The sequence below is a fragment of the Streptomyces humidus genome (assembly GCF_014649655.1).
In the GTDB taxonomy this organism is placed as follows: domain Bacteria; phylum Actinomycetota; class Actinomycetes; order Streptomycetales; family Streptomycetaceae; genus Streptomyces; species Streptomyces humidus.
Map to the genome: position 1 here is coordinate 1 of NZ_BMTL01000001.1, position 57,671 is coordinate 57,671.

Annotated in this window: 48 protein-coding genes (1 of these 48 running past the window's edge); 31 read left to right on the forward strand and 17 right to left on the reverse strand. The window is 72.5% G+C overall.

All coding sequences use genetic code 11. From position 1 onward, the window contains the following. Nucleotides 1–519 precede the first annotated feature (519 nt). Both IE239_RS00005 and IE239_RS41655 read left to right on the forward strand, forming a co-directional pair. Complete coding sequence (locus tag IE239_RS00005; protein ID WP_190147101.1) at nt 520–795, forward strand: hypothetical protein; 276 nt, start codon at nt 520–522, stop codon at nt 793–795. 443 nt (nt 796–1,238) lie between these two features. Further along, the gene (locus IE239_RS41655) at nt 1,239–1,559 is read left to right on the forward strand and encodes a DUF6083 domain-containing protein (RefSeq protein WP_229877678.1); all 321 of its coding nucleotides are present in this window, start codon (nt 1,239–1,241) and stop codon (nt 1,557–1,559) included. A 346-nt stretch (nt 1,560–1,905) separates the two neighbouring features. On the opposite strand, the gene IE239_RS00010 is transcribed toward IE239_RS41655, so the two are convergent. Beyond that, nucleotides 1,906–2,271, reverse strand: coding sequence for a hypothetical protein (locus IE239_RS00010; RefSeq protein WP_190147102.1), 366 nt, complete (start codon nt 2,269–2,271; stop codon nt 1,906–1,908). 384 nt (nt 2,272–2,655) lie between these two features. After that, nucleotides 2,656–2,850 (reverse strand): hypothetical protein, encoded by a 195-nt coding sequence (locus IE239_RS00015; RefSeq protein WP_108999428.1) that lies wholly within the window; start codon nt 2,848–2,850, stop codon nt 2,656–2,658. 389 nt (nt 2,851–3,239) lie between these two features. Between IE239_RS00015 and IE239_RS00020 the strand changes: the two genes are divergently transcribed. After that, nucleotides 3,240–4,508 (forward strand): acyltransferase family protein, encoded by a 1,269-nt coding sequence (locus IE239_RS00020; protein ID WP_190147103.1) that lies wholly within the window; start codon nt 3,240–3,242, stop codon nt 4,506–4,508. Here IE239_RS00020 and IE239_RS00025 read toward each other — a convergent pair. Continuing rightward, entirely contained in the window at nt 4,496–4,945 is a 450-nt protein-coding gene (locus IE239_RS00025) for an HD domain-containing protein (RefSeq protein ID WP_229877616.1), read from the reverse strand. The two genes, IE239_RS00020 and IE239_RS00025, sit on opposite strands and share 13 nt — an antisense overlap. Before the next feature lie 90 nt (nt 4,946–5,035). Further along, nucleotides 5,036–6,220 carry a PP2C family protein-serine/threonine phosphatase gene (locus IE239_RS00030; RefSeq protein WP_190147105.1) on the reverse strand — a complete coding sequence of 395 codons (1,185 nt, stop codon included), beginning with the start codon at nt 6,218–6,220 and terminating at the stop codon, nt 5,036–5,038. A 163-nt stretch (nt 6,221–6,383) separates the two neighbouring features. Between IE239_RS00030 and IE239_RS00035 the strand changes: the two genes are divergently transcribed. Continuing rightward, a complete protein-coding gene (locus IE239_RS00035; protein ID WP_229877618.1) occupies nt 6,384–7,625 on the forward strand; it encodes a GNAT family N-acetyltransferase in 1,242 nt (413 codons plus the stop codon). 30 nt (nt 7,626–7,655) lie between these two features. Here IE239_RS00035 and IE239_RS00040 read toward each other — a convergent pair whose 3' ends face one another. Together IE239_RS00040 and IE239_RS00045 are read right to left on the reverse strand one after the other, a co-directional pair. Then, nucleotides 7,656–8,462 carry an Fpg/Nei family DNA glycosylase gene (locus IE239_RS00040; RefSeq protein ID WP_190147106.1) on the reverse strand — a complete coding sequence of 269 codons (807 nt, stop codon included), beginning with the start codon at nt 8,460–8,462 and terminating at the stop codon, nt 7,656–7,658. A 142-nt stretch (nt 8,463–8,604) separates the two neighbouring features. Beyond that, nucleotides 8,605–9,090, reverse strand: a complete 486-nt coding sequence (locus IE239_RS00045) for a ribose-5-phosphate isomerase (protein WP_190147107.1) — start codon at nt 9,088–9,090, stop codon at nt 8,605–8,607. 215 nt (nt 9,091–9,305) lie between these two features. Between IE239_RS00045 and IE239_RS00050 the strand changes: the two genes are divergently transcribed. Continuing rightward, nucleotides 9,306–10,829 carry an amino acid permease gene (locus IE239_RS00050; RefSeq protein ID WP_190147108.1) on the forward strand — a complete coding sequence of 508 codons (1,524 nt, stop codon included), beginning with the start codon at nt 9,306–9,308 and terminating at the stop codon, nt 10,827–10,829. Nucleotides 10,830–10,968: 139 nt separating this feature from the next. Here the strand turns inward: IE239_RS00050 and IE239_RS00055 are convergent, their stop codons facing one another. Then, the gene (locus IE239_RS00055; protein WP_190147109.1) at nt 10,969–11,574 is read right to left on the reverse strand and encodes a biotin transporter BioY; all 606 of its coding nucleotides are present in this window, start codon (nt 11,572–11,574) and stop codon (nt 10,969–10,971) included. Between the two features lie 668 nt (nt 11,575–12,242). Continuing rightward, the gene (locus IE239_RS00060; protein ID WP_190147110.1) at nt 12,243–12,884 is read right to left on the reverse strand and encodes a DsbA family protein; all 642 of its coding nucleotides are present in this window, start codon (nt 12,882–12,884) and stop codon (nt 12,243–12,245) included. A gap of 153 nt (nt 12,885–13,037) precedes the next feature. On the opposite strand from IE239_RS00060, the gene pepN (IE239_RS00065) reads away from it, so the two are divergent. Then, nucleotides 13,038–15,629, forward strand: coding sequence for an aminopeptidase N (pepN, locus tag IE239_RS00065; protein WP_190147111.1), 2,592 nt, complete (start codon nt 13,038–13,040; stop codon nt 15,627–15,629). A gap of 205 nt (nt 15,630–15,834) precedes the next feature. Further along, nucleotides 15,835–16,896: a hypothetical protein gene (locus IE239_RS00070; protein ID WP_190147112.1), complete on the forward strand. Its 1,062-nt coding sequence runs from the start codon at nt 15,835–15,837 to the stop codon at nt 16,894–16,896. 220 nt (nt 16,897–17,116) lie between these two features. Here the strand turns inward: IE239_RS00070 and IE239_RS00075 are convergent, their stop codons facing one another. Further along, entirely contained in the window at nt 17,117–17,578 is a 462-nt protein-coding gene (locus IE239_RS00075) for an NUDIX hydrolase (protein ID WP_190147113.1), read from the reverse strand. A 274-nt stretch (nt 17,579–17,852) separates the two neighbouring features. On the opposite strand from IE239_RS00075, the gene IE239_RS00080 reads away from it, so the two are divergent. Together IE239_RS00080 and IE239_RS00085 are read left to right on the forward strand one after the other, a co-directional pair. After that, nucleotides 17,853–18,338 (forward strand): CGNR zinc finger domain-containing protein, encoded by a 486-nt coding sequence (locus tag IE239_RS00080; protein ID WP_190147411.1) that lies wholly within the window; start codon nt 17,853–17,855, stop codon nt 18,336–18,338. 329 nt (nt 18,339–18,667) lie between these two features. Then, nucleotides 18,668–21,982, forward strand: a complete 3,315-nt coding sequence (locus IE239_RS00085; protein WP_190147114.1) for a S8 family serine peptidase — start codon at nt 18,668–18,670, stop codon at nt 21,980–21,982. 125 nt (nt 21,983–22,107) lie between these two features. On the opposite strand, the gene IE239_RS00090 is transcribed toward IE239_RS00085, so the two are convergent. Then, on the reverse strand, nt 22,108–22,863 hold the full coding sequence (locus IE239_RS00090; protein ID WP_190147115.1) for a hypothetical protein: 756 nt from the start codon (nt 22,861–22,863) through the stop codon (nt 22,108–22,110). A gap of 1 nt (nt 22,864) precedes the next feature. Further along, entirely contained in the window at nt 22,865–23,407 is a 543-nt protein-coding gene (locus tag IE239_RS00095) for an RNA polymerase sigma factor (protein WP_190147116.1), read from the reverse strand. Nucleotides 23,408–23,738: 331 nt separating this feature from the next. On the opposite strand from IE239_RS00095, the gene IE239_RS00100 reads away from it, so the two are divergent. Next, complete coding sequence (locus tag IE239_RS00100) at nt 23,739–24,755, forward strand: aspartate-semialdehyde dehydrogenase (RefSeq protein WP_190147117.1); 1,017 nt, start codon at nt 23,739–23,741, stop codon at nt 24,753–24,755. Between the two features lie 84 nt (nt 24,756–24,839). On the opposite strand, the gene IE239_RS00105 is transcribed toward IE239_RS00100, so the two are convergent. Next, nucleotides 24,840–25,394 carry a DUF1203 domain-containing protein gene (locus IE239_RS00105; protein ID WP_190147118.1) on the reverse strand — a complete coding sequence of 185 codons (555 nt, stop codon included), beginning with the start codon at nt 25,392–25,394 and terminating at the stop codon, nt 24,840–24,842. A gap of 215 nt (nt 25,395–25,609) precedes the next feature. On the opposite strand from IE239_RS00105, the gene pepN (IE239_RS00110) reads away from it, so the two are divergent. Next, nucleotides 25,610–28,177 (forward strand): aminopeptidase N, encoded by a 2,568-nt coding sequence (gene pepN / locus IE239_RS00110; RefSeq protein ID WP_190147119.1) that lies wholly within the window; start codon nt 25,610–25,612, stop codon nt 28,175–28,177. A gap of 156 nt (nt 28,178–28,333) precedes the next feature. Here pepN (IE239_RS00110) and IE239_RS00115 read toward each other — a convergent pair whose 3' ends face one another. Next, on the reverse strand, nt 28,334–29,338 hold the full coding sequence (locus IE239_RS00115; RefSeq protein WP_229877620.1) for an EamA family transporter: 1,005 nt from the start codon (nt 29,336–29,338) through the stop codon (nt 28,334–28,336). 78 nt (nt 29,339–29,416) lie between these two features. Here IE239_RS00115 and IE239_RS00120 point away from each other — a divergent pair, with 78 nt between their 5' ends. Next, entirely contained in the window at nt 29,417–29,938 is a 522-nt protein-coding gene (locus IE239_RS00120) for a MarR family winged helix-turn-helix transcriptional regulator (protein ID WP_190147120.1), read from the forward strand. 454 nt (nt 29,939–30,392) lie between these two features. Here IE239_RS00120 and IE239_RS00125 read toward each other — a convergent pair whose 3' ends face one another. The 3 genes from IE239_RS00125 to IE239_RS00135 all read right to left on the reverse strand — a co-directional run bounded on the left by IE239_RS00125 (nt 30,393) and on the right by IE239_RS00135 (nt 33,140). Next, nucleotides 30,393–30,662: a hypothetical protein gene (locus tag IE239_RS00125; protein ID WP_190147121.1), complete on the reverse strand. Its 270-nt coding sequence runs from the start codon at nt 30,660–30,662 to the stop codon at nt 30,393–30,395. An 81-nt stretch (nt 30,663–30,743) separates the two neighbouring features. Then, nucleotides 30,744–32,936, reverse strand: a complete 2,193-nt coding sequence (gene malQ, locus IE239_RS00130) for a 4-alpha-glucanotransferase (RefSeq protein ID WP_229877622.1) — start codon at nt 32,934–32,936, stop codon at nt 30,744–30,746. Continuing rightward, nucleotides 32,937–33,140: a hypothetical protein gene (locus IE239_RS00135; protein WP_190147122.1), complete on the reverse strand. Its 204-nt coding sequence runs from the start codon at nt 33,138–33,140 to the stop codon at nt 32,937–32,939. 176 nt (nt 33,141–33,316) lie between these two features. Here IE239_RS00135 and IE239_RS00140 point away from each other — a divergent pair, with 176 nt between their 5' ends. The 5 genes from IE239_RS00140 to IE239_RS00160 are packed head-to-tail and all read left to right on the forward strand — an operon-like array spanning nt 33,317 to nt 37,698. Next, nucleotides 33,317–33,934 (forward strand): RNA polymerase sigma factor, encoded by a 618-nt coding sequence (locus IE239_RS00140; RefSeq protein WP_190147123.1) that lies wholly within the window; start codon nt 33,317–33,319, stop codon nt 33,932–33,934. Then, on the forward strand, nt 33,931–34,962 hold the full coding sequence (locus tag IE239_RS00145; protein ID WP_190147124.1) for a zf-HC2 domain-containing protein: 1,032 nt from the start codon (nt 33,931–33,933) through the stop codon (nt 34,960–34,962). Before IE239_RS00140 ends, IE239_RS00145 begins: the two co-directional genes overlap by 4 nt. Next, entirely contained in the window at nt 34,959–35,732 is a 774-nt protein-coding gene (locus tag IE239_RS00150; RefSeq protein WP_190147125.1) for an ABC transporter ATP-binding protein, read from the forward strand. Before IE239_RS00145 ends, IE239_RS00150 begins: the two co-directional genes overlap by 4 nt. After that, the gene (locus tag IE239_RS00155) at nt 35,729–37,075 is read left to right on the forward strand and encodes a hypothetical protein (RefSeq protein WP_190147126.1); all 1,347 of its coding nucleotides are present in this window, start codon (nt 35,729–35,731) and stop codon (nt 37,073–37,075) included. Before IE239_RS00150 ends, IE239_RS00155 begins: the two co-directional genes overlap by 4 nt. Further along, the gene (locus IE239_RS00160) at nt 37,072–37,698 is read left to right on the forward strand and encodes a hypothetical protein (RefSeq protein ID WP_229877624.1); all 627 of its coding nucleotides are present in this window, start codon (nt 37,072–37,074) and stop codon (nt 37,696–37,698) included. The genes IE239_RS00155 and IE239_RS00160 overlap by 4 nt, the downstream gene beginning before the upstream one ends. Nucleotides 37,699–38,105: 407 nt before the next feature. Here the strand turns inward: IE239_RS00160 and IE239_RS00165 are convergent, their stop codons facing one another. Continuing rightward, complete coding sequence (locus IE239_RS00165) at nt 38,106–38,642, reverse strand: HNH endonuclease (protein WP_069772758.1); 537 nt, start codon at nt 38,640–38,642, stop codon at nt 38,106–38,108. 324 nt (nt 38,643–38,966) lie between these two features. Between IE239_RS00165 and IE239_RS00170 the strand changes: the two genes are divergently transcribed. From IE239_RS00170 to IE239_RS00235, 14 genes are all read left to right on the forward strand, one after another. Next, nucleotides 38,967–40,079 (forward strand): mechanosensitive ion channel family protein, encoded by a 1,113-nt coding sequence (locus IE239_RS00170; protein ID WP_190147127.1) that lies wholly within the window; start codon nt 38,967–38,969, stop codon nt 40,077–40,079. 222 nt (nt 40,080–40,301) lie between these two features. Continuing rightward, nucleotides 40,302–41,513 (forward strand): ROK family transcriptional regulator, encoded by a 1,212-nt coding sequence (locus IE239_RS00175; protein WP_190147128.1) that lies wholly within the window; start codon nt 40,302–40,304, stop codon nt 41,511–41,513. 120 nt (nt 41,514–41,633) lie between these two features. After that, on the forward strand, nt 41,634–42,983 hold the full coding sequence (locus IE239_RS00180) for an ABC transporter substrate-binding protein (RefSeq protein ID WP_190147129.1): 1,350 nt from the start codon (nt 41,634–41,636) through the stop codon (nt 42,981–42,983). Between the two features lie 2 nt (nt 42,984–42,985). Next, nucleotides 42,986–43,930: a carbohydrate ABC transporter permease gene (locus IE239_RS00185; protein ID WP_190147130.1), complete on the forward strand. Its 945-nt coding sequence runs from the start codon at nt 42,986–42,988 to the stop codon at nt 43,928–43,930. A 5-nt stretch (nt 43,931–43,935) separates the two neighbouring features. Beyond that, on the forward strand, nt 43,936–44,829 hold the full coding sequence (locus tag IE239_RS00190) for a carbohydrate ABC transporter permease (protein ID WP_190147131.1): 894 nt from the start codon (nt 43,936–43,938) through the stop codon (nt 44,827–44,829). Nucleotides 44,830–44,835: 6 nt separating this feature from the next. After that, on the forward strand, nt 44,836–46,101 hold the full coding sequence (locus tag IE239_RS00195; RefSeq protein WP_190147132.1) for a 6-phospho-beta-glucosidase: 1,266 nt from the start codon (nt 44,836–44,838) through the stop codon (nt 46,099–46,101). Beyond that, nucleotides 46,092–47,063 (forward strand): N-acetylglucosamine kinase, encoded by a 972-nt coding sequence (locus tag IE239_RS00200; protein ID WP_190147133.1) that lies wholly within the window; start codon nt 46,092–46,094, stop codon nt 47,061–47,063. Before IE239_RS00195 ends, IE239_RS00200 begins: the two co-directional genes overlap by 10 nt. A gap of 252 nt (nt 47,064–47,315) precedes the next feature. Further along, entirely contained in the window at nt 47,316–48,689 is a 1,374-nt protein-coding gene (locus IE239_RS00205) for a GlnX family signal transduction membrane protein (RefSeq protein ID WP_229877626.1), read from the forward strand. Nucleotides 48,690–48,703: 14 nt separating this feature from the next. Beyond that, the gene (locus IE239_RS00210; RefSeq protein ID WP_190147134.1) at nt 48,704–49,732 is read left to right on the forward strand and encodes a glutamate ABC transporter substrate-binding protein; all 1,029 of its coding nucleotides are present in this window, start codon (nt 48,704–48,706) and stop codon (nt 49,730–49,732) included. Nucleotides 49,733–49,855: 123 nt separating this feature from the next. Next, nucleotides 49,856–51,193, forward strand: coding sequence for a coiled-coil domain-containing protein (locus tag IE239_RS00215; protein ID WP_190147135.1), 1,338 nt, complete (start codon nt 49,856–49,858; stop codon nt 51,191–51,193). A gap of 2 nt (nt 51,194–51,195) precedes the next feature. Beyond that, nucleotides 51,196–53,967 (forward strand): serine/threonine-protein kinase, encoded by a 2,772-nt coding sequence (locus tag IE239_RS00220; protein WP_190147136.1) that lies wholly within the window; start codon nt 51,196–51,198, stop codon nt 53,965–53,967. A gap of 3 nt (nt 53,968–53,970) precedes the next feature. Beyond that, on the forward strand, nt 53,971–55,359 hold the full coding sequence (locus tag IE239_RS00225; protein WP_190147137.1) for a PP2C family protein-serine/threonine phosphatase: 1,389 nt from the start codon (nt 53,971–53,973) through the stop codon (nt 55,357–55,359). A 136-nt stretch (nt 55,360–55,495) separates the two neighbouring features. Beyond that, the gene (locus IE239_RS00230; RefSeq protein WP_190147138.1) at nt 55,496–56,878 is read left to right on the forward strand and encodes a vWA domain-containing protein; all 1,383 of its coding nucleotides are present in this window, start codon (nt 55,496–55,498) and stop codon (nt 56,876–56,878) included. 66 nt (nt 56,879–56,944) lie between these two features. Beyond that, a protein-coding gene (locus tag IE239_RS00235) for an FHA domain-containing protein (protein WP_190147139.1) crosses the window boundary here: on the forward strand, nt 56,945–57,671 show its beginning. The gene runs 1,097 nt beyond the window's last position; only the first 727 of its 1,824 coding nucleotides appear in the window; its start codon is at nt 56,945–56,947; its stop codon lies off the right edge, out of view.

Sequence of the window (57,671 nt, forward strand, 5' to 3'; positions counted from 1 at the left end):
CATCGCCCCCACGGCGGCCTCGGCGGCCAGACCCCCTACGAACGCCTCAAGCAGAAGACCACGACCCAGGCGTAATCGTTGATCGTCAGTTGCACACCAGAAGGTATGGGAGCCAGTCAAACCGCCTGTTTAGGCCATTGAGACTCCGCCGACCTCCTTGCCCGTAGTTCGCATCGAGAGGTAGCAGCCGAAGGGCCTCGGCTTCAGTCGGGGCCCTTCAGCACGTTCGGATCATCCCTCACGCACGTCGCCGCCGAATTGGGCCAATTCGCGCCCTACTGAGATCCGGTCAGATTCGCTCACACTCGAACACATGGGGGCGATTCAGGATCGTGACCAGCTTGCATGTCATCGCTGCGGAGACGGCAGCGGCGGGCGGGGCGGGCGAATCTCCGCGGCAGCCCCGAGCGCCCCCCACGAGCGGGTAGGGCAGGTCGCATTTTCGGCCAGCAGGCGGCATAGCCAGTCCGATTTGGGGCACTTAGTAATAAAACGTCCGCAAATCGAACGGAGCACCTCATGATCATGCAAATGCTGTACGAGAAGGGCATCCGCAGCGAACACGCCTACATGGCCGCCTTCGTGTCCATAGGCCTGTCCATCGCCGCTTGGGCGACCAGCCTCAACGCCGAGCCCGGCGCTGATGTCGCCCGCGCCGACCGGTGGGGAATCTTCGTCGGCGAATGGGCCCCCACCTTCTTCGGCCTCGGACTCGCCCTCTCCCACTACGAGCAGCAAGACGGCACCCTCGTCGCGAGCGTGCACGACATTCACGGGGAACGAGACGCCGTATAAGGGGGTGGCGAGAGGAGTCCCTGCCGCCCGCCTGTGACGGCGGACAGCAGGGGGCGGTACAGCAGCGAAGTACAGCAACCAGCGCGACGGCAGCTGACCGCTACCAGCCCCAATCCCACGGCCGGCCAACCCGGCAGACCTCAGTAACCGTCCTGCCGGTAGTTCGCAGCGAGAGGTAGCAGCCGAAGGGCCTCGGCTTCAGTCAGGGCCCTTTAGCGCGCCCAGATCGTCGCTCACGCACGTCGCCCCCGAATTAGGCCAGATCGCGCCCTACTGGGATCCGGTCAGATTCGCTCACACTCGAACACATGGGGGCGATTCGGGATCGTGACCAGCTTGCATGTCATCGCTGCGGAGAGACCAGCCCCAACGTGCGCGAGCGCGCACGGTTCGGTCTCATGGCGAGCTACTGCGAGAGGTGCTGGAACACCTACGCCAACGAGATGGCCGAAGCTGATGGGGCCACAGCACCGCCCAGGCCGAGCCCCGACCCCGACGACGTGACATGGATCGAGCCGCCCCGTTGCCCGGAATGCGGCGCTTCGGTTCGGGTGTACCCGACTAACTACGATCGATGGGTCAGCCTCGCCATGGTGGAGTTGCCCGCGAAAGACGTCCCAGCGGCCTTCAGGTGGCGTTTGACGAGGGTTCCGGACCGATCCCCCGTCCCCACGGATATCGTGGCCGTACGGGTCCGTGGAATCGATCCGCTACCGAGCGAACCTGTCGTGCCGGCTCACCACATGATGTGCGTCCCCGAGTGAGGTGCACCCGTAGATCGCGCGGCAGCGCGTTGGAGGCCCGGCCCCGTGTCCTCTGCGTGCCCGATCGAGCGGGGACCGGCGGGGAGCAGCGGGGAACGCCGGTGAGCGACCCGAGAAGCGGCAGGTCAGCGTCTCGCCAGGCCAGCCGAGGTCCGCATACGCGATCTTCCAAACTAGCTACGCGGGTTCGATTCCCGTCGCCCGCTCTGTACGGCTCAGGGCCAGGTCGGAGAGTGAATTCTCCGCCTGGCCCTGATCGTTTCCGAAGGCCGGGTCCAGTCCCGCGTGTCCCCGCGTGCCGGCCCCGTTCAGGTCGTGCCCCCTGTTCAGACCGTGCCGCCCTGGCTCACGCGCGGTCCGTCAGATCCTCCGCGAACACCTGCGACAGAGGCTGCGGGCCCACGTACTGCTGGCAGTTGCACTGGCCGGCCTCGAAACGCAGCGGCTTCTTGTTCTCGTCCCAGGCCGTCGGCACCTCGACGCGTTCATGGCACAGGCCCCTCTTGTCGTGCTTGGCGAGGTGATGCGTGCAACCGCACACCGGCTCCGGCGGCTGGTGCGCCGCCTCGACGGCCAGGCGCTCCTGCTTCGCCGCCTCCAGCAACTGCAGCTTGCGCTCGTGGCGATGACGCAGCGCGGTGCGGACATTGTCGACCACCCACGCGAAGCCGCCCGTCCAGAAGATGATGAGAACCCACCAGAACCAGTCCATCGACCGCCCCTTCCCCGTGTCCTGCCGCCGACCAGCGTAGAGCTTTGTCATGCAGGCCTCAGATGCCTCGCCGGTCGCCGAACGCGGTCGAATCGCGACCTACGGGGATCCGGTCGGGTTCGCCCCCGCTCACGCACAGGACGGAGTCGGCCGCCGAGGACGTCCCTGAGCCCTGCCGGTGGCGTCCGACGGGCTTCCGGGCGGTTCTTCGCCTTCACGGGCATCGTGGCCGTACGTGTCCGTGCGCAGGCGAGCAGGCGAGCAGGCGAGCAGGCGAGCAGGCAGCCGACGGGATCCCGACGGCTTCTCCCGCCCGGCCCTCGTCAAGTCCGCACGCCGGCCGGGCACGGCGACGCCGCAGACGCCGGGCACGGCGACGCCGACTCAGAAGCTGATCGAGTTGATCGTGTCGGCGAGGGAGTTGAGGAAGCGGTTGATGGACGGGGCCATGCCGGTCGAGGCGAGGAAGAAGCCGAACAGGATGGCGACGATGGCGGGGCCCGCCTTGATCGATCCTCCTCGGATCAGCACAACCAGGATGATCGCCAAAAGCAACACCACTGACAGTGAAATGGCCACAACTGATCACACGCCCTCGGTCGGTCCGCACTCCCGAGTCCATCGTGCCACCAACCCAGCCTCCCTATGCGGCCCGTGACGCATCATCGCGCGGCCGCCCGTCGGCCCGGACAGGCCGGACGGTATTCGGAGGCCCTGCCCGCCCGGGAATTGGGGAGGTCGGTTTCCGTATCCACACAGCGCGAGCGCAGGTAATTCGAATAGTGATCGTTTTCGCATCAACTACAGCCTCACAACCGACGTTATGCACCTTTTAGTGTGGATGAATCATGACATCACGGTCGGTCAGACATTGCCGTCGCCGATCGATCACGCATCCGGCAGATGAATAACAAGGAATGACCAGGGGTGTTTTACGAATAAGCGGGCACGGGGCTAGGGTGCATCGAATGTTCCACGCCGCCTCGTCTCTCGTTCCGAGCTCTCGCCCGCCCCGGAGCCCGAACGTTCAGCACAACGGTCGACAGGACGATCACCATGACCGGCCCCCCGGCCGGTCCGGCTCCGGCCTCCCCGAGGACGGATCCGCCGGGCGGCCGTCCCCACCGCCCGGCGGGCAGCGTGACGCGTTCTTCGACAACGCCAAGTACCTGGCTGTCGTGCTGGTGGCGCTGGGCCACGCCTGGGAGCCGCTCAAGGGCGACAGCCGGGCGCTGCAGGCCGCGTACATGCTCGTGTACACGTTCCACATGCCGGCGTTCATCGTCATCTCCGGTTTCTTCTCCCGCGGTTTCGACGGGAGCCCCGGCCGGCTGAAACGGCTGATCACGGGCGTCGCGGTGCCGTACGTCGTCTTCGAGACCGCCTATCCGCTCTTCCGCCGCTACGTCGATCACCTCCCCACCCAGGACATCAGCCTTCTCGACCCCTGGTACCTGACGTGGTTCCTGTGCGCGCTGTTCGTCTGGCGGCTCACCACCCCCGTCTGGAAGCTCGTCCGCCATCCGCTGCCGCTCGCGCTGGGCGTCGCGATGCTGGCGTCCGTCACGCCGGCCATCGGCGACGACCTCGACCTGCAACGGATACTGCAGTTCCTGCCCTTCTTCGTGCTGGGCCTGTGTCTGGAGCCCCGTCACTTCCGGCTGGTGCGCCGCCGCTCCGTGCGGATCGCGGCCGTCCCGGTGTTCGCCCTGGCGCTGGCCTTCACCTGGTGGGCGGTGCCGCGGATGGACAACGGCTGGCTCTACCACCGGGACTCCGCACAGGAGTTGGGCGCCCCCTGGTGGGCCGGACCCGTCATGCAGCTCGCGCTGTTCGGCTGCTCGCTGCTGCTGACGGCCTGCTTCTTGTCCTGGGTGCCGGGCCGCACGATGTGGTTCACGGCGCTCGGCGCGGGCACGCTGTACGGCTATCTGCTGCACGGCTTCCTGATCAAGGGCGCCGACTACCGCGGCCTGTTCGACCAGCCCGCGCTGCACCGGCCGCTCGGCGTGGTCGCGGTCAGCCTCGCCGTGGCCGCGGCCGTCACCCTGCTGTGCACCCCGCCCGTACGGCGGGTCTTCCGGTGCGTGATGGAGCCGAGGATGGAGTGGGCCTTCAAACCGGACGCCGCCGAACTCGCCCGTGAGCGCGAGAACCGGGACCCGCGGCCCGCACAGCGGGCGGAGCGTCGGCCGCCGCACGAGCGCCGTGACCGGTCCGGGGCTCAGAAGGGCTGATCCGTGAGGCCGAGGAGTGCGCGCATCCGAACGTACTTCTCGGTCAGCCGGATGCGGGTCGGGGCGTCCAGGACCGCCAGACGCGCCGGGTCCGCGTTGTGCGCGAGGTCGGCCTCCTTCACCAGAAGCGCCCCCGGCGTGGCCAGGATGCGCCCCGCGTAGGCCTGCGGTGTCTCCCCCGCCCGCTTGGTGACCGCCAGGACGACCGCCTTCGTACGGTCGCTCAGTTCGGCTGCGTCCAGCCAGGTCTCCGACAGGGCGTCGTCCTCGACGGCGTCGTGCAGCCATGCGGCCGCGATCTGGTCCGGGTCGCCACCCCGCGCGCGGACGCCCTCCGCGACCGCGCGGAGGTGCTCGGCGTAGGGCCGGCCGGCCTTGTCGGTCTGCCCCGCGTGGGCGGCTCGGGCCAGCGTCTCGATCTCGGACAGGGTGAGCATGACGGATCCCCTTCGGCGGAACTCGGACGGGCTCGGGGCGGGCACGGGCGGCATCGGGCGATCGGGGAACCCTGGAGGGGCGCGCCGGGCTCAGGAAAGCATGGCCGACGTGGCCGTGGGTCCCTCGCGGCAGATCAGCAGCAGGGCCCGGTCGTCGTTGACGTCCTTCGCCACCGCCTCGATCAGGTGCCAGGCGGCGCCCTGGAAGCCGCCGGCCACGTAACGGTCTGCCTCGCCGGTGAGGCGGTCGATGCCTTCGACGATGTCCCGGTCGGACGTCTCCACCAGGCCGTCGGTGAAGAGCATCAGCACGTCGCCGGGGCGCAGCGAGCCCTTCACCGGGTCGAACTGGGCGCCGTCGTACACCCCGAGCAGGGGGCCGTCGGCGGCTTTCTCCTCCCAGCGGCCGCTGCCCGCGCTGAGCTGGAGGCCCGGCGGGTGGCCGGCCGAGTAGAGCTCGTAGTCGCCGGAGTCGAGGTCGAGGACCAGGTGGATGGAGGTCGCGAAGCCCTCGTCCCAGTCCTGGCGGAGCAGATAGCCGTTGGCGGCCGGGAGGAAGGCGTGCGGGGGCAGCGAGCCGAGCAGCCCGCCGAAGGCGCCCGACAGCAGCAGCGCGCGCGAGCCGGCGTCCATGCCCTTGCCGGAGACGTCGGTGAGGACGACCTCCAGGGTGCGGCCTCCGTTCGTGCGGGCCGCGACGACGAAGTCCCCGGAGAAGGACTGGCCGCCCGCGGGCCTGAGCGCCATCTCGCGGTGCCAGCCGTGCGGCAGGCCCGGCAGCTTGCTCTGCACGCGGATGCGTTCGCGCAGGTCGAAGAGCATGGTGCCGCCGCGCCGCCAGGGCACGCCGACCCGGCTGCGGAACTGGGCGATGAGGAGGCCGAAGAAACCGCATGCGGCCACCACGAGCACCACGCCGGGCGTGACCCGGGACGCCCCCTCGGTGTAGGGGCCCAGCCGAACCGACTCCACGATGAGCGCGGTGGCCGCCGCCGCGTACAGGCCGAGCAGGCTCGACGGGCGTAGCAGCAGACCGCCGGCGACGATCGGCAGGACGAGGGCGGCCGGGGAGCACCACACCGAGTTGGCGAGCGTGGTGAGGGCGATCAGCGGCACGGTGAGCAGCAGGAAGGCCAGCGCGATCCAGTCCGAGCCGTCGCCGCGGAAGTAGTCGACGGCGCTTCTGCGCACGCCGGTGCGGACCCGGTGCAACCAGTGCTTCATCCGGGCCGTCAACGTCTCGGCTTCCGCGCGCCGCTGTCGTCCTGCTGCCATTAGTTCGGGACCCTATCCATCGAACCCGCCGCTTGGCACGGGAGGTCCCACTTGTCCCCCCTCCAAGGCTCAACTTCACAGTGAACTTCATGGAAAGCGCTCACGCCGCAGGCTGGGCGAAATTCCCTGGCTCGTCCCGCATCGGCCTGCTAGGCATGGGGCCATGACGAGTGAGACGGCGGGGCGGATGCGGGGCCTGCGACGGGATGAATGGGACGAGTGGTACGACGCTCTTCTCCGGGCCTTCGGAGGGGTCGGCGAACCGGCCGAGGAGCGGGAGGTTTTCAGGGGGCTCACCCCGTACCAGCGGTCCTTGGGCGTGTGGGACGGGGACGCGTGTGTGGGCACTGCAGGGGCGTACGACTTCCGGATGACCGTGCCGGGCGGGGCCGCGGTGCCGACGGCGGGCGTGACGATGGTCTCCGTGAGTGCGACGCACCGGCGGCGCGGGATCCTGACGTCGATGATGCGCCGGCAGCTGGACGACGTGCGGGCGTGGGGCGAGCCGCTGGCGGTGCTCACCGCGTCCGAGCCGGCGATCTACGGCCGGTTCGGGTACGCCACGGCGACCTTCGGGGCCCACGCCGAGATCGACACCGACCGGGTGCGACTGTCCGTCCCGGCCGGTACGGACGACGTACGCGTGCGGTACGCGGACCCGGGCGCCGAACTCGCGGCGTGCGAGGGCGTGTACGCGCGGACCGTGCCCGGCCGGCCCGGGATGCTGGCGCGGCGGCCCGGCTGGGAGCGGCTGGGGCTGCTCGACCCGGAGAGCGAGCGGGGCGGGGCGTCGCCTCTGCAGTGCGTGCTCGCCGAACGCGACGGCGAGGTCACCGGGTACGCGCGCTTCCGGGTGCGGCCTCGGTGGACGGACCGCGGCCACGACGGGCAGGTGCAGCTCCTGGATCTGGCCGGGGTGGACACCCTGTCGGAGGCGGCGCTGTGGCGGTTCCTGTTCGGGATCGACCTCACCAGCTCGCTGAAGCTGCGGGGGCGGCCCGTGGACGAGGCGTGGCAGCATCTCGTCTCCGACATCCGGCGGTGCGAACTGCGGCTGCGGGACTCGTTGCACGTCCGGCTGGTGGACGTGGGCGCGGCGCTGGAGGCGCGGACGTACCAGGCGCCGGTGGACGTGGTGCTGGACGTGGAGGACGCCTTCTGCCCCTGGAACGCCGGGCGTTGGCGGCTGAGCGGGGACGCCAAGGGCGCGGTCTGCGCGCCGACCGCGGACGCGTCCGATCTCGCGCTTTCGGTGCGGGAGTTGGGAGCGGCGTACCTCGGCGGGGTGAGCCTCGCCTCGCTGGCGGGGGCCGGGCGGGTGCGCGAGCTGCGGCAGGGCGCGCTGGCGGAGGCGGCGGTCGCGTTCGGTTCGGTGTCGGCGCCCTGGCTGCCCCACGGCTTCTAGGACGCCGCTTTCGCGGGACCCGGTGCGGCGTCAGTTCTTCTGACAGGTGGGGCACCAGAAGAGGTTGCGGGCGGCGAGGCCGGCGGTGCGGACGGCGTCGCCGCAGAGGTGGCACGGCTGGTGGGTGCGGCGGTAGACGTACACCTCACCGCCGTGGTCGTCGACGCGGGGCGCGCGGCCCATCGCCTCCGGGGTGTGCTGGGGGCGGACCGTGTCGATGCGGTTGGCGCGGACGCCGTCGCGCATGAGGGCGACGAGATCGGCCCAGATCGCGTCCCATTCGGCGGGCGTGACGGTCCGGCCCGCCCGGTAGGGGTCGATGCCGTGCCGGAAGAGGACCTCGGCGCGGTAGACGTTGCCCACGCCCGCGATGACCTTCTGGTCCATGAGGAGCGCGGCGATCGTCGTACGGCTGCGGGAGACGCGGGCGTAGGCGCGTCGCGGGTCGGCGTCGGCGCGCAGCGGGTCGGGGCCGAGGCGGGCGTGCACGGCCTGCTTCTCGACGTCCGTGATCAGGGCGCAGGTGGTGGGGCCCCGGAGGTCCACGTAGGCGGTGGGGTCGGCCAGGCGGAGGCGGACCGTGTCGGTGGGCGGCGGGGCGGGGGCGTCGCCGAAGGCGACCTTGCCGAAGAGGCCGAGATGGATGTGGATCCACCGTTCGCCGCCGAAACCGAGGAAGAGGTGCTTGCCGTGCGCCTCGGTCCGGGTGAGCGGGGCACCGGTGAGGAGGGCGGCGGCGTCGGCGAACTTGCCCTGGGGGCTGGTCACCTGGAGGGGGCGGCCGGCGAAGCGGGCGTAGTCCTGTGCCAGCCGGTGGATGGTGTGCCCTTCTGGCACCGGCGCGTTCCTTTCCTCACCGCTCGCCCGCTCGCGCGCCCGATCCGGGCGGGCGGCCCCGCGTCGGGCTCCGGCCGCCTCGCGGGGGCGGCCGGGGCCCCGGGTCCGGGTGCTGGGGCCCGGGTTACTGCTGGGGTCCGGGTTACTGCTGGGGGTGGTGGGCGGGGATCTCCGGGAGGTCGCCCGTGGTCTCGTACGCCGAGAGCATGTCGATGCGGCGGATGTGCCGCTCGTCCTCGGAGAACGGGGTGGCCAGGAACGTCTCGACGAACTTGGTCGCCTCGTCCTGGGTGTGCATGCGGGCGCCGACCGCGACGACGTTGGCGTTGTTGTGCTGACGGCCCAGGGAAGCGGTCTCCTCGCTCCAGGCCAGGGCGGCACGGACGCCCTTCACCTTGTTCGCCGCGATCTGCTCGCCGTTGCCGGAGCCGCCGATGACGACGCCGAGGGCCTCGGGGTCCGCGGCCGTCCTCTCCGCGGCGCGGAGGCAGAACGGCGGGTAGTCGTCCTGGGCGTCGTAGATGTGCGGCCCGCAGTCGACCGGGTCGTGGCCCGCCGCCCTGAGCCATTCGACGAGGTGATTCTTGAGTTCGAAGCCGGCATGGTCCGAGCCGAGATACACGCGCATGGGATGAGTGTGACACGCGCGGCGCGGGGTAGCAGCGGCGGGTGCCGCGTCCATAAAGCCTGCACAGTTCCATGGAACCTCAGGAAAACCTCAAGTAACGATTCAGAATCAGAGGTTCCCGAATTCATTCACCTCGGATTCACTGGACCGGCTCGTAGGCCCTCCCCACGCACGACGCATCAGATCCCCCACGCGGCGCAAAGGAAGACCCCCACATGACTACGCAGCCGACCCTCTCCAAGGCCGAACACGGCCCTGGAGCCCCCGGAGAGAACGGTTCCGGGCTTCAGGCAGGTCTCAAGAACCGGCATCTTTCGATGATCGCCATCGGCGGCGTGATCGGCGCGGGACTCTTCGTCGGATCCAGTTCGGGAATCGCCACCGCGGGACCGGGCATTCTGCTGTCCTACGCTCTCGTCGGCACACTCGTGGTGCTGGTGATGCGGATGCTCGGGGAGATGTCCGCGGCCAATCCGACCTCCGGCTCGTTCTCCGCACACGCCGACCGGGCGCTCGGACGCTGGGCCGGCTTCTCCATCGGCTGGCTGTACTGGTTCTTCTGGGTCGTCGTGCTGGCGGTGGAGGCCACCGCCGGCGCCAAGATCCTCGAAGGATGGGTCCCCGCGGTGCCGCAGTGGGGATGGGCCCTCATCGTGATGGTGGTGCTGACGGCCACCAACCTCGTCTCCGTCGGCTCCTACGGCGAGTTCGAGTTCTGGTTCGCGGGCATCAAGGTCGTCGCCATCGGCGCGTTCATCGTCGTGGGCGGACTCGCCGTCTTCGGCGTGCTGCCCGGCGTCGACAGCGACAAGGCGGGCCTGGGCAACCTCACCGGCCACGGCGGCTTCCTGCCCAACGGACCCGGCGCCGTCCTCACCGGCGTGCTGCTCGTCGTCTTCTCCTTCATGGGCAGCGAGATCGCGACCCTGGCGGCCGGCGAGTCGGAGAACCCGCAGCGGGCCGTGACCAAGTCGACCAACAGCATCATCTGGCGGATCGGCGTCTTCTACCTCGGCTCGATCTTCATCGTCGTCACGCTGCTGCCCTGGAACGACCCGTCCATCAAGGGCCAGGGCTCCTACGTCGCCGCCCTGAACTCCCTGGGCATCGCGCACGCCGGCCAGATCATGAACTTCATCGTCCTGACGTCGGTGCTCTCCTGCCTCAACTCCGGGCTCTACACGGCCTCCCGCATGGCGTTCTCGCTCGGTGAGCGGGGCGACGCGCCGAAGGCCTTCGCCCGGACGACGAACCGGGGCGTCCCGCTCGCGGCGATCGTCTCCTCCGTGGTCTTCGGGTTCGTCGCCGTCTTCTTCAACTACCGCTTCCCCGACTCCGTCTTCCTCTTCCTCGTGAACTCCAGCGGAGCCGTGGCCCTGTTCGTCTGGCTGGTCATCTGCTTCTCGCAGCTGCGGATGCGCAAGATCATCCAGGCCGAGGCGCCGGAGAAGCTGGTCGTGAAGATGTGGCTGTACCCGTACCTGACATGGGCCACCGCCGCGCTGATCGTCTTCGTGCTCGGTTACATGCTGACCGACACCGAGGGCGAGAGCAGCGGGCGGACGACGGTGCTGCTGTCGCTCCTCGTCGCGGCGGTCGTGGTCGCCGTCGCCGTCGCAAGGCAGTGGAAATCCCGCCGCCCGGGCCCGGTCGCCGCGGCAGCCGCGACCGGTGCCGATACCGATGCCGGTGGCCGTGCCGCCGCCGGCCCCGAGGCGCAGGCGGAGACCGGGGTGTGAGTCCGTTCCTTCCCGGGCGAGCCGCTCCGGGCCGGACGACAGAACAGAGGGGAAGCGGCCTCGCTCCGGCGGGCCGCTTCCCCTCTGTTCTGCATGCTGTTCCGCACTCACCGCCACCGCATGACGGTCGCCGTGGCGGTCACCGCCGGACGAGCTTCCAGGCGGTGGGCAGCAGGCCCATCGCCAGCACCGCCTTGAGGGCGTCACCGATCAGGAACGGAGTGAGGCCGGCCGCGACGGCGGCGGAGGCGGAGATGCCGGCCGCGTAGGCCAGGTACGGGACGCCGACGGCGTAGATGATCGCCTCGCCCAGCACCATCGTGCCCGCCGTGCGCAGCACGGACCGGTCGGCGCCGCGGCGGGCCAGGGCGCCCACGACGGCGGTCGCGAGGATCATGCCGAGGATGTAGCCGAAGGAGACGCCGACGCCCGAGGTCCCCTCGGCGAACCAGGGCACACCCGCGAGACCGGCCAGTGCGTACACGGCGAGCGCGGAGACGCCGCGGCGGGCGCCCAGGGTCGTGCCGACGAGCAGCGCGGCGAAGGTCTGGCCGGTCACCGGGACCGGGGTGCCGGGGACGGGGACGGCGATCTGGGCCGCGAGGCCGGTCAGCGCGGCGCCGCCGAGCACGAGCGCGACGTCCCGGACACGAGCGGCGGCCCCGCCCGCGCGGAGCGTGGGGGAAGGGAGCAGGTCGGCGAGGACCTGTCCGGGACGGGCGGGGGTGACGGCGGCCGTGCTCATGGGGACTCCGCGGAGATCGAACGGATCGGGACACGGCGACGCTATCCCAGCGGAGTCCGCGCGATCACCGTCAGCGATCGACAAACGGGCGATCAGGGACTTGGTGGGCTTCGGACAAAGCGTGGGGGTGACACCCGGTACGGGGTGACGCCGGTCACTGAGGTGAGGTGGTACGCGCTACACGGGCGCCCTGTGCGCTCTCTGTAGGATCCCGCCAATCGAGCGGGACGACGGCGTCCCCGGCGACCGGCGGCCCGACCCGGTCCCGCCCGGTCCGGTCCCGCCCGGTCCGGTCCCGCCCGGTCCGGTCCCGGTCGGTCCGGCGGCGACGGTGCGCCGCAGGCCGGCCCGCCCCTCCGGCCCCCGGCCTCTCCCCCGGGCCGTCCCCCACCCCCGGGCCTTCCTCGTCGCTCTCCTGAGGCTCTCGCGTGCACGCCGCGCGGGCCTCTTTGCCGCCCGCACGCACATGCAAGTAACTTGCAATAAGTGCCACGCCCGCACGGGCCTGCGCGCGATGTCCTGCCTCGTGATCGGCTTCTCACCTTCGCACGGCGGGCGGAACGAGGAGAGCCCCCGTGAGGACGTGACTCACGGGGGCTTTCCGGTGGACGACCAGGCCTGCCAGGAACACCGGGCCCTTCGACGGGGCCCGCGGCGGACCCGGCCCGTCACAGGTTGCTGAAGTCCGGGCCCTTGCTGCGGCTGCGCTTGATCTCGTAGAAGCCGGGGACCGAGGCGACGGCCACGGTGCCGTCCCACAGACGGGCGGCCTCCTCGCCCTTGGGCGCCGGGGTGACCACCGGGCCGAAGAACGCGATCTGCTCGCCGTCCGGACCGGGCACGGCGATGACGGGGGTGCCGACGTCCTGGCCGACCTTCTCGATGCCCTCTTTGTGCGAGGCGCGCAGCTCGGCGTCGAACTCGAAGTCCTCCTGGCCGGCGTAGTCGATCAGGTCGGCGGGCAGGCCGGCGTCGGCGAGCCCGCCGGCGATGGCCTCCATGGGCGCCTCGCCCTTGTTGTGAATACGGGTGCCGAGCGCGGTGTAGAGCGGACCGAGGACGTCCGCGCCGTGCTTCTGCGCGGCGGCCGCCACCACCCGGACCGGCCCCCACGCCCTGTTCTCCAGGAAGTCCCGGTAGTCCTCGGGCAGCTCCTCCAGACGGTCCTCGTTGAGGACGGCGAGGCTCATCAGATGCCAGCGGACCTCGATGTCACGGACCTTCTCCACTTCCAGCACCCAGCGCGACGTCATCCAGGCCCAGGGGCACGACGGGTCGAACCAGAAGTCGACGGGGGTCTTGTCCGGCATGTCTCTCCTCGGAGATCCTCAGCAGATAGGGCTTCCCCCACTCAACGCCACGGTCCGTGCCGCGCATTCCCTGCTGCCCCATGTCAGGGGCGCATGGCAGGATCGCTCCTGTCCACAGCACGCATGCGCTGACGCAGTGAGGGAGTACCGCCCGTGCCCGGTGAGAACCTGTCCCGCGACGAGGCCCGGGAGCGGGCCGCCCTGCTGTCCGTCGACGGGTACGACGTGTCCCTCGACGTCCGCTCGGCAGTGGGCGACCGGGCCGCGGAGGCGGAGCCGCGCACCTTCCGGTCGGTCACCACCGTGCGCTTCCGCTGCAACGAGCCCGGCGCGTCCAGCTTCGCCGACCTTCTCGCGCCGAGCGTGACGGCGGTGTCCCTCAACGGCCGCGACCTCGACCCGAGTGAGGTCTTCGACGGCTCCCGGATCCTGCTGGAGGACCTGGCCGCGGAGAACGAGCTGATCGTCGACGCGCGTTGCGCCTACTCCCGCACCGGCGAGGGCCTGCACCGTTTCGTCGACCCGGAGGACGGCGAGGTCTACCTCTACACCCAGTACGAGCCGGCCGACTCGCGCCGAGTGTTCGCGGGCTTCGAGCAGCCCGACCTGAAGGCCCCGTTCCGCTTCGAGGTGCGCGCGCCCGAGGAGTGGACGGTGTGGAGCAACGGAGTCGGCGAACGCACCGACGGGGTCTGGCGGTTCGCGGAGACCAAGCCGATCTCGACCTACATCACCTGTGTCGTGGCCGGCCCCTACCACCACGTGACCGACGTCTACACGCGCGACCTGGGCGACGGCGCGACCCTGGAGATCCCGCTCGGCGCGATGTGCCGCAAGGGTCTGGCCCCCTACTTCGACGCCGACGACGTCTTCCTGATCACCAAGCAGGGCCTGGACTTCTTCCACGACCACTTCGACTACCCGTACCCCTTCGGGAAGTACGACCAGGCGTTCGTGCCCGAGTACAACCTCGGCGCGATGGAGAACCCGGGCCTGGTGACCTTCCGCGAGGAGTACGTCTTCCGCGGGAAGGTGACGCGGGCGTCCTACGAGGCGCGGGCGACCGTCATCCTGCACGAGATGGCGCACATGTGGTTCGGCGACCTGGTCACCATGGTGTGGTGGGACGACCTGTGGCTGAAGGAGTCCTTCGCGGACTTCATGGGGACGTTCGCGAACGTCGGCGCCACCCGCTTCTCCGACGCCTGGATCACCTTCGCCAACCGCCGCAAGGCCTGGGCCTACCGCGCCGACCAGCTCCCCTCCACGCACCCGATCACCGCCGACATCCGCGACCTTCAGGACGCCAAGCTCAACTTCGACGGCATCACCTACGCCAAGGGCGCCAGCGTGCTGAAGCAGCTGGTGGCGTACGTCGGCCAGGACGCGTTCCTGGAGGGCGCCCGGCGCTACTTCAAGCGGCACGCGTACGGCAACACGCGCCTCGGCGACCTGCTGTCGGTGCTCGCCGAGACCAGCGGCCGGGACATGGCCGGCTGGTCTCGGTCGTGGCTGCAGACGGCGGGCGTGAACTCGCTGACCCCGCAGGTGCTGCTGGACCCGCAGGGCCGGATCGACGAGCTCGCGGTGCTCCAGGAGGCGGCCGAGACGCATCCCGAGCTGCGGCCGCACCGGGTGGCGATCGGCCTGTACCGCCGGGAGGGCGACCGTGTCGTGCGGTACGCACGCACCGAGACGGACGTCGACGGCCCGCGCACGGTGGTCACGGAGCTGGCCGGGGCACAGGCTCCCGACCTGGTGCTGGTCAACGACGACGACCTCACCTACTGCAAGATCCGTTTCGACGAGACCTCGCTGGCCACGCTGCGCGAGCAACTGGGCGGCCTGACCGACCCGCTGGCCCGCGCGCTGTGCTGGTCGGCGCTGTGGAACCTGACCCGCGACGCCCTGCTGCCCGCGTCCGACTTCGTGGACCTGGTGACGCGTTTCGCGCACCGCGAGTCCGACATCGGCGTCCTGCAGATGCTGCACGCCTGGGCGGACTCGGCCCTCGTGCACTACGCGCCGCAGGTCTGGCGGCCGACGGGCGAGGAGGCGCTGGCCCGGATCGCCGTGCGCGATCTCCGGGCGGCCGAGCCGGGCAGCGGGCACCAGTTGGCCTGGGCGCGCTTCTTCGCGTCGGTCGCGTCGTCCGCGGCGGATCTGGAACTGCTGCAGGCTCTGCTGGACGGCACCGCGAAGATCGACGGCCTGGAGGTGGACCAGGAGCTGCGCTGGGCGTTCCTGGAGCCGCTCGCGGCGCACGGCGTGGCGGACGAGTCGGCACTGGCGGCCGAACTGGCCCGTGACGACACCGCGTCCGGCAAGCGCCATCAGGTCCGCTGCCTGGCAGCCCGTCCGTCGGCGGCCGTCAAGGCGCAGGCGTGGGCCCAGCTGATGGAGTCGGACACGCTGTCCAACGCGATGGAGGAGGCGACGATCGCGGGATTCGCGCAGCCCTCGCAGCGGGAGCTGCTCGCGCCGTACGCGCAGAAGTACTTCGCCGCGATCGAGCGGATCTGGGCCGAGCGGTCCATCCAGAGCGCGATGAACGTCGTCAAGGGCCTGTTCCCCTCGCTCCAGGACTCGCCGCAGACGCTTGCGGCGACGGACGCCTGGCTTGCGGCGCACGAGTCGGCGGCCCCGGCGCTGCGGCGGCTGGTGCTCGAGGCGCGGGACGACCTGGCGCGGTCGCTGCGGGCGCAGGCGTTCGGCGCGGAGGCCGCGGCCGCCCCGTCCGACTGACCTTTGGCCATGAATTCCGCACACGGTCACCGTTACGGAATTCAGGCAATGGGACCCGTAACCCCTGGCTCCCCCGATCGGGACCAGGGGTTTTCGCCGCCTACTCGGCATCCGAACACCCGTCCTTTAGGGCGAGCTTGTCCGGCTTTGTCGACGGGCGTGTAACAGCGGTTAGCGTGCCCGGCCGGCGCGGAATCCCCGTTGCATGAACCCCAACACCCCGCTCCCCCAGGTTCCCCCGGCGTCCCCCGGCTCCGTCCGTCACCTGTCGGAGGTCCAGCGCCGCGTCACCACGGCGGCCCACCTGCGCGTCCAGGGCGTCTCGTTCGCCGAGGCGGACGAGCGGTGCCGCCCCGGCGGGCCCTGGCAGCAGATCCTCCCGGGCGTGTTCCTGCTCCACCCCGGTCCGCCGACCAGCGAGGAGCGACTGCACGCGGTGCTGGCCTACGCGGGCCGCGACCCCTCCACGCCGGCCGGGGTGCCCGCCCAGCCGGGCGGCGGGGAGCCGCACCGGCCGGTGTACGGGGAGGCGATGATCACGGGCCTCGCGGCGCTGAACCTGCACGGCCTGTCGTGTGCTCCCCCGCTGCCGTCGCTGGAACACATCGACGTCCTGGTGCCTCGGCCGCGCCGGTTGCGCTCGGCGGGCTGCGCACACGTCGTGCGCACGTCCACGCTGCCGACGCCCGGGGAGGCGACGGGAGTTCCGGTGGCGCCGGTGCCGCGCGCACTGGCCGACGCGGTGGCCCAGCTGACGGACGCGGGGCTGGTGCGGCGGCTGCTGTCGGAGGCGGTGCGCGGCGGCCACTGCGAACCGGCCGCGGTCGTGCGGGAGTTGAACGAGGCCAAGCTGCTGAACCGGCCGCATGTGGTGGACGCCGTGGACGCCCTGCTCGCCGAGGGCCGCGCGATCGCGGAGGAGCGCCTGTACACGATGGTGCACGAGCACGGCCTGCCCGACCCGGTGTGGAACGTGGACCTGCGTCTGCCGGGCGGCCCGCACCTCGGCGGCCTCGACGCCTACTGGCCGGAGCACGCGGTGGCGGTCGAGCTGGACACCCGGGCACCGCGCCAGGACGAGGACGCGCTGTGGTCCGAGTACGCCCGCAAGCGGGAGCACCTGGAGCGGCTGGGCATCACGGTCGTGTACATCACGCCGAAGAAGCTGCGGGACGCGGGGGAACAGCAGGCGGCGGTGGTCCGCACGGCGCTGATGGCCTCGGGCGACCGGGACCCTGCCGCGTACGTCGTGGTGCTGCCCCGGTAGGGACAGGGCCGAGGGGGCGCCTTGAGGGGAGAGGAGGCGCCGTCGGGGCAGACGCGGGCGGCCGGGGCAGACCCGGCGCCCTCTCGTCGGCGTCGCGCACCCGCACCGGCCGCACGCAGGGCGGTGAGTCCGGCCAGGCGGGGATGCGGGTGGGCGGCGTGCGGGGTGGCGGATGTGCGGGGTTGCGGGTGTGCGGAGCCGTGGGCCGGGTGGGGTGGGCTCACCGCTCCGGCACGTACACCCGGCCGTCCACCGGCCGTTCGCGCCACAGACCGAGCGCGACGTCGACCAGGCGGACCCGGGTGAGCCCCGCGACCGCGTCGAGCTCGTGCCAGGCGGCGAGGTCGGTGGAGCCGTTCACCTCGTTGCGCAGCTCGCCGCCGACGACTCGGCCCTCGTAGACGATGCGGACGCCGTGGTGGTCCACGGAACCGTGCAGGCCCTCGCGGCGGAAGGTGCGGCGGAAGGAGTCGATGCCGAGGAGACCGGTCACCTCGACGCGGTAGCCGGTCTCCTCGTCCAGTTCACGCACGACCGTGTCGAGCGGGTCCTCCCCGTGTTCCATACCGCCGCCCGGGAGCACCCACTCGTGCGTGCCGCCGGGGGCAGGCGAGCGGGCCAGCAGAACGCGGTCGTCACGGACGCAGACGGCGTAGGCCGCCACCCTCAACCTCTGGCGCATGCAAGGACGTTAGCCGCTCGACCCGCTGCCGGCCGGGGAATTTCCCGACACCGAAACCGGTCACATACCCTTGAGGGGTCAGGCCGAAGGGTCGGACCGAGGCCGGACCGAAGGAGATCGCGTGCCCGGCGCTCCCGCTCCCCGCCATCCCGCTCCGCTCTCTGCCGTACTCCTCCCACCCGCTCACCGCCCTCCCGCTCCGCTCCCTCCCGCTCCGCTCCCTCCCGCGCCCCGTCTCCCGGACCCCCGCCCGCTCACCGGCGAGCCCCTCGCACTGGACCTGCTCAACACCAGGTGGACACGGGGCGGCGCCGTGCGGGATCTGCTGCTGGACACGGACGGGCCGGCGGTCTGGCTCGCGGCGAACGGGCTGGACGGGCGGTTCACGGCCGACGCGACGACCGTGCGGCGCCTCCTCGAGGCCCGGGAGGCGATCGAGGCCGCCGTGGACGGCACGGCGACGGAACCTCTCGACGCCGTGCTCGGGCACGGGCGCATCCGGCCCACCCTCACCGCCGAGGGGCCCGGCGAGCGCGCCGAGTTCGCGGACCCGGCGTGGGGGCCGGCCTGGCTGGCCGCCCGCGACTGCCTGACGCTGCTCGCCACCAAGCCGGACCGGATCCGCGGCTGCGCCCACGAGGCCTGTGCGCTGCACTTCCTCGACACCTCCCGCAACGGCGGCCGCCGTTGGTGCTCCATGGCGACCTGCGGCAACCGCGCCAAGGCCTCCCGGCACCACGCCCGCTCGAAAGAGGCCTGACGGACGGGGCCGGCCGAACGGGGCCGCCGAACAAGGGCCTGAGGAAAGGGACCTGAGGACAAGGGCGACCGGCCGGTGCGGCGGACGACGTACGGCCGGCCCGCGGACGTCCCGCGGACAGCAGGCGGAGAGCAGGCGGACAGTTCACGCACAGAGGGCTCGTAGAGGGTTTTCCCCATTCATGCATATCGTTTCGGTCAACTCTCCCCAAACAGCCGCCTCTTGGGTAAAGCTTTGCGGTCATCCGGGATCGCGTTCCGGACGGTCGTGATCAGGCAGGAACGGCCTCGATCACGTGCCGCTCGTTCCTTTACCTACAAGGGATGCCGATGACCCACACCCCCCAGCGTGCACCGATATCGGGCGCCAGACGCGTTGCCCGCACCGCCGCGGCCGCCGGCCTGGTGGCCGCGCTGTCCGCGGCCGGGCCGATACCCCTGGCCTTCTCCGCCGACGCCGGACCGGCCTCGGCGGCGTCCGACCCCGGGGCGAAGTCCGCCCCCCGCAAGCTCGGTTCCGACGACGCCGCACTCCTCGCCGAGGCCAAGGCCTCCGGTGACAAGAACGTCACGCTGATGGTCGCCACCGCCCCCGGCCAGACCGAGCAGGTCGCCGAGGAGCTGGACGCGGTCAAGGGCGGCTCGGTGGGGCAGTCCTACGACAAGCTCGGCTACGTCCGCGCCACCGTGCCGACGGCCAAGGCCGACTCGGCGATCGCCGCCGCCGCCAAGCTGTCCTCGGTGCAGGCCATCGACCTGCGGCAGGACATCGTCCTCGACGACCCGACGCCGGGCGCGGACGCCGCCAAGGGCGCAAAGCCCGTCGGGAAGACCAAGACCTACCCCGCGCCGGACAGGAACACCCCCGCCGAGAACCCGTACAACCCGTCCTTCGAGACGGGCGCCGTCGACTTCGTGAAGAAGAACCCGAAGGCGGACGGCCGCGGGGTCACCATCGGCATCCTCGACTCCGGCGTGGACCTGGCGCACCCAGCGCTGCAGAAGACCACCACCGGCGAGCGCAAGATCGTCGACTGGGTGACCGCCACCGACCCGCTGCTCGACAACGACGCCTCCTGGCGCCCGATGCTGACCTCCGTCTCCGGGCCCGGCTTCAGCTACGGCGGCCGCACCTGGACGGCGAAGCCCGGCTCGTACCAGATCAACCTCTTCCGGGAGTCCGCCACCGCGGGCGGCGACGCCAAGGGCGACGTCAACCGCGACGGCGACACCACCGACGTGTGGGGCGTCCTGTACGACGCGGCCGCCGGCACCGTCACCGTCGACGTGAACGGCAACGGCGACTTCACCGACGACACCGCGATGAAGCCGTACAAGGACGGTTACCAGATCGGCTATTTCGGCACGGACGACCCGTCGACCGACGTCGCCGAGCGTCAGCCGTTCGTCGTGCAGATCCGCAAGGACGTTCCGATGGACCCGCTCGGCGGCGACTGGGTCGGCAAGAAGGCCGACTTCGCCAACATCGGTCTCATCGCGAGCGAGCACGGCACGCACGTCGCCGGCATCACCGCCGCGCACGGCCTGTTCGGCGGCCGGATGAACGGCGCAGCCCCCGGCGCGAAGATCGTCTCCTCCCGTGCCTGCGTCTTCGGCCCGGGCTGCACCAACGTCGCCCTCACCGAGGGCATGATCGACCTGGTCGTGAACCGCGGCGTCGACATCGTCAACATGTCGATCGGCGGTCTGCCGGGCCTCAACGACGGCAACAACGCGCGCGCCGCGCTCTACACGCGCCTCATCGACACCTACGGCGTGCAGCTCGTGATCTCCGCGGGCAACGAGGGCCCCGGCGCGAACACCATCGGCGACCCCGGTCTGGCCGACAAGGTGATCTCGGTCGGCGCGGCCGTCTCCAAGGAGACCTGGGCCGCCGACTACGGCTCCCAGGTGGAGAAGAAGTACGCGCTGATGCCCTTCTCCTCGCGCGGCCCGCGTGAGGACGGCGGCTTCACGCCCACCCTGGTCGCCCCCGGCGCCTCGATCAACACCACCCAGACCTGGCTGCCGGGCTCCCCGGTCGCCGACGCGGGCTACGCCCTGCCGGCCGGCTACTCCATGCTCCAGGGCACCTCTATGGCCTCCCCGCAGGCCGCGGGCGCCTCGGCGCTGCTGATCTCCGCCGCCAAGCAGGCCAAGGTCGCGCTCACCCCGGCGGTCCTGCGCACGGCGCTGACCTCGACCGCGAACCACATCAAGGGTCTGCAGGCCTACGAGGAGGGCGCCGGCGCCATCGACATCGTGGACGCCTGGAAGTCCATCCGGCACGGCGCCACGGCCCACGACTACACCGTCAAGGCCCCGGTCGACACCGCGCTCGACCAGGCCCTGAAGACGCCGGGCTTCGGCACCGGGATCTACGACCGTGAGAGCGGTCTGAAGGCCGGGCAGAAGAAGACGTACGACGTCACGATCACCCGCACCTCCGGCGCCGACAAGGCGATCCGCCACGAGCTCCACCTGGCGAACAACGCCTCGGGCGCCTTCCGGATCCTCGGCAAGGACGACGTCAAGCTGCCGCTGAACAAGCCGGTGACGGTCCAGATCCAGGCCAGGCCGAAGGCCGCGGGCATCGCCAGCGCCATCCTCGAGGTCGACGACCCGAGGACCGAGGGCGTCGACAAGCAGATCCTCAACACGGTCGTCGTCTCGACCCCGGTGAGCCACAGGTTCACCGTGTCGGACAGCGTGCAGCGCAACAGCTTCCGGTCCTACTTCCTGACCGTGCCCGAGGGCGCCAAGGCGTTCGAGGTCGCGATCGGCGGGCTGAAGGACAAGAGCCAGACCCGCTTCATCTCGATCCACCCGTACGGCGTCGCCGTCGAGGACAGCTCCACGATCTACTGCTACAACAACTACCTCGACGGCAACGGCTGCCGCCCCGACGCCCGTTCGTACCAGAACCCGCAGGCCGGGGTCTGGGAGATCGAGGTCGAGTCGCGGCGCACCTCGCCCCTGCTCGACAACCCGTACAAGCTGGAGGCCACCGTCTACGGCGCGGCCTTCGCCCCGGAGAACGTGACCGTGCCCGAGGCGAAGGTCGGCGTCCCGACCGCCGCCTCCTGGACGGTGACGAACAAGTTCGCCGCCATCGACGGCAAGCTGGCCGGCGGCCCGCTCGGCTCCTCCAAGAAGGACCGTCCGACCATCGCCAACGGCACCACCCAGACCACCACGGTCGAGGTCCCGGCGGGCGCGAAATCGCTCGACGTCTCCATCGGCAACGTCTCCGACGCCTCCGCCGACCTGGACCTGACGGTCTACGACGCGGCCGGCAAGCAGGTCGCGCAGCAGGCCGACGGCGACTCGGAGGAGGCGGTCTCCATCCCGTCGCCCGCCGCCGGCACGTACACCGTCGTGGTCGCGGGCTACTCGGTCCCGGCCGGCACGACGGCGTACGACTACGTGGACGCGTTCCTGTCGTCCGCGCTCGGCGCCGTCACGGTCGACGGGGCCGCGCCGGTGAAGCTGGCCACGGGCGCTTCGGTGGCGGTCTCCGCGACCGTCACCGCCGCGGCCACCGCACCGGCGGGCCGGGTCCTCTTCGGCCAGGTCCAGCTGGTGAACGCGCGGGGCACCGTCGCGGGCGCCGGCAAGGTGACGATCGAGAAGGTCACTCCGTAGCACCCCGGGCACGAAGGGGGCGGGCGTCCACACGGGCGCCCGCCCCCGCCGTCCGCCCTTCGCCGCCCGCGCGCGCCCTTCGCCAGATGCCTTCGCCGCCCGCGCGCCGTCGGCCCGCTCGCGAACTACTCGCAGACGGCGTCGGGGCCCGTCGCGGGCAGGGCCTCCGCGAGTGCCCGGCGCTCGTGCGCGATGTCGGGTTCGCCGACCACCCAGACGTCGGAGACGCCCGTCCCCCGCGCGAGGGCGACCAGGACATGGTCGCCGGGGTTCAGCGGCGCGCCCGAGTTCTGCTCCCTGTCGACGCCGACCTCGGGCGCGCTTCTCGCGGGCCGGTAGGCGTGGGTGACGCGCAGGCTCACACGCTCGCGGGTCGTGCCGGGCAGCCGGCGGACGCCGGTCACGTCGCCCTCGACGACGAGCCGGGTGCAGGCGAGGTAGCCGGGGTCGCCGAGGAGAGCGCCGGCGTCCTCGGACGCCATGCCTCCGGATTCGACGCGGCCCGCGTCGCGCGGGGCGCTCTTGCTCCCCGCGTCGTCGGACGCCCCCTGCCCGGTCCGCACGACCGCCCAGCCTGTCCCGAGGACCAGCGCGCCCGCCGCGGCCACCCCGACGGCTCCCAACAGCAGGGGACGGAGCCGCCGGGCGGGCGACCGCCGGAGCGGCGCCGGCGCCGGCCGCGCCGCGCTCTCGCGCACCGGCTCCGCCAGCGCGTCGGCGAGCACGCCGAGCTGCTCGCGCAGCAACGCCACGTCGGCGGCCGCCGAGCGGTGCTCCGCCATGAAGGCCGCGTCCGCCCGGGCCTCGTCCGGCAGCGGCTCGTCGGCGATCGCCGCCATCAGAGCGTCCGGGCCGCCGCGGCCGTCGTGTTCCGCGGTCACGTCAGACCACCTCGTCCTCGTGCAGGCGGGCGCGCAGGGCCCGGACCGCCGTGTGCAGGCGGCTCTTGACCGTGCCCTCCGGAACGCCCAGCTCGCGGGCGATGGAACGCACCGGCAGATCGGCGTAGAACCGCAGGACGACGACCTGGCGCTGGGCGTCCGGCAGGTCGTCCAGGCCCTGCGCGACGGCGAGGGAGAGCACGCTGGCGTCCTCGCCGGAGGGGTGCTCGTGCTCGCGCAGCGAGGCCAGCCGCTCCCCCAGCCGCTCCTGCCTGCGTCTGGCCCGGTGCCAGTCCATGGCGAGGTTGGAGGCCACGACCGCCGCCCACGCGGAGACGTCGCGCGGCGTTTCGTGCCCCTTCGCCGCGCGTTCCAGCAGCCGCAGGCGGACCTGCTGTACGCCGTCGGGCAGGTCCGCCTGCGGCACCCCGCCCAGCGCGAGCACCGCCCGCACCCGGCGTTCCTGCGCCGGGTCCAGCGGGTCGTCGCCGTGCCCGGCCCCGTCCCGCTGGACCCGGCGGGTGATTCTGCGCAGCACAGACACCCCTCCCTCGCCGCGTTTCTCCTATGACGCCGCCGCGCCCGGAAAGGTTCGCGCCGCGCGCGGGGAATTCAGGAAGAGGCCGCGGAGGCGTACGTCACACCGGCGGGCGCGGCAGCACAGCTTGCGGCCAGAAGCCGCACCGGAGGGAAAACCTCCAGCTCAGCGGGGTGTGGGAGCAAGTTCCGCAACAGTCGGTCAATGCGGGGCGTCCCAGTCCTCGGGCATGGGGGGCAAAGAATTGGACAGGTAGGCCGGTGTCGGCCGCATGATGGAAAAGCCACGGCCAGGCAATGCGTACGCAGTGAGACAGAACAAGACAAAGGGAGTCGCCGTGAGGGTCGGAATCGTCGGAGCCACCGGTCAGGTCGGCACGGTCATGCGCAGCATCCTCAAGGAACGCAACTTCCCGGTCACCGAGCTGCGTCTGTTCGCCTCGGCCCGCTCGGCGGGGACGGTCCTGGACGGCGTGACGGTGGAGGACGCGGCGACGGCCGACTACACCGGCCTCGACATCGTGCTGTTCTCCGCGGGCGGCGCGACCTCGAAGGCGCTCGCCGAGAAGGTGGCCTCGCAGGGCGCCGTCGTGATCGACAACTCCTCGGCCTGGCGCAAGGACCCCGAGGTGCCCCTGGTGGTCTCCGAGGTGAACCCGCACGCGATCGTGGACCGCCCCAAGGGCATCATCGCCAACCCGAACTGCACGACGATGGCCGCGATGCCGGTTCTGAAGCCGCTGCACGAGGAGGCGGGCCTGGAGGCTCTGGTCGTCGCCACCTACCAGGCGGTGTCCGGTTCGGGCGTCGCGGGCGTGGCGGAGCTGCACGGGCAGGCGCAGAAGGTCGTGGCGGACGCGGACCGGCTCACCCACGACGGCTCGGCGGTCGACTTCCCCGAGCCGCAGGTCTACCAGCGCCCCATCGCCTTCAACGTGGTCCCGCTCGCGGGCTCGATCGTCGACGACGGTCTGCACGAGACCGACGAGGAGCAGAAGCTCCGCAACGAGTCCCGCAAGATCCTGGAGATCCCCGGGCTGAAGGTCTCCGGCACCTGTGTGCGCGTCCCGGTCTTCTCCGGCCACTCCCTCCAGGTCAACGCCCGCTTCGCGCGGCCGCTGACGGTGGAGCGCGCCACGGAGCTGCTGGCCGGCGCGCCGGGCGTCGCCCTCTCGGACATCCCCACCCCGCTCCAGGCGGCCGGCCAGGACCCCTCGTACGTGGGCCGCATCCGCCAGGACGAGACGGTCGAGCACGGGCTCGCGCTGTTCGTCTCCAACGACAACCTGCGCAAGGGCGCGGCGCTGAACGCGGTGCAGATCGCGGAGCTGGTGGCGGCGGAGCTGAAGGACTGACGCACGGCGTCTTGTCCGGGGGCGGGCGTCCGTGGCCCGCCCCTTCGTCGTTCCCGCGCGCCGAGGCCGACCGCGCGGGGGACGTCAGCGCCGGCGCACCTCGTACAGGAAGCAGCCGTACTCGACGGCCCGTACGTGGACGAGCGCGACCTCCGGGTCCGCGAACGCCTCGGCGAACGCCGCCTCGAACCCGCCCGGGTCCTCGACGAGCCGGCCGCCGAGGATACGGCCGTCGGCGGAGTAGCGGCGGACGGTGCGGTGGGCGTCCGTGAACGGCAGGGCGTCCCCGGCCGGGCCCGGGCACGCGCGCGCGTGGATGAAGACGGGGCCCTGCTCGTCGTACGGCCCCGGGTCGACGCCGGTCCCCGCCGCCCAGCGGCGCAGGGGCGCGTAGGAGACGAGGGCGATCGACTCGCCGGGCTCGCTGCGGCGCAGACAGCAGCGCAGCGGCGCGCCGCCCTCCTCGTCGGCCCCGGGGACGGCCGGGCGGCCCGCGTCGTCGGTGGAGCGCAGTTCGTCGAGGGCCTCCGCCGGGATCGGCAATGCCGCAGCGAGGTGCCGTGCGGCCGGGAGGGGCTGTGCGGCCGGGACCGGCCGTGCGGTGCGGACGCCGGGGCGGGCAGCTGTCGGAGTGGTCATGCGTGCAGCCTCCCGCTCGCCGCACCGCCGCACCGGCGGAATCCGGACGCCGCGTTCCGGCCTCCGTGCCCGCCCCGGCGCGGCCGGCGGACCGCGCGCGGACCCGTCCGCGGGGCGCACGGGGTGCGGGCGGCGGGCCGTACGGAACGTCGTCGCCCCGGGCGGCCCCCTCGTGGAAGGATGGCGCAACCGACACATATCGAGGAGATGACCGCGTGCCTGGCACAAACCTGACTCGCGAAGAGGCGCAGCAGCGGGCGAAGCTGCTCACCGTTGACTCGTACGAGATCGATCTCGATCTCTCCGGGGCGCAGGAGGGCGGTACCTACCGGTCCGTGACCACGGTGCGCTTCGACGTCGCCGGGACGGGCACGGAGTCCTTCATCGACCTGGTGGCCCCGACCGTCCACGAGGTGACGCTCAACGGGGACGCGCTGGACCCGGCCGAGGTGTTCGCGGACTCCCGGATCGCGCTCCGCGGGCTCCTGGAGGGCCGCAACGTCCTGCGGGTCGTGGCGGACTGCGCCTACACCAACACGGGCGAGGGTCTGCACCGCTTCGTCGACCCGGTCGACGAACAGGCCTACCTGTACACGCAGTTCGAGGTCCCGGACGCCCGTCGCGTCTTCGCGTCGTTCGAGCAGCCGGACCTGAAGGCCACCTTCCAGTTCACGGTGAAGGCACCGGCCGGCTGGACCGTCGTCTCCAACTCCCCGACGCCGGAGCCCAGAGACGACGTCTGGGTCTTCGAGCCGACCCCGCGGATCTCGAGTTACATCACCGCTCTCGTCGTCGGGCCGTACCACAGCGTCCACAGCGTGTACGAGAAGGACGGGCAGTCGGTGCCGCTCGGCATCTACTGCCGGCCGTCCCTCGCCGAGTTCCTCGACTCGGACGCGATCTTCGAGGTGACGCGGCAGGGCTTCGACTGGTTCCAGGAGAAGTTCGACTACGCGTACCCCTTCCAGAAGTACGACCAGCTGTTCGTGCCGGAGTTCAACGCGGGCGCGATGGAGAACGCGGGCGCGGTCACCATCCGCGACCAGTACGTCTTCCGGTCCAAGGTGACCGACGCGGCGTACGAGGTGCGTGCGGAGACGATCCTGCACGAGCTGGCCCACATGTGGTTCGGCGACCTGGTCACCATGGAGTGGTGGAACGACCTGTGGCTGAACGAGTCGTTCGCCACCTACACCTCGATCGCCTGCCAGGCGTACGCGCCCGACTCGCGCTGGCCGCACTCGTGGACCACGTTCGCCAACTCCATGAAGACCTGGGCCTACCGGCAGGACCAACTGCCCTCGACCCACCCGATCATGGCCGAGATCCGCGACCTGGACGACGTCCTCGTCAACTTCGACGGCATCACGTACGCCAAGGGCGCGTCCGTCCTGAAGCAGCTCGTGGCGTACGTCGGCATGAACGAGTTCTTCTCGGGCGTGCAGGCGTACTTCAAGCGCCACGCGTTCGGCAACACCCGGCTGTCGGACCTGCTCGGCGCGCTGGAGGAGACCTCCGGCCGTGACCTGGGCACCTGGTCGCAGAAGTGGCTGCAGACCGCCGGCATCAACGTGCTGCGCCCCGAGATCGAGACGGACGCCGAGGGCGTCATCACCGCCTTCGCCATCCGTCAGGAGGCCCCGGCGCTCCCGGCCGGCGCGAAGGGCGAGCCGACCCTGCGCCCGCACCGTATCGCGGTCGGCCTGTACGAACGGGACGGCGAGAGCGGCAAGTTGCTGCGCGAGGAGCGTGTGGAGCTGGACATCGACGGCGAGCTGACCGCCGTCCCGCAGCTGGTCGGCAAGCGCCGTCCGGACGTCGTCCTGCTCAACGACGACGACCTGTCGTACGCCAAGGTCCGCCTGGACGAGGAGTCGCTCGCGTTCGTCACCGAGCACCTCGGCGACTTCGAGTCGTCCCTGCCGCGCGCCCTGTGCTGGGCGTCGGCCTGGGACATGACCCGGGACGGCGAACTGCCCACCCGCGACTACCTGTCCCTGGTGCTGTCGGGCATCGGCAAGGAGTCCGACATCGGCGTGGTCCAGTCGCTGCACCGTCAGGTGAAGCTCGCCATCGACCTGTACGCCGACCCGGCCGCCCGCGAGACCCTGCTGACCCGCTGGACGGACGCCACGCTCGCCCATCTGCGGTCCGCCGAGGCGGGCAGCGACCACCAGCTCGCGTGGGCACGGGCGTTCGCGGCGACGGCCCGCACGCCGGATCAGATCGACCTGCTGGAGTCGCTGCTGGACGGCGGGCAGACCATCGAGGGCCTGGCCGTCGACACCGAGCTGCGCTGGGCGTTCGTGCAGCGTCTGGTGGCCGTGGGGCAGTTCGACGAGTCCGACATCGCCGCCGAGCACGAGCGGGACAAGACGGCCGCGGGTGAGCGGCACGCGGCGACCGCGCGGGCCGCGCGTCCGACGCCGGAGGCCAAGGCGGAGGCGTGGGCGTCGGTCGTGGAGTCCGACAAGCTGCCCAACGCCGTGCAGGAGGCCGTCATCGGCGGCTTCGTGCAGACCGACCAGCGTGAGCTGCTCGCGCCGTACACGGACAAGTACTTCGAGGTCGTCAAGGACATCTGGGACTCCCGTTCGCACGAGATCGCCCAGCAGATCGCGGTCGGGCTCTACCCGGCGGTCCAGGTCTCCCAGGAGACCCTGGACAAGACGGACGCGTGGCTGGCCTCGGCCGAGCCGAACGCGGCCCTGCGCAGGCTCGTCTCCGAGTCCCGCTCCGGCGTGGAGCGCGCGCTGAAGGCCCAGGCGGCCGACGCGCGGTAGTCCCCTCGTCCGTCCGTCCGTCCGTCCGGATACGGATACGGACAGGGATGCGGATACGGATACGGCGCAAGGGCGCCCGGTGTCACAGACGACGTCTGTCGCACCGGGCGCCCTTGCGTGTACCGGGGAGCTCCACCCCGCTCGGCCCCACGACGGTCAGGAGGCCCGCTCGGCGGCGGGCCGGGACTCGGCGGGCGGCCGGGACTCCACGACGGGGGCGGGCGTCCGGGCGGGTGCCGTCCAGAGCGGACCCTCCGTTCCGGACCGTCCCGCCCGCGGTCGCCCGGTTCCGTACCGTCCCGCTCCGGGCCGCCCCGCACCGAGCTGTCCGGCGACCGTCGCGCCGAACGCCAGCGCCATCCCGGTCAGCTGCACCGGCGTCAGCGCCTGGCCCAGGGCGGCCCAGCCGACGACGGCGGCCGTCAGGGGGGAGAGCGGGGCGAGGAAGGTGACCTGGGTCGCGCTGAGGCGTCCGATACCGCGGAACCAGAGCCAGTACGAGACGGCCGTGTTGGCCAGCGCGAGATAGAGGTAACCGCCGACCGCACGCCCGTCGAGAGCGGGCGGGGGACCTTCGAGGAGGAAGGCGAGCGGAGCGATCAGCAGGCCGCCCGCGGTGAGCTGCCAGCCGGCCAGCGCGAGCGGGCCCACGCCCTCGGGGCGGCCCCACTTCTTCGTCAGGACCGTGCCGGCCGACATCGATGCGGCGGAGGCGAGCGCCGCGAGCACGCCGAGCACGTCGAGCGCCCCGGCCGCCTTCAGCACGACGAGGCTGACGCCGGACGCGGCCACGACCCCGGTGACCAGGTTCCGCGCCGTGGGCCGCTGGCCGAGCAGCAGCGCCGAGAGGCCGACGACGAACAGCGGTCCCACCGAGCCGACGACGGCCGCCATGCCGCCGGGCAGCCGGTAGGCGGAGAGGAAGAGCAGCGGGAAGAAGGCGCCGATGTTCAGCGCGCCGAGTATCGCGGCCTTCCCCCACCAGGCGCCTCGTGGCAGGACCCGGCCGAGGGCGAGCAGCAGCAGCCCGGCGGGCAGGGCCCGCATCAGACCGGTGAACAGGGGGCGGTCGGCGGGGAGGAACTCGGTGGTGACGGCGTAGGTGGTGCCCCAGGAGACCGGGGCGAGGGCGGTGAGCAGGACGGTCGCTGACCTCTTCATGTAAGTAGCTTAGCGCCAAGCTACTTACCGTCAAGCCACTTTCTTGCGCGCGACCGAAAGCCCTTGGATACTCGGCGCATGAGCAGTCAGCAGCCTCCGCGCAAGGACCCGGTCGACGCGATCGTGGAGCAGTGGGCGACGGTCCGTCCCGACCTCGACACCTCCGCCATGGAGGTGTTCGGCCGGATCTCCCGGCTCACGCGTGCGATGGGCGACCGGATGGACAGGGCGTACGCGGCCCTCGGCGTCGCCCGCGGGGAGTTCGACGTGCTGGCCACGCTGCGCCGCTCCGGCGAGCCCTACACCCTCTCGCCCCGCGGGCTGTCGGCGACGCTCATGCTCACCACCGGCGGTATGACCGGCCGTCTCGACAAGCTGGAGCGGGCCGGGCTGCTGCGCCGCTCCCCCGACCCCCACGACCGCCGTGGACTGCACGTGACGCTGACGGAGAAGGGGCTGGAACTGGTCGACCGCGCGGTGAGCGCGGGCCTCGACGTCCAGACGGAGGCCCTGAACGCGGCCCTGAACGCCGAACAGGCCGGCCGACTGGCCGACCTGCTGCGAGAACTGTTGCTGGCCACGGAGACGCCCGGCAACTGACCGGGCGGCACGGCTGAGCGCACGACTCCCCAGGCCGACGCACGGGACAGCCGCCGCACGCAGCGGCCGCCACGCGGACCGGCCTTCGGCGAGAAGCCGTCGCCGGAACCGGCTGTCTTACGGAGAGTCTTCAGCTGTCGGACGGGTAGGCCGTCGCACGGGAGCCGTCAGCCGTCGTACGCAGAGGCCGACGCGGGGAGAGGGCGGAGGGGTCCGTCGACGGCGATGTGCCACCGCGGCGCGGCGAGGAGGGGCTCTTCACGGCGGCGGCGCCGACGGCCTGGAGCCGCCCGACGACGTGAAGTCGCCCGAGAGCTGAAGCCGCCCGACGGCCTGAAGCCAACCGGCGTCACCGCGCTGCTCGCGTCACCGCCGAGGGGCAAGGCGATGACGCGGCTGCCGCCCACGGCGCGGCGGCGTCCGACGGCGCCGCACCCGTGGGCACGGGACGGGTCTAGGCCTTGCCCTTGACCGCGATGTCGGAGCTGGTGGAGTCGGCGCGGTCCTGCGACCGGTCGAGGACCCAGACCAGACCGGCGATCAGCGCGAAGAGCGCGAGCGGGGCCAGGACATACAGACCCAGCGTCTCGATGACGCTCAGTCCCGGGCCGGGGTCGTCGCCGTCGTCGCGGGTCAGCGCGAGCGCGGGGGACGACATGAGCAGCATCATCAGCGTCGTACCGGCAGCCAGGGCGCCGGCGCGCAGGGCGTTCTTCTTGTCCACGGTGCAAAGTTAGCGAACGGTGTCGGGGGGCGCGCGTCCGGGGTGCCGTATGAGGCGCGGAACGCCCGGACCCTCCCGCCCTCAGGCCTCCCCGGACGGGCCGGCTTCGACAGGCCCGGACGCCGGGGGTTCCGCCCCGGAAGGGTCGTCCGGGGCGGAACGGTCCCCGAGAGGGCCGCCCGGGGAGGAGTCCTGCGACTCCCGGAGGACGTCCATCAGGGCGTGCAGTCTCGGCGAGGCCGCCAACTGTTCCAGGGTGACCGGGCGGCCCTCGGCGTCGGCGATCGGCAGCCGCCAGTTCGGGTACTGGTCCCAGGTGCCGGGCAGGTTCTGCGGTCGCCGGTCGCCGACGCCGTCCGGGAGCCAGACGCCGACCATGCGCGCGGGGGTGCTCAGCAGGAAGCGGTGCACCGCCTGCACCTCGGCCTCCTCCGAGGAACGGTCGCCGCCCCCGCCCGCGCCGGCCAGCAGCCCGAGCCGGCTGAGCAGGCCCAGCCACTCCGCCGCGTCGTTGGCGGCCTCCGCGCGCTCCTCCTCCAGGGGCCGGGTCAACAGGCCGAGCCGGTCGCGCAGTTCGACGTGCTCACCGGTGAGACGGGCGGCGGTGGACGGCAGGTCGTGGGTGGTGGCGGTGGCCAGACAGTCGGCGCGCCAGCGGTCGGGCGGCAGGGGACGTCCGTCGCCCTCCCAGTCCCGTTCGAACCACAGGACGGACGTGCCGAGCACACCGCGCTCGCGCAACGCCTCCCGCACACCGGGCTCGACCGTGCCCAGGTCCTCGCCGATCACCAGCGACCCGGCGCGGGAGGCCTCAAGCACCAGCACGGCGAGCATCGCCTCGGCGTCGTAACGGACGTAGGCGCCCTGCGTCGGCGGCTCGCCCTGCGGGACCCACCAGAGCCGGAAGAGGCCCATGACGTGGTCGATGCGCAGGGCGCCCGCGTAGCGGAACAGCGCCCGCAGCAACCGTCGGTAGGGCGCGTAGCCGGAGGCGGCCAGCCGGTCCGGACGCCAGGGCGGCAGTCCCCAGTCCTGGCCGCGGGCGTTGAAGGCGTCCGGCGGGGCGCCGACCGACATCCCGGCGGCGAAGTACTCCTGCTGCGCCCATGCGTCGGCGCCCTCGGGATGCACGCCGACCGCCAGGTCGTGCACGATCCCGACGGGCATGCCCGCCTCCCGCGCGGCGCGCTGGGCGGCGGTGAGCTGGGAGTCGGTGAGCCAGGCCAGACGGGAGTGGAAGTCCACGCGGTCCATCAGCTCCCGGCGGGCGCGGGCGGTCCCGGCCGAGCGGGGGTCGCGCAGTTCGGCCGGCCACTGCTGCCACCGGGAACCGTGCACCTCGGCGAGCGCGCACCAGGTGGCGTGGTCCTCCAGGGCCTGGCCCTGCTCGGCGAGGAAGTCGCAGTAGGCGGCGCGCCTGCCGGGTCCGAGCGGGACCCGGGCGACGAGCTCCAGCGCCTCCCGCTTGAGCTCCCACACGGCGTCCCGGTCGATCAGCTCGCCCTTGTCCAGCACGGCCTCGCGCAGCCGGCCGGCCCGCTCCGGCAGCGCGGCCCGCAGCGTCTCGTCCCGCACATAGGCGTACTCGGGGACGTCCTCGACGCGCAGGTGCACGGGGTCCGGGAAGCGTCGGGAGGAGGGCCGGTAGGGGGAAGGGTCGGTGGGCGTTCCGGGCACGGCCGCGTGCAACGGGTTGACCTGGACGAACCCGGCTCCGAGCGTCCGTCCCGCCCAGGCGGTCAGCTCGGCGAGGTCACCGAGGTCGCCCATGCCCCAGGAGCGGCGGGACAGCAGGGAGTACAGCTGGACCAGGAGCCCGTACGACCGGCCCGCGGGCGCGGGCAGACGAGGCGGCGCGACGACGAGGTGGGCGCCGCCGGTGCGTCCGTCGGGCGTGACGGCCGTCAGCCGGTGCACCCCGGGGGGAAGCCCGGCGAGGGAGGCGGAGGCGTCGGCGAAGTCGTGGCTCGCGCCGTGCTCCGTCTCCACGCGCAGCCGGCTGCCCTCGGGGAGGGCGGCGAGGGCCTCCGCCCGGTCGCCGCTCCAGCAGACCACGGTCGGCGGCAGCAGCCGCTCGCGCAGTTCCCGTTCCCGGGCGGCGAGCGCGGTGCGCACGGCCGACGGGGAGCCGGCGTCGACGCCGAGGGCGGCGAGGACGCGGACGACGGCGGCGGCCGGTGCCGTGACCGTGCGGTCCGGGGAGGGCTGGTAGGAGGTGGCGACGCCGTGCAGCGCGGCAAGCCGGGCGAGCTCCTCTCCGGGGGGTGCGGTCATCTAGGGCCTCGTGGAGTCGGAGTCCGCGGCGAGCGGCGGTTCGCTGGTCAGGGGCTCGGCGTCGGGCAGCGGCGGTTCGCTGGTCAGTGGGGGCTGCGCGCGGTTCCCCTCGGCGCCGAGGGCGCACAGGTGGGGATCGGCGAGGTCGACGGCGGTGGGGGCGGACGTCTCCGCCGGACGTTTGGACCGGGTCGGCGCGATCACGGGGCCTCCTCATCGGATACGACATCGGATACCGCAGCCCTACCCAGCCGACGCGAGGACAGACGTCCCCACTGCCTCCCAACCTGCCACAACCGTCCCCGATCCGCTCAGGACCCGGGCCGGGACTGCGCCGTCGACGCGTGAACCGATCGCCCCGGGCCGACCGATAGAGGGGTGTGAGACTGTTCCGCCCCGGGAGGGGCCATCGGGAGGGCGACACGGACGCGGCGCTGCTGCGGGCCGTGGCGGACGGGGACCCGTCGGCGCTGGCCACGCTGTACGACCGGCATGCCGGATGGCTGTTCGCGCGGCTCAGCCGGCGCTGTGCCGACGCCGAGGTGGTGCGCGAGGTGGTGCAGGACACCTTCGTGACCGTGTGGCGGTCTGCGGGCGGGCACGAGGGCGGGGAGGCCGGCGGCTGGCTGTGGACCATCGCCGCCCGTCGGCTCGTCGACACGCGCCGGGCACAGGAGCGGGCCGCGCGGGTCGAGGCGGCGCGAGTCGGGGACTGGCCGTCGCCGGTGGCCGCCTCCGCCGAGGAGCGGGCGCTGACCGCTCTGGAGTTCGGCGACGTCGGCACCGCCCTCGGCCGGATCTCGCCCGAGCTGCGGGAGGTGCTGCGCGTGACCGTCGTCGACGGGCTGACCACCCGGGAGGCTGCCCGGCTGCTCGGCATACCCGAGGGCACCGTCAAGACCCGCGCGATGCGTGCCCGGGCCGAGCTTCGTGCGGCCCTCGCCCAGTTGCACCCGAATCCGGCTCCGCACCCCTGTCCGGCGGGAGGCCCGACATGAGCACGACCCCCTGGCACGCGTCCGCCGACCTCGCCGCCCGCTACGCGGACGGCTCCCTGCCGGAGTCCGACGCCTGGTCCCTGGAGAAGCATCTGGAGCGGTGCGGGGCGTGCGCGGCGCGCGTCTCGGCGGCCGTACGGCAGTCGCCGGCGGCAGGGCCGGTGCTGGCGCGGATGCGGGAGGCGGTGCTCAAGGAAGCGGCGCCCATGGAGACGGTGCTCAAGGAAGCCGTGTGCGCGAAGGCGGCCCGGCGGGAGAGCCGTGAAGCCGGGCCGGCGGCCGCTCACGCGGCTCACCCCCCGGCGGGCGGGCACCCGCTGGCCTCCGGCCACGTCGGCGGGCCCGTCGCGGCGCCTCTCCTGACTCCTCCGGCCCGCTCGGTCCTCCGCGCGCGCCCGCGGGCCCGCTTCCTCCTCCGCGCCCTGTGGGCCGCCGGTCCCGCCTTCCGTGGCGCCTGGCTGCCCGCCGTGTGGCTGGTCGCCCTCGGAGCGCTGGCCCTCTCCCAGGGGGCCGGGGCCGACGCCTCGCGGCCGTTGCTGCTGGCGCTCGCGCCCGTGGTACCCGTCGCCGGGGTCGCCCTCTCCTACGGCGCCCACGCCGACCCGCTGCACGAGATCGCGGCGGCCACGCCGTGCGGGGGACTGCGGCTGATGCTGACGCGAACGGCCGCCGTCCTCGCCGTCAGCGTGCCGCTGCTGACTCTCACCGGCGTGCTGCTGCCCGCCTCCGGCACCCCGGGCGCGGCCGCCTGGCTGCTGCCGGGACTCACGCTGACGCTGGCCTCGCTGGCGCTCGCCGGCTGGGTCGGCTGCCGTGCCGCCACCGCGCTGACGGGCGGGGGCTGGTTGTGCGCCGTCCTCGTCCCGTCGTGGGCCTCCGGCGGCGCCGCCCTCACCGAGCTGACCCAGCAGCTCGACCGCTGCCTGGCCGGCTCGCGCGCCCAAGGGGCCTGGGGGGCGGCGGCCGTGCTGTGCGCCGCGCTGCTCGCCGCCCGCCGTTCCGCCTACGACCACATGGAGAAGCCATGAGCACGATACGAGTGAGCGGACTGCGCGTGCGGCACCGCAGGACCGTGGCGCTCGACGCCGTCGACCTGGACCTCGGCCCCGGTGTGCACGGTCTGCTCGGTCCGAACGGGGCCGGGAAGACGTCGCTGATCCGGGTCCTGGCGACCGTCGCGCAGGCGTCCGCCGGGCGGGTGGAGATCCTGGGTGAGGATGTCGGCGAACCGGCCCGGCGTGGCGCGGTCCGTGCGCGACTCGGCTACCTCCCACAGGAGTTCGGCTATTACCCGGGCTTCACCGTGCGCGAGTTCGTCGCGTATGTGGCGTGGCTGAAGGACATGACCGCTGCGGACGTCCCGGCCGCGGTCGAGCTCGCCCTCCACCGGGTCGGTCTCGGCGACCGGGCCGACGCCAAGGTGAAGACGCTGTCCGGCGGCATGGTCCGCCGGCTGGGCATCGCCCAGGCCATCGTCAACGAGCCGGAGATCCTGCTCCTCGACGAGCCGACAGCCGGTCTCGACCCCGAGCAGCGCGTCGAGTTCCGCGCGCTGCTGCGCGAACTGGGCGTCCGCGCCACGGTCCTCGTCTCGACCCATCTGGTGGAGGACGTGGCCGCCGCCTGCACGGAGGTCACCCTCCTGGACGCGGGCAGGGTCGCCTACCGGGGCACCCCGGCCTCGCTCAGCGCCGTCGGCGAGGCCACCGGGCCGGACGGCATCGGTGACAGCGGCATCGAACGCGGTTACACGGCAGCCCTGCGCGCCCACCGCACTCCCGTGGAGCCGACGCGATGACCCTCGTGACCGGGGAGCGGGCCGCTCGGGGGGTCGCGCCGCACCCGCCGCACCCCCTGCGCGCCGAAGTCACCCGTGGTTTCGCCCCCTGGGCGGGAGTCGCCGCCTTCGTCACGTCGGCCGTGCTGCTGGCTGTCGAGGCGGACCGCTGGCAGGGCGGCTGGGCGGAGACCCGCACCGAGCTGCACGCCCTGCAGCTGATCCTCGTGCCTCTCGCTGCGGCCGCGGGCTGTCGGCAGGGCGGGCGCGAGCGGCGTCGGGCCACGGAGGAACTGTGGACGACGGCTGTACGCGGAGCGTTGGCCCGGTCGCTCGCCGCGGCGCTGCCGCTCGCGCTGTGGGTGGTGGCCGGGCATCTGCTCGCCGCGGCCGGGGCGCTCCTCGCGACCTGGCCGTACGCCCGCGGCGACCGGCCCTACACGGACCTGCTGCCGGCGGACACGGTGGTGCTCCTGTCCGCCGCGGTCGCCGGGCACGTCGTGGGGCGGCTGGTGCCCTGGCGGCCGGCGCCACCGCTGCTGGCGGCGGGCGGGTACCTCGGCCTTGGTCTGTCCGGGTGGGCGAGCGCGGGCGCCTGGCGCCACCTCGATCCGGCACTGCCCGTCGCGGAGGGCCTGGTCCCGGCAGGGCGGCAGCCGGTCGCGATGGCCGTGTGGGCGACCGGGCTGGCGGCGACCGCCGTCCTGGCCCACGCGCTCCGGGGACGACGTCGGTGGACCGCCCTGCTGCCGTTGGCGGCGGCGGTCGTCGCGGGCACGCTGCTGGTGCAGTCCGGGCCGGCGCTGTGGCAAGCGAACCCGTCCGAGGGCGGCCAGGTGTGCGACGCCTCGACCGCGCCGCAGGTCTGTGTGAACGCCCGCTACAGAGGCATGCTTCCGCAGGTCACGAAGGCCCTCTCGGGTGTCACCGGCCGCCTGGAGGGTGTACGGAATCTGCCCTCCCGGTTCGAGGACCGTCCGGGTGGGCCAGGCGACGGGGAGGCGCAGCTGCCCATGCTGACGCCGATCGGCGGGTCGGTCGTACGAGGCTGGCTGACCGATCCCGAGCAGTACGCATGGGAGGCGGTGGCCGCGCTGCAGGACCGCACGAAGTGCGGCGACGCGGACGCACGCGAGACAACGGCGGACGCCGCCGTCTCCGACTACCTCGCGCCGAACCCCCAGCAGGAGCACTTCGACGCGCTGGACGCGACGGGAGACGCCGCCCGGCGCGCCGAGCTGCGAGAACGGCGGGCGGCTCGCGAGCGGCTGGCTTCGATGGACGCCGACGAGCGAAGGATCTGGCTGTCGGCCTACTTCGCCGCGGTCGGCGACTGCCGCCCGATGGGAGTGCCGGCCCTGTGAGCCCGCGTCGTCGCGCCCTGACCGGCATCGGTCTCTACGCCCGCTCCCGCGGCCTGCCCCTCGCTCTCGCCCTGCTCGCCGGAGTCTGCGCGCTCGTCGTGGCGGCGGCGCATCGGACGGACGGCGCCTACGCGGCTCCGGGGTGGTGGGCATCGGTCGTGGTGCTGGGCCCCCTGTCGGCCGCCGCGCTGATCGGCGCGAGCCTGTACGCCCCGTCCGACGAACTGGACCGCACGGCCGTGCGCCCCTGGTGGCCCCGGAGACTGGTTCACCTGCTCGCCCTGTCGGCCCTCGCCTGCGTGCCGCTCGCGCTCACCGGGTCCGGTGAGGGGTCCGCTTCCGTCACCGCGGCCTTGGTCCGCAACCTGCTCGGCTGCGTCGGCGTCACCGCGGCCTCGGCCGTACTGGTCGGCGCACGGCTGAGCTGGCTGCCCGCGTTGTGCTGCGTCGGCGCGGTCCACCTGGCGTCGAGCGAGGTCCGCGGGTGGGCGGTCGGGGTGTGGGGATGGCCGACGCGGCCGGGGCAGGAGGCGGGGGCGTGGCTGGCGGCGGACGTCGTGTTCGTCCTGGGCGCGGCGCTGCACGCGGCACGCGGGCCCCGGCCGGAAGGCCCGCGTGCCTGAGGCGACGCACCGCCCCGACGGCGGGGGAGCGAGCGGCTGCTGCGGCGGCCACGGCAACGACGGCGAGGGACGTGTCCGGGGAGGGACGGGGCTTTGTGCGCCCCCGTGCGCGCCGGTTCACTGCTGCGCGCCTGTTCACTGCTGCGCGCCGGTTCACTGCTGCGCGCCTGTTCACTGCTGCGCGCCTGTTCACTGCTGCGCGCCGGTTCGCTGCTGCGCGCCGGGCGGCTCCCGGCCGATACGGACCGGTACCCAACGCGCGGTGCACGGTGCGACGCACGGTTCGACGGCCGGGCGGGCGCGGGGTCGCCGGGCCGCGCGCCACGGCCCGGCGTTCGCGTCCCGAAGGGCCCCGCGGCGGGTGTCCGCTCGGCGCCACGGGGCATGAAGAAGCCCGGATCGATCGGCTACGCGGAGATGCCGTCGATCCGGGCCAGGGCGTCGTCCGCGCCGTACGGCTGCAGGTACGGCAGCCAGCGCGGATCCCGGTGGCCCGTGCCGATGATGCGCCAGGCGAGGCCGGAGGGAGGGGCGGGTTTGTGACGCAGCCGCCAGCCGATCTCGACGAGGTGGCGGTCGGCCTTGACATGGTTGCAGCGACGGCAGGACGCGACGACGTTGTCCCACACGTGCTTGCCCCCGCGACTGCGCGGGATGACGTGGTCGACGCTGGTTGCGACGCCACCGCAGTACATGCACCGGCCCCCGTCCCGCGCGAAGAGCGCTCGACGGGTCAGAGGAACAGGCCCGCGGTAGGGAACACGGACGAATCGCTTGAGCCGGACCACGCTGGGTGCGGGGACTGTGACGGTCGCGCTGTGCATGAAGGCGCCGGATTCCTCCAGGGAGACTGCCTTGTTCTCCAGGACGAGGATGAGCGCGCGGCGTAGCGGTACGACGCCGAGCGGCTCGTACGACGCGTTGAGGACCAGGACATGCGGCACGGATGCCTCCTTGGGCGTCGGCGGCGCGTGGCTCGCGCCGGGACGATCTGCAGTCAGTCTCCCCTCTTGCCTGGTGGACGCGCCACCATGTCCCGGTAACGGGCTGGGAGTGTTTTCGACCACACGCTGTCTCCTCCCCTGGACCAGGGCCTGTCCAAGCGCAGGTGAGGGCTGTCTCTCCTTCACGGAACTCGCCGAACCACACACACTGCCCCGTTAGTGTGGTGGTTCTGTCCGTCCGGTGGCCTTTCCGTGACCTTGCAGCGCGCGTCGCCCTTGACCGCCGCACCGGCTGGAGCAGAGCAGCACCTGGAGGTACCTGCCGTGTCCTTGTCCGCCGTCCTTCCGGCCGCCGGCGCGTCACCGTCGCCGACTCCCTCCGAGTCGCCGACGGCGGTGACCGTCCCGTCGCTCCAGGACGCCCAGGAGAGCGCGACGAACGCGGCCAGCTGGGTCGAGCAGAACTGGTCGACCTGGCTGGCGATCGGCCTGAGAGTCCTGCTGATCCTGGTGATCGCGGTGGTGCTGAGAGTGGTCGTGCAGCGGTCGATCACCAAGCTGATCGACCGGATGAACCGCACGGTCTCCTCCGTCGACGGCACGGCGCTGGGCGGGCTGCTGGTCAACAACGAGCGGCGGCGTCAGCGCTCGCAGGCGATCGGCTCGGTGCTGCGCTCGGTGGCGAGTTTCCTGATCCTGGGCACGGCCGCGCTGATGGTGCTGGGCACCTTCGAGATCAACCTGGCCCCGCTGCTGGCCTCGGCCGGCGTCGCGGGCGTGGCGATCGGTTTCGGCGCGCGCAACCTGGTCACGGACTTCCTCTCCGGCGTGTTCATGATCCTCGAGGACCAGTACGGCGTCGGCGACCAGATCGACGCGGGCGTGGCCACCGGTGAGGTCATCGAGGTGGGGCTGCGCGTGACGAAGCTGCGCGGCGCCAACGGTGAGATCTGGTACGTCCGCAACGGCGAGGTCAAGCGGATCGGCAACCTGTCGCAGGGCTGGGCGACGGCCGGCGTCGACGTGACCGTCAAGGCCTCCGAGGACCTCGACCGGGTGAAGGCGACGCTGGACGAGGTCGCCGAGAAGATGAGCAAGGAAGAGCCCTGGAACGAGCTCCTGTGGAGCCCGATCGAGGTTCTCGGCCTCGACAGCGTGCTGCTCGACTCGATGGTGGTCCGGATCTCGGCGAAGACGATGCCGGGCAAGTCCCTGGCGGTCGAGCGCGAGCTGCGCTGGCGCGTCAAGCGCGCTTTCGACGCGGCCGACATCCGCATCGTGGGCGGTGCGACCGCCCCGGTGACGGAGGACCTGGCCGACCCGACGGCCGCCGTGGCGGCGCCGTCCGCCTTCTCCAACGCGGACTCGCCGCAGGTGGCGGCGACCACGCCGATCACACCACCGCGGGCGGCCGCACCGTCGACCCCCGCGAAGTAGCGGAACGGTTCGGCACACTCGCTCGAGGCCGCCCTTCGCACCGCCCACAGGTAACGACTGCGTTGCCTGTGGGCGTTTTCCGTTTTCACGCCTTGACGTCCCCTTCGCCCCGGGCCTACCTTCCCTTCCACCGATAGGAAACTTTCCTAACAGTAGCCGGATGTGGACGTTCGTCCGGCGCCCCTGAGAAGCTGTGCAGTCCAGAAAGGCAGGTGTCGATCCATGGCAGGAACCGCCGGCACGCCGGGCACCCCGCGCGTCCTGCGCGCCATGAACGACCGGGCGGCCCTCGACCTGCTGCTGGCGCACGGCCCCCTGTCCCGCACCCGCATCGGCAAGCTCACCGGCCTGTCCAAGCCCACCGCCTCACAGCTCCTGGCCCGCCTGGAGGCGGCCGGACTGGTGCTGGCGACCGGCACCACCGAAGGCCGCCCCGGCCCCAACGCCCAGCTGTACGAGGTCAACCCGGCCGCCGCGTACGCCGCGGGACTCGACGTCACCCCCGAGCGCGTCCTCGCCGCCGTCGCCGACCTCACCGGCCGGACCGTGGGCGCGCACGAAGTGCCCACGCCGGGCAGGAAGACCACCGGCGCGGTCGTACAGCAGGTCACCGACGCCCTCGACGGCGCGGTGAAGGCGGCCGGCCTCACCCGTGCCGACGTGCGCCGGCTCGTCGTCGCCACCCCCGGCGCCTTCGACCCCACCACCGGCCGGCTGCGCTACGCCTCCCACCTGCCCGGCTGGCACTCCCCCGCGCTGCTCGACGACCTCGCCGCAGCCCTGCCGATGCCGGTCGAGTACGAGAACGACGTCAATCTCGCCGCCGTCGCCGAACAACGGCTCGGCGCGGCCCGCGGACACGAGGACTTCGTCCTGCTGTGGAACGAGGGCGGCCTCGGCGCCGCGCTCGTCCTCGGCGGCCGGCTGCACCGCGGCTGGACCGGCGGCGCGGGAGAGGTGGGTTTCCTTCCGGTTCCGGGCGCGCCCCTGGTCCGGCAGGTGACCAAAGCCAACAGCGGCGGCTACCAGGAGCTGGCCGGTTCGCAGGCCCTCCCCCGGCTGGCCCGGGAACTGGGCATGAGCGGCGTCCCGTCCGGTCCCTACGCCGAGGCGGCGGCCGAGCTCGTGGCGCGGGCGGCCGCCGAGGACACCGTCCTGAACCGGCTGCTGCTCCAGACGTACGCGACCCGGCTCGCAACCGGCCTCGCCTCGCTCGTCTCGGTGCTCGACCCCGAACTCGTCGTCCTCAGCGGCGCCTCCCTGACGGCCGGCGGCGAAGTGCTGCGCGCGCTCGTCCAGGCCGAGCTGGAGGAGCTGGCCGCGTCGCGGCCCAAGCTGGTCATGGGCGACGTCACCGAACGGCCCGTGCTGCGCGGCGCGCTGGAGAGCGCGCTGGCGGCCGTCCGCGACGAGGTCTTCGACACCTCGCGCTAGTCCGGCCCGCGGCAGACCCGTTCTTCCGCCCCCTCCCGCCCTCCCCCTCCCCTCTCCTCACCTCTTCGCGCTCTTCACCTCGCCTCACCTCACCCTGCCCTGACCCTGGAAGGCTCCGCCATGCCCACACGCATACCCGAAGTCGTCCGAAAGGCGGCTTTCGCCCTCACCGTCTCCACCGCCCTCCTGCTGAGCACCACCGCATGCACCGGCCAGTCCCCCTCCGGGGCCGGCGACGACGCGTCCAAGGAGCAGACCATCACCTTCTGGCACGCCTGGAGCGCGCCGAACGAGGTGAAGGCCGTGCGGGCCCTGGTCGCGGGCTTCGAGAAGACGCACCCCGGCATCCATGTGAACGTCGTCGGCAACATGACCGACGACAAGATCAACCAGGCGCTGCGCGCGGGCGGCAGCAAGGCGCCCGACGTCATCTCGTCGTTCACCACCAACAACGTCGGCAAGTTCTGCTCCTCGGGCGCCCTGGTCGACCTCAACCCCTTCTTCGAGAAGGCGCACATCGACCCGGGGACCACCTTCCCGAAGGCGATGAACCAGTACACCCAGTACGAACGCGACCGCTGCGCGGCCCCCCTGCTGGGCGACGCCTACGGCCTCTACTACAACAAGACCGCGTTCGCGAAGGCGGGCATCAAGGCCCCGCCGAAGACCTGGTCCGAGTTCGAGGCCGACGCCAAGAAGCTGACGATCCCTCAGGGCGACTCGTACAAGCAGCTCGGGTTCATGCCGGACTACCACGGCTGGGAGACGACGACCGAGCACTACATGGGCCAGTTCTCGCCCACCTACTTCGACAGGTCCGGCAAGTCCACGATCGCCACCGACCCGGCCGTCGCCGCCGCCCTCACTCTGCAGAAGAGGCTCGTCGACGGCCTCGGCGGCTTCACGAGGCTGGAGAGGTTCCGGGCCGGCCTCGGCGACGAGTGGGGCCCCAGGCACCCCTTCCAGACCGGCCAGGTGGCCATGCAGCTGGACGGCGAGTGGCGTCTGGGCATGGCGATGGAGGCCGAGCCCGACTTCGAGATCGGCGTCGCCCCGCTGCCCGTGCCCGACGACCGGGCCGCCGGGTACGGCAAGGGCTACATCACCGGCACCATCGCCGGCATCGCCGCAACCAGCAAGAAGCAGAACGCCGCCTGGGAACTGCTGAAGTACATGACCACCGACACGGGCGCGGTCGTCGCCTTCTCCAACGCCATCCACAACGTGCCGTCCACGCTGGCCGCGCTGAAGTCCCCCGACCTGAAGTACGACCCGCGCTTCAAGACGTTCCTGGACATCGCCGCCGACCCGGACTCGACGACCTCCCCCGCCTCGGTCAACGGCGGCGTGTACCTCACGACCATCCAGCAGCTCGGCTACGACTACGAGAGCGGCAAGGTCACCGACCTGCGGGCCGGCCTGGAGAAGGCCGCGGCGCAGATCGACACGGACATCGCACAGGCGAAGTAGCGATGGCCGCCGCCCACACGCTGAAGGCGAAGCACCGGCGCTCGGCGCTGCGCACCCTCGCCTTCCTCTCGCCCTGGTTGACCGGGTTCGCGGTCTTCTTCGCCTACCCGATGATCTCGACGGTCTACTTCTCGTTCATGCACTACGACGGCTTCAGACCGCCGGCCTGGAGCGGCACGAGGAACTGGACGTATGTCTTCGCGCACTACCCGTTCTTCTGGCCCGCCCTGCGCAACACCCTCTGGCTGGTCGTGATCATGGTGACGCTGCGGGTTCTGTTCGGTCTGGGGATCGGCCTGCTGATCACGAAGATCAAGACGGGCACGGGGATCTTCCGCACCCTCTTCTACCTGCCCTACCTGGCCCCGCCGGTGGCCGCGACCATGGCGTTCGCGTTCCTGCTCAACCCCGGCACGGGCCCGGTGAACTCGATCCTGGAGAGGGCGGGCGTCCCGGCCCCGGGCTGGTTCGACGACCCGGACTGGTCCAAGCCGGCGCTCACGCTGATGTTCCTGTGGGGGGTCGGCGACCTGATGGTCGTCTTCATGGCGGCGCTGCTCGACGTGCCGAAGGAGCAGTACGAGGCGGCGGAGCTGGACGGCGCGTCGGCATGGCAGCGGTTCCGGTACGTCACCCTGCCCGCCATCTCGCCGATCATCATGTTCGCCGTCGTGACCGGCGTGATCGCGGCGATGCAGTGCTACACCCAGCCGCTCGTCGCCGGGAAGGTCGCCTCGGGCGTGATCCAGGGCGCGGGCACCATGTTCGAGCCCGGCTACCCCGAGCACTCCACGCTCACCCTCCCCCAGCTCGTCTACAACCTCGGCTTCCAGCGCTTCGACTACGGCTCCGCCTGCGTCGTCGCCCTGGTCCTGTTCGCCCTGTCGATGGCGTTCACCGCGCTGTTGATGCGTCGCCGGGGCGGCCTCATCCAGGCAGGTGACTGAACCGTATGACCCAAGTACTGGACCGCCCGGCCGAGTTGACGGCTCCGTCCTCGCCCGCCGAGCGCACCGCCCGCCGCAGGGCGCTGCTGGAGTGGATCGCCGTCCACTCCCTGGGCGTGGCGGCCGCCCTCTTCTTCACGCTCCCCTTCGTGTTCGTGTTCCTCACCTCCCTGATGAGCGACTCGCAGGCGCTCAGCCGGGACCTGATCCCGCACACCTGGGAGTGGGGCAACTACCGCAAGGTCTTCGACACCCCCGGCTTTCTCACCTGGTGGCGGAACACGCTGCTCTACGCGGGCCTGGGCACCGTTCTCACCGTCGTCTCCTCGGTGCCCGTGGCGTACGCGCTGGCCAAGTTCCGTTTCCGGGGCCGCAGTCTGACGCTGATGCTGGTGATCTCGATGATGATGCTGCCGCCGCAGGTGGTCGTCATCCCGATGTACCTGTTCTGGGCCAGGCAGCTGGACCTGTCGGGCACCCTGTGGCCGTTGATCGTCCCGCTGGCGTTCGGCGACGCGTTCTCGATCTTCCTGCTGCGCCAGTTCCTGATGACGATCCCCGACGAGTACGTGGACGCGGCGAAGGTGGACGGCTGCGGCGATCTGCGCACCCTGCTGAAGGTCGTCCTGCCGATGGCCAGGCCCGGCATCGCCGCCGTCGCCCTCTTCCAGTTCTTCGCCGCCTGGAACGACTACTTCGGCCCGCAGATCTACGCCTCCGAGAACACGGACGCGTGGACGCTCTCCTACGCCCTGGAGTCCTTCAAGGGCGCGCACCACACCGACTGGAACCTCACCATGGCGGCCACCGTGCTGGTCATGGCCCCCGTGATCCTCGTGTTCTTCTTCGCCCAGAAGGCGTTCGTCGAAGGTGTCACCCTCACCGGAGTGAAGGGTTAACAAGGCATGAAACTCACCGTGGTCGGCGGCGGCTCGACCTACACACCCGAACTCGTCGACGGCTTCGCGCGTCTGCGCGACACCCTTCCCGTGGAGGAACTGGTCCTCGTCGACCCGGCGGCCGACCGCCTCGAGCTCGTCGGCGGGCTCGCCCGGCGCATCTTCACGCGCCAGGAGCACCCGGGCCGGATCGTCACGACGTCCGACCTGGACGCGGCCGTCGACGGCGCCGACGCCGTGCTGCTGCAGCTGCGGGTCGGCGGCCAGGCGGCGCGTCTGCAGGACGAGACCTGGCCTCTGGACTGCGGCTGCGTCGGACAGGAGACGACCGGCGCGGGCGGCCTCGCGAAGGCGCTGCGCACCGTCCCGGTGGTCCTGGACATCGCCGAGCGCGTCCGCCGGGCCAACCCGCGCGCGTGGATCATCGATTTCACCAACCCGGTCGGCATCGTGACCCGCGCCCTGCTCCAGGCGGGGCACCGGGCCGTCGGCCTGTGCAACGTCGCGATCGGCCTGCAACGGAGGTTCGCGGCCCTGCTCGACGTCACGCCGGCCGAGGTGCACCTCGACCACGTGGGCCTCAACCACCTCACCTGGGAGACCGGGGTACGGCTGCACGGCCCCGAGGGCGACGACGTCCTGCCGGGCCTGCTCGCCGGCCACGCCGAGACGATCGCCGCCGACCTGCGGCTGCCCCGCCCGCTGCTGGACCGCCTGGGCGTGGTCCCGTCGTACTACCTGCGCTACTACTACGCGCACGACGAGGTCGTACGGGAACTGCGCACCAGGCCGTCGCGGGCGGCGGAGGTGGCGGCGATGGAGAAGGAACTGCTGTCGCTGTACGCCGACCCGGCCCTCGACGAGAAGCCGGCGCTGCTGGCCCGGCGCGGCGGGGCCTTCTACTCGGAGGCGGCGGTGGACCTGGCGGCGGCGCTGCTGACCGGCTCGGGCAGCCCTTACCAGGTGGTGAACACCCGCAACGACGGCACACTGCCCTTCCTCCCGGACGACGCGGTGATCGAGGTCCAGGCGGCGGTGGGCCCCAAGGGACCGTCCCCGCTGCCGGTCCCGGCCCTCGACCCGCTCTGCGCCGGCCTGACGGCGCACGTCAGCGCGTACGAGGACCTGGCGCTGGACGCGGCCCTGCGCGGGGGCCGCGACCGGGTGTTCAAGGCGCTCCTCTCCCACCCCCTGATCGGCCAGTACGAGTACGCCGAGGAGCTGGCCGACCGGCTGGTCGCACACAACCGGGAGCACCTCGCGTGGGCCTGACGGCAAGCGTGCTCGCCATCGACGCGGGCAACAGCAAGACGGACGTCGCGGTCGTGGCGGCCGACGGGGAGGTGCTCGCCACGGCCCGCGGCGGCGGCTTCCGGCCGCCCGCGGTGGGCGTGGCGGCCGCCGTGGACGCCCTGGCGGACACCGTCACGCGCGCGTACGAGGCGGCCGGGGTCACGGCCGCGTCCCATGTCTCGGCCTGTCTGGCCAACGCGGACCTGCCGGTGGAGGAGGACCGGCTGGCGACGGCCCTGCACGCACGCGCGTGGGGCACATCCGTGGAGGTCCGCAACGACACCTTCGCGATTCTGCGGGCGGGCGTGGCCGACCCCCGGGGCGTGGCCGTGGTCTGCGGCGCCGGCATCAACTGCGTGGGGATGCGCCCCGACGGCCGTACCGCCCGTTTCCCGGCCCTCGGCCGCCTCTCCGGCGACTGGGGCGGCGGCTGGGGGCTGGCCGAGGAGGCTCTGTGGCACGCGGCGCGGGCGGCGGACGGCAGAGGCGGGCCGACAGCCCTCACCCGCACCCTCCCGGCCCGCTTCGGCCTGCCGAGCGTGTACGCCCTGATCGAGGCCCTGCACCTGGAGCGCATCCCGTCGGCCCGCCGCCACGAACTGACCCCGGTCCTCTTCGCGACGGCGACGGAGGGCGACGCGGTCGCGCGCGCGGTCGTCGACCGCCTGGCGGACGAGGTGGTGACGATGGCGACGGTGGCGCTGGCCCGCCTGGAACTGCTGGAGGAGGAGACGCCGGTCCTGCTGGGCGGAGGAGTCCTGACGGCGGGCCACGGGCAGTTGGACGACCGGGTGCGTGAACTGCTGGCGGCCAGGGCCCCCAAGGCGGTGGCCCGGGTGGTGCGCGCGCGGCCGGTGCTGGGCGCGGCGCTGCTGGGCCTGGACCGGGTGGGAGCGGCGGCGGACGCCCGGCGCACGACCCGCGACTTCTTCGAGGCCTGAAGGCGGGAAGCCCAAGGATCCGGGGGCGCGGAGCCGCATCGGCACGGCGGCCGCGCCGCCGGCGTGCGCCCGGCTCGCGTCCGCCCGCCGCTCACCCCGCGAGCCCCCGGAAGGAACCGAACACCCGTCGAAGACGTATTCATGAACAGGGGTGACTTGCGATCTGATCAAGATCCGGCGAAGGCCGGTGCGCACGACACCTCCCGCCCGCGATACTGACCGGCGGGAGATGACCATGGGGGAGGTCAAGCAGTGGCAGACCTGGCAAGCCCGCCGACCGGCACGACACCACCGCCGGCGCGCCGTACGGCGTTCGCCGAGGGTGTCGACACGGTCCGCGCCGCGGCCACGACCGAACCGGGGCGGCTGCGCATCATCGGCGCCCTCCTCGCGCTGCTCGTCCTCGCCTTCGGCGCGGTGACGGCCTGGCAGACGACCGACCGCGAGGCCGCCGCCGACGACGTGCTGTACAAGAGCCAGCCGCTCAGCTCGGCCGCCGCCGACATCTACCGCTCGCTGGCCGACGCCAACACGGCCGCCTCCAGCGGCTTCCTGGCGGGGGGCCAGGAGACGGCGGCGTCCCGGCAGCGCTACGAGGAGGACATCGACAAGGCGGCCGCGGAGCTCGTCACCGCGGCGAGCAACGCCGATCCCGGCTCCCCCTCCACGGAGTTCATCACCCGGCTGAACAAGCTGCTGCCCGAGTACAAGGGCCTCGTGGAACGCGCGCGGACGTACAACCGGCAGGGCTTCCCGGTCGGCGGCGCCTATCTGCGCTACGCCAACGAGAAGATGCAGGACGAGATGCTCCCGGCGGCGGAGGACCTCTACCAGCTGGAGAACCGGCGCCTGCGGGACGACTACGGCGACGCGACCCCCTACCCGTGGGCGGCGATCGCGCTGGGCGTCGTCGCGCTGGCCGGTCTGGCCCGGGCGCAGCACCGCGACTACCGCCGGACGAACCGTGTTCTGAACCACGGCCTGGTCGCCGCGTCGGCGGCCACCGCGGTCGTCCTGCTGTGGCTGGTCGTCGGCCACACGGTAGCCCGCTCGGGTCTGCAGTCCTCCTACGACGACGGCGTCCGCTCGCTGAACGTCCTGCACGACGCCCGGATCGCCTCCCTCAAGGCACGCGGCAACGAGAACCTGACGCTGGTGTCGCGCGGCGCCGAGACGGTGAAGGTGACGGCCGACGGCGACGAGATCACGCTCGACAAGTACGACCACGAGTTCACCACCGACATGGGAGCCCTCGACAAGGGCCTCTCGCTCGCGGCGAGGCTCGCCGACGACCGGCCGGGCGAGAAGCCGGTGGCGACGGCCGAGAGCAACATGGCGGAGTGGAAGAGGCGCCACACGGTGGCCCGCGCCCAGGACGACAACGGCAACTACGAGCAGGCGCTGGCCCTGGTGATCGGCGGCAAGGACGCGACCGGCGCGTGCTTCGACGGCGTCGACAAGAACCTGGCGATCGCGCTGGCGCACGAGGAGGCCGAGTTCAGGCAGGCCGCCGGCAACGGCCTGGACGCGATGACCGGCCTGTCGATCGGGGCCGCGGTGCTCGCCGTGCTGGGCGCCGCGGGCGCGCTCCTCGGCATCGGCCGCAGACTGTCGGAGTACCGGTGATGGGGGGCGTGACGATGCGTACGCGACGTGTGCGGGCCCGGCTGCGGGGCTGGGGCGGAGTAGGGGCGATGGCGGCCGTCTGCGCCCTCGCCCTGGCGCTCGTGCTGATGCTGCCGTGGGCCCGCTCCGGCGGCGCGGCGGTCCCCGGCCGGGGCGGCGGCAAGGTCGCCGCGGCGAGCCAGGCGGCGGACGCGGCCTGCAAGGATCCCGAGAAGCAGACCCTGTCGCCGTCGAGCGCCGACGGCCCGACGATCGCCGCGATCAAGGCCCGGCAGGGCGAGAAGCGCAAGCTGATCGTCGGCGTCGACCAGAACAGCTACCGCTGGGGCTACCGCGATCCCAACAACACCGGCGCGGCGCTGGAGGGCTTCGACATCGACCTGGTCCACCGCATCGCCCAGGACATCCTCGGCGACCCGGACGCGGTCCAGTTCAAGGCCATCCCGACCAACCAGCGCGTCCCGGCCGTCCAGGAGGGCCGGGTCGACATGGTGGTGCGCACGATGACGATCTCCTGCTCCCGGCTCGACGACGTGGCGTTCTCCGCGCCCTACTTCAAGACCGGCCAGCAGGTCCTCGCCCCCAAGTCCTCGAAGATCACCGGCTACGACGCCACCCTGGCGAAGTCCAAGGTCTGCTCGGCGGCCGGTTCGACGGCCAACACCCGGCTGGCCGACGACGAGAAGGCCGGCAGGCTCGGCGCCGGCGTCGACATCGCCACCACCGTCCCCAACCAGCTCGACTGCCTGGTCCGGCTGCAGCTCGGCGAGGTCGACGCGGTGGTCACCGACGGCGCGCTCGCGGCCAGCCAGGCCGCCCAGGACCCGACGGTCGAACTCAAGGGCGCCCCCTTCACGACCGAGTACTACGGGGTGGCGATGAAGAAGGACGCCGACGACCTGGTCCGGAGGGTCAACCAGATACTGGTGCAGTACCGCGCGAACGGCTGGCAGGCGTCGTACGACACATGGCTGTCGGCGACACTGGGCTCCGACGCGACGACCTCCAGACCCCCCGCACCGCAGTACCTGCGCACGAGCTGACAGCCCGCGAGGGGGCAGGGCGGCGGAGCAGGGACGGACGACCACCGGCAGACGACCACCAGCAGGCGAACACCGACGGACAACCACCGAGCGGGCAACCGACACAGCAGCGAGAGGTGATCGATGGGCGTCACGGGACCCCCCGGGCCGGTGATGGACCGGGACGAGGTCGACCGTGCGCTGGCGCGGCTCGGCGCGGAGCACGAGGCGATCGAGACCTCGCTCCTCGCCCTGCAGGACCACGCGGGCCGCAGACTCCTCGAAGGCGCCGAGCTCACCGGCGTCACCAAGGAGCGCTGGGCGTCCGCGGAGGCGTCGATCACGTTGCTGTGGGCGTACTTCGACGCCTACACGGACGCGTTGCGCGGCGCCCGTGAGATCCGCTCGCGCCGCCGCTGGTCCAGTCGCGAGGATCTGGCGGAGCTGACGGAGCTGTTGCGCGGCGAGTCCGTCACGGTCGCCGGATCGGTCGCCCAAGCGGTCGCCGGATCGGCCGAGGCCGCGACGCCGCAGGGCACGGCCAAGCTCAGCCGGAGCTTCTCCCTCTCCACCCTCGTCGACCGGATGAACGAGCTGTACGCGTCCTCGCTCGACATGGTCGTCACCGCCGACGCGGTGTGGTCGGCGCTGCCCGCGCGGATAGATTTACTGGCCGCCGAGCTCCAGCGCACGCGCCGGCTGGCGCACTCCGTCGGCGTCCGCCCCGGCGAGCACCCGGCGGGCGACGACCTGGAGCGCATCACCCGCACGCTGACGTCCCTGCGTGAGCAGGTGGTGTCGGACCCGCTGGCCTTCTGGGTGCGCGCGCAGGGCAGTTCCGCGCCGGGCGGCGGCCGTCCGGACACCACGGTGTACGACCGCGAGGCGCGCGCCCTGGAGGACGTGCGCCGGGAGATCGACGCCGTGCTGACGGTCCGCCAGGACGCGGAACAGCGCCTGGTGCGGCTGCGGGACGTCCTCAGTCGCGCCGACCGCACCCTCGCCGAGGCGCGCACCGCGCGCGGCGAGGTGCTGGCGAAGATCGCCGCCACCGAGGTGCCGGTGGTCAGCGGCCCGCCGACCGTGCTGCAGGAGCAGCTCGCGACGGCCGCCGAGTACCGTCGCCACGCCCAGTGGCACCGCCTGTCCCCGCTCCTGGAGTCGCTGGAGCAGAAGGCGGAGGACGAACTGCTGCGCGCCCGCGAGTCGTTGACCGCGGTCACCCAGCCACTGGCGGTCCGCGCGGAACTGCGCGGCCGTCTGGACGCGTACAGGGCGAAGATCACCCGGCACGGGCTCGCCGAGGACCCGTTCCTCATCGAGCGCTACGACGCGGCGCGCCGCATGCTGTGGAGCGCGCCCTGTGATCTGCGCGTCGCCGAACAGGCCGTCCTGCGCTACCAGCAGGCGGCCGCCGAACAGCTCAGGGCGCCGCGCGTGACGGAGCAGGGCGGCCTTGAGGACCGCAGGGGGGAGCAGTAGCCATGAGTCAGGCAGGGCAGTCGTGCCAGCGGCCGGGCTGTGAGGGGTCGTACGAGGATGTGGGCGGCGGCGAGCTGTACTGCGACCACTGCGGCCTGGCCCCGGTCGTCTCGTCCGGGAGCGACCCCTCCGCGGGAGGTCCGGTCGGCTCACCGTCGACCGGGGCGCCCCGGAGCGGCAAGGGTTCGGCGGACAGCGCCGGTTCGGCCGCCGGCGGGCACAGCGCCCGCAGCGCCCGCAGCACGCGCACGTCCTCGCAGTCGTCGAAGTCGCGCCGCTCGGTGTCCGGGCGGCTGTCGCGCTCGGTGTCGGGGAAGTCGACGGGGCGTTCGGTGTCGGTGCGCAGCTCCGGCTCGACCGCCGGCTCCTCCGGCCGGACCCGGCTGGGCGTCGGCCTGGTGTCGGTGCCGCAGGTGCCGAAGCCCGACCCGCGCGCGATGGTGCAGGAGAACCCCGAGGTGCCGGAGCGCAAGCGGTTCTGCTCGCGCTCCGACTGCGGTGCCCCGGTGGGCCGTTCGCGCGGCGAGCGGGAGGGACGCACGGAGGGCTTCTGCACCAAGTGCGGCCACCCCTACTCCTTCGTGCCGAAGCTGAAGGCCGGCGACGTCGTGCACGGCCAGTACGAGGTCGTGGGCGCTCTGGCGCACGGCGGGCTCGGCTGGGTCTACCTGGCCATCGACCGGCCGGTGCACGACCGGTGGGTCGTGCTGAAGGGCCTCCTGGACACGGGTGACCAGGACGCGATGGCCGCGGCCATCTCGGAGCGGCGCTTCCTCTCCGAGATCGAGCACGCCAACATCGTGCGGATCTACAACTTCGTCGAACACCTCGACCAGCGCACCGGCTCCCTCGACGGCTACATCGTCATGGAGTACGTCGGCGGCAAGTCCCTCAAGGAGATCGCCAACGACCGCCGCACCCCGCAGGGGAAGCGGGACCCGCTCCCCGTCGAACAGGCCTGCGCGTACGGCATCGAGGCGCTCGAGGCGCTCGGTCATCTGCACAGCCGCAACCTGCTGTACTGCGACTTCAAGGTCGACAACGCGATCCAGACCGAGGACGAGCTCAAGCTGATCGACATGGGCGCGGTCAGACGGATGGACGACGACACGTCGGCCATCTACGGCACGGTCGGCTACCAGGGCCCGGAGGTCGCAGAGGTCGGGCCGTCGGTCGCCTCCGACCTGTACACGGTGGGCCGGACGCTCGCCGTCCTCACCTTCGACTTCCAGGGCTACACGACCGTCTTCGTGGACTCCCTGCCCGACCCCGACACCATCGAGGTCTTCCGCCGGTACGAGTCGTTCTACCGGCTCCTCGTCCGCGCCACCGACCCCGACCCGGCGCGCCGGTTCGCCTCCGCGCAGGAGATGGCGGAGCAGCTGACCGGCGTGCTGCGCGAGGTCGTCTCGCTGCAGAGCGGCCGCGCCCGGCCCGCGCTGTCGACCCTGTTCGGGCCGGAGTTGAAGGTCACGGACACGGAGCTGTTCCCCAAGCTGGACGGGGAGGTCTCACGGCTGGGCGCACGGGTGGAGGCCGGCTCCCGTCGGCTGTTCGGAGGTTTCGGGGGCGGCCGGTCCGCCAGGCCCGCTCCGGCTCTCGCGGGCGGGCCGGGCGGCGCGGTCACGCCGTCCGGCGCCCCGGGCACCGCGCCCGGCCTGCCCGGCGCGCCCGGCACCGCACCGGCCCTCGCCTTCGCGGGCGGCGCCGGCGTCGTCCCCGCGGGCGGCCCGCTGCCGGGCGCGGGCAGCGTGGCGGCGGGTACCGGCGGCGGACCGCCGGGGGTGCACGGCGGCCCGGCCTCGGCCGGCGGCGTGCCCGCGGTGGTGCCCGGCGGCCTGGTGAAGACCGTCCCCGCACCGGCCGCGGCTCTCGCGCTGCCCGTCCCCCATGTCGACCCCTCCGACCCCGACGCGGGCTTCCTCGCGGGCCTGTCGGCGTCGGCTCCGGCCGAGCTGATCCAGGCCCTCACGGCAGCGCCGGCGCCGTCGGTCGAGACCCGGCTGCGGCAGATCCGCGCCTGGCTGGAGAACGGCGACCACCAGACGGCCTTCGCCTCCCTGCGCAAGCTGGAGGACGAACGGTCCGACGACTGGCGGGTGGTCTGGTACCGGGGCGTGGCCTCGCTGGTCACCGGCGACCACGAGGGCGCCGCGCTGGCCTTCGACGCGATCTACGACGCCTTCCCGGGCGAACCCGCGCCCAAGCTGGCGCTCGGCCTGTGCGCGGAGGTGCTGGGTCAGCTGGACAACGCCGCCGAGTACTACCGCCTGGTGTGGTCGACCGACCCGAGCTATGTCAGCGCGGCGTTCGGCCTGGCGCGCGTCCAACTGGCAGCCGGGGACCGCGCCGGCTCCGTCCGCACGCTGGAGTCGGTGCCCGAGTCGTCCATCCACTACACGGCGGCGCGGGTCGCGGCCGTGCGCGCCCGGCTCCGGCAGCGGACGGCCCTCGCCTCCGACGTACCCTTCCAGGAGGACCTCGTCGCCGCCGCGGCCCAGGTCGAGGCGCTGGACGGATACGGCCTCGATCCGACGCGGCGGGAGCAGTTGTCCGCCGAAGTCCTCGGCTGCGCCCTCGACTGGATACTCTCCGGTGGCCAGGGCGCCGCGCCGGCCGCCCGGGCGCTGCTCGGCAGCGAACTGGACGAGCGAGGGCTGCGCTTCGGGCTGGAGCGCTCGTACCGCACGCTGGCCCGGCTGGCGACCGGCGGCGAAGAGAGGATCGACCTGGTGGAACGCGCCAATCGTTACCGCCCCCGGACGTGGGTGTAGTCAATGTCGCAGATGCCCCGGCAGGCCGCCCTGCCGACGTGTCCGAGTTGCGCGGAGCCGTTCGACGCGGGTGACCGTTTCTGCGGTGCGTGCGGATACGACCTGTCCGCCGTGCCGCCGCGCCCGGACGACCATCCGACCCTCACGATGACCGTCTCCGCGCAGTCGCCTCCCGCACAGCCGGCTCCCGCGCAGTCGCCTTCCGCGCAGGGGACGACGCACCGCACGGGGACGGTCGGAGCCGAGGCGCCGGGCGCGAACGGCGCGGCCGTCCCGGGTGCCGGCGCGAACGGCGCCGCCGGCGTGTCCGGGGTCCCGCTCCCGCCGCCCGCGGCGGCGGCCCCCGCCGCGCCCCGCACCGCCCCGGCCGCGCCCGTCGCCGGCGTCCGGTTCGACCGGCCGTCGGAACCCGACGAGTACGCCCTGCAGGCTCCCGACCCCCGGGTGGCCGCCGAGGCCGCGGCGGTGGCCGAGCCCGCCAAGGTGTGCGTGGCCTGCCGCGCGGGCCGGGTGGACGACGACGGGTACTGCGAGAACTGCGGACACGCACAGCCGCGCGAACGCGACCACATGGAGGCGGAGTCGGGCCCGATCGCCGCCGTCAGCGACCGCGGTCTGCGCCACCATCGCAACGAGGACTCCTTCGGTCTCGGCCGCACCGCGCTGCCCGACGGCTCGCCCGCGCTCGTGGCGATCGTCTGCGACGGCGTGTCCTCCGCGACCCGCCCCGACGACGCCTCCCTGGCCGCCGCGAAGGCGGCGAGCGAGTCCCTGCTGGCGGCCCTGCCACTGGGGGCGCATCCTCAGCAGGCGATGCACGAGGCGATCGTCGCCGCCTCGCACGCGGTCAACGCGCTGGCCGACGAGCCGGCCACGGCCCGCGAGCAGGCCCCGCACCAGAACTCCCCCGCCTGCACTCTCGTCGGTTCGGTCGTCACCGCCGGCCTGCTGGTCGTCGGCTGGGTCGGCGACAGCCGCGCCTACTGGGTTCCCGCGGACCGCAGTTCGCCCCCGGCCCGGCTCACCGAGGACGACTCGTGGGCCGCGCAGATGGTCGCCGCGGGCCTGATGAGCGAGGCGGAGGCCTACGCCGACGAGCGCGCCCACGCGATCACCGGCTGGCTCGGCGCCGACGCCTACGAACTGGAGCCGCACACCGCTTCCTTCAAGCCGGACCGGCCCGGTGTGGTGGTGGTGTGCACGGACGGCCTGTGGAACTACGCGGAGGCCGCGGAGGAGATGGCGGAGATCCTCCCGCCGGACGCCGCGGTGCGACCGCTGCACAGCGCACGGGTACTGGTCGGCCACGCCCTCGACGGCGGGGGCCACGACAACGTAACAGTGGCCCTCGTGCCGTTCCCCGCCGCCGTCCAGGGGGCAGGATCGGCCTGAGGCCGCGGTGCGGAAGAACCGGGACACCGGAGACACCGCCGGCACGGGGAAGCACGCGCACGGACCGGTGGGGACCGGTCCGGGCCCAGACATCGCCCTGCGAACGCGGGGTTTTCCTAGGGGGATCTGAGCAGGCATGGCCAATTTCTCGAAGTCGAACGTGCCGCAGTTCTCGGTGGACGTCTACCAGAACGAGTACCTGCCCGAGGGCGGTCGCGAGGTCAACGCGATCGTCACGGTCACGGCCACCGGCGGCGGCACGGTGGGCAACGCGGTCGCCGCGCCGCACCTGTACGCGCCGGGCCAGGGCCCGTCCGCCGCCGTGGCGATCATGGTGGACTGTTCCGGCTCGATGGACTATCCGCCGACCAAGATGCGCAACGCCCGTGACGCCACCGCCGCCGCCGTCGACACCCTGCGCGACGGCGTGCACTTCGCGGTGATCGGCGGCACGCACGTCGCCAAGGAGGTCTACCCGGGCAGCGGCCGGCTCGCCGTCGCCGACGCGACCACCCGCGAGCAGGCCAAGCAGGCGCTGCGCCGGCTGAGCGCGGGCGGCGGCACGGCGATCGGCACCTGGCTGCGGCTGGCCGACCGGCTGCTGTCCACGGCCGACGTCGCCATCCGGCACGGCATCCTGCTCACCGACGGCCGCAACGAGCACGAGTCGCCGCAGGACCTCAAGGCCGCCCTCGACGACTGCGCCGGACGGTTCACCTGTGACGCCCGCGGTGTGGGCACCGACTGGGAAGTGAAAGAAGTCACAGGGATCGCCTCCGCCCTGCTCGGCACGGCCGACATCGTCGCCGACCCGGCCGGCCTCGCCGCCGACTTCACGCAGATGATGGAGACGGCGATGGGCAAGGAGGTCGCGGACGTCGCCCTGCGGCTGTGGACCCCGGTCGGCACCGCCGTCAGGTTCGTGAAACAGGTCGCGCCGACGGTCGAGGATCTGACCGGACGCCGCACCGAGGCGGGCCCACGCGCCGGCGACTACCCCACCGGTTCCTGGGGCGACGAGTCCCGCGACTACCACGTGTGCGTCGAGGTCCCGGCGGCGAACGTGGGCCAGGAGATGCTGGCCGCGCGCGTCTCGCTGGTGATCCCGCAGCCCGGGAGCGCCTCCTCCTCGAGCGGAGCCGAGAACGCGGGAGGCGCCGTCCACAACCTGGGGGCGCAGGGGCTCGTGCGGGCCGTGTGGACCGACGACATGACCGCCTCCACGTCGATCAACCCCCAGGTCGCGCACTACACGGGTCAGGCTGAACTGGCTCAGGTCATCCAGCAGGGACTGGACCTCCGCAAAGCGGGCGATATGGATGGAGCAACGGCCAAACTGGGCCGGGCGGTACAGCTCGCGAGCGTCTCGGGGAACGCGGATACTGCGAAACTGCTTGCGAAGGTGGTGGACGTGGTCGACGCCACGACAGGTACTGTGCGACTGAAGGCCAAGGTCGCGGACGCCGACGAGATGACGCTCGAGACCCGGTCCACAAAGACTGTTCGTGTGAAGAAGTGACCTGAACGGGCTTCCGGGACACCGAAGGCCTCTGGGACACCGAAGGAGAGAGGGGGACGCGCCGACATGCCGACCTGCCCGAACGGACACCAGTCGGGTTCCGACGACTGGTGCGAGGTCTGCGGTCACCGCATGGCCGGTGCCGTACCCCCGCCTCCTCCCCCGCCGCCCCCGCCCGCCGGCGGCTATGGCTTCCCGCCGCCGCCCGGCCCCGGCCAGGGCGGTCAGCCCGGCGGACGTCATCCGTCCTCCGTGCCCCAGCACGAGCCCGAGCTCTGCCCGCAGTGCCGCACGCCCCGTGAGGGCGGTGCGCCGTTCTGCGAGGAGTGCCGCTGGAACTTCCTGACCAACACGGCGACCTCGTACACCCCGGCCGCCCCGCGCCCGCCGGCCTCCGGCCCGGGTGTGGGCCCGGGCGGTCCGGGTCCCGGCGGCCAGGGTCCCGGAGGTCCCGGCCCCGGCGGCGGCCAGGGTCCCGGCGGCCAGGGAGGGCGGTTCCAGCCGCCGCCTCCGTCCTACGGGGGCGCGGACCCCTTCGACTACCAGGGTTCGCGCCCGTCCCAGGTGAACCGTCCCGCCGAGCCGATCCCACCGTTCGGCGGCGAGTTCCCGGGACCGGGCGGACCCGGCGGTCAGGGCGGTCCGGCCGGCGGTCCGCCGCCCTTCGGACGCGAACCCACCGGTCCGGGGGGACCCGGCGGCCCCCCGCCGGGCGCGTACGGGCGTGAGCCGGGCGGCCCGGGCGGCAGCCCCTTCGGACGCGAGCCCTCCGGTCCCGGCGGCCGTCCTCCCG

Bases quoted from the DNA above. Each gene is read 5' to 3' on its own strand.
- IE239_RS00005 (WP_190147101.1), top strand. From the start codon at position 520: ATGATCATGCAAATGCTGTACGAGAAGGGCATCCGCAGCGAACACGCC.
- IE239_RS41655 (WP_229877678.1), top strand. From the start codon at position 1,239: ATGGCCGAAGCTGATGGGGCCACAGCACCGCCCAGGCCGAGCCCCGAC.
- IE239_RS00010 (WP_190147102.1), bottom strand. From the start codon at position 2,271: ATGGACTGGTTCTGGTGGGTTCTCATCATCTTCTGGACGGGCGGCTTC.
- IE239_RS00020 (WP_190147103.1), top strand. From the start codon at position 3,240: ATGTTCCACGCCGCCTCGTCTCTCGTTCCGAGCTCTCGCCCGCCCCGG.
- IE239_RS00025 (WP_229877616.1), bottom strand. From the start codon at position 4,945: ATGCTCACCCTGTCCGAGATCGAGACGCTGGCCCGAGCCGCCCACGCG.
- IE239_RS00030 (WP_190147105.1), bottom strand. From the start codon at position 6,220: ATGGCAGCAGGACGACAGCGGCGCGCGGAAGCCGAGACGTTGACGGCC.
- IE239_RS00035 (WP_229877618.1), top strand. From the start codon at position 6,384: ATGACGAGTGAGACGGCGGGGCGGATGCGGGGCCTGCGACGGGATGAA.
- IE239_RS00045 (WP_190147107.1), bottom strand. From the start codon at position 9,090: ATGCGCGTGTATCTCGGCTCGGACCATGCCGGCTTCGAACTCAAGAAT.
- IE239_RS00050 (WP_190147108.1), top strand. From the start codon at position 9,306: ATGACTACGCAGCCGACCCTCTCCAAGGCCGAACACGGCCCTGGAGCC.
- IE239_RS00055 (WP_190147109.1), bottom strand. From the start codon at position 11,574: ATGAGCACGGCCGCCGTCACCCCCGCCCGTCCCGGACAGGTCCTCGCC.
- IE239_RS00060 (WP_190147110.1), bottom strand. From the start codon at position 12,884: ATGCCGGACAAGACCCCCGTCGACTTCTGGTTCGACCCGTCGTGCCCC.
- IE239_RS00070 (WP_190147112.1), top strand. From the start codon at position 15,835: ATGAACCCCAACACCCCGCTCCCCCAGGTTCCCCCGGCGTCCCCCGGC.
- IE239_RS00075 (WP_190147113.1), bottom strand. From the start codon at position 17,578: ATGCGCCAGAGGTTGAGGGTGGCGGCCTACGCCGTCTGCGTCCGTGAC.
- IE239_RS00085 (WP_190147114.1), top strand. From the start codon at position 18,668: ATGACCCACACCCCCCAGCGTGCACCGATATCGGGCGCCAGACGCGTT.
- IE239_RS00105 (WP_190147118.1), bottom strand. From the start codon at position 25,394: ATGACCACTCCGACAGCTGCCCGCCCCGGCGTCCGCACCGCACGGCCG.
- IE239_RS00115 (WP_229877620.1), bottom strand. From the start codon at position 29,338: ATGAAGAGGTCAGCGACCGTCCTGCTCACCGCCCTCGCCCCGGTCTCC.
- IE239_RS00120 (WP_190147120.1), top strand. From the start codon at position 29,417: ATGAGCAGTCAGCAGCCTCCGCGCAAGGACCCGGTCGACGCGATCGTG.
- malQ (WP_229877622.1), bottom strand. From the start codon at position 32,936: ATGACCGCACCCCCCGGAGAGGAGCTCGCCCGGCTTGCCGCGCTGCAC.
- IE239_RS00145 (WP_190147124.1), top strand. From the start codon at position 33,931: ATGAGCACGACCCCCTGGCACGCGTCCGCCGACCTCGCCGCCCGCTAC.
- IE239_RS00150 (WP_190147125.1), top strand. From the start codon at position 34,959: ATGAGCACGATACGAGTGAGCGGACTGCGCGTGCGGCACCGCAGGACC.
- IE239_RS00155 (WP_190147126.1), top strand. From the start codon at position 35,729: ATGACCCTCGTGACCGGGGAGCGGGCCGCTCGGGGGGTCGCGCCGCAC.
- IE239_RS00175 (WP_190147128.1), top strand. From the start codon at position 40,302: ATGGCAGGAACCGCCGGCACGCCGGGCACCCCGCGCGTCCTGCGCGCC.
- IE239_RS00180 (WP_190147129.1), top strand. From the start codon at position 41,634: ATGCCCACACGCATACCCGAAGTCGTCCGAAAGGCGGCTTTCGCCCTC.
- IE239_RS00185 (WP_190147130.1), top strand. From the start codon at position 42,986: ATGGCCGCCGCCCACACGCTGAAGGCGAAGCACCGGCGCTCGGCGCTG.
- IE239_RS00190 (WP_190147131.1), top strand. From the start codon at position 43,936: ATGACCCAAGTACTGGACCGCCCGGCCGAGTTGACGGCTCCGTCCTCG.
- IE239_RS00195 (WP_190147132.1), top strand. From the start codon at position 44,836: ATGAAACTCACCGTGGTCGGCGGCGGCTCGACCTACACACCCGAACTC.
- IE239_RS00210 (WP_190147134.1), top strand. From the start codon at position 48,704: ATGCGTACGCGACGTGTGCGGGCCCGGCTGCGGGGCTGGGGCGGAGTA.
- IE239_RS00215 (WP_190147135.1), top strand. From the start codon at position 49,856: ATGGGCGTCACGGGACCCCCCGGGCCGGTGATGGACCGGGACGAGGTC.
- IE239_RS00220 (WP_190147136.1), top strand. From the start codon at position 51,196: ATGAGTCAGGCAGGGCAGTCGTGCCAGCGGCCGGGCTGTGAGGGGTCG.
- IE239_RS00225 (WP_190147137.1), top strand. From the start codon at position 53,971: ATGTCGCAGATGCCCCGGCAGGCCGCCCTGCCGACGTGTCCGAGTTGC.
- IE239_RS00230 (WP_190147138.1), top strand. From the start codon at position 55,496: ATGGCCAATTTCTCGAAGTCGAACGTGCCGCAGTTCTCGGTGGACGTC.